The sequence below is a fragment of the Halodesulfovibrio aestuarii DSM 17919 = ATCC 29578 genome (assembly GCF_000384815.1).
Classification (GTDB): Bacteria; Desulfobacterota; Desulfovibrionia; order Desulfovibrionales; family Desulfovibrionaceae; genus Halodesulfovibrio; species Halodesulfovibrio aestuarii.
In genome coordinates this window covers 1-57,671 of record NZ_ARQF01000015.1, presented here as the reverse complement: position 1 = coordinate 57,671, position 57,671 = coordinate 1, and the positions used below count along the sequence as shown (strand labels likewise).

General features: G+C 44.8%; 46 protein-coding genes and 2 pseudogenes (1 of these 48 running past the window's edge). 22 read left to right on the top strand and 26 right to left on the bottom strand.

Going from position 1 to position 57,671, the window contains the following annotated elements:
- A protein-coding gene (locus F461_RS0101145) for a heavy metal translocating P-type ATPase (RefSeq protein ID WP_019999326.1) crosses the window boundary here: on the top strand, positions 1 to 997 show its end. Its footprint begins 1,544 nt before the window's first position; 997 of the gene's 2,541 nt are visible here — the last part of the coding sequence; its start codon lies off the left edge, out of view; the stop codon is at positions 995 to 997.
- A 57-nt stretch (positions 998 to 1,054) separates the two neighbouring features.
- On the opposite strand, the gene F461_RS0101140 is transcribed toward F461_RS0101145, so the two are convergent.
- From F461_RS0101140 to F461_RS0101105, 8 genes are all read right to left on the bottom strand, one after another.
- Entirely contained in the window at positions 1,055 to 1,477 is a 423-nt protein-coding gene (locus F461_RS0101140) for a hypothetical protein (protein ID WP_019999325.1), read from the bottom strand.
- A 120-nt stretch (positions 1,478 to 1,597) separates the two neighbouring features.
- Entirely contained in the window at positions 1,598 to 3,085 is a 1,488-nt protein-coding gene (locus F461_RS0101135) for a UTP--glucose-1-phosphate uridylyltransferase (protein WP_019999324.1), read from the bottom strand.
- Positions 3,086 to 3,270: 185 nt separating this feature from the next.
- The gene (locus tag F461_RS0101130) at positions 3,271 to 5,112 is read right to left on the bottom strand and encodes a UbiD family decarboxylase (RefSeq protein ID WP_019999323.1); all 1,842 of its coding nucleotides are present in this window, start codon (positions 5,110 to 5,112) and stop codon (positions 3,271 to 3,273) included.
- Between the two features lie 366 nt (positions 5,113 to 5,478).
- Positions 5,479 to 5,973 carry a rubrerythrin family protein gene (locus F461_RS0101125; protein WP_019999322.1) on the bottom strand — a complete coding sequence of 165 codons (495 nt, stop codon included), beginning with the start codon at positions 5,971 to 5,973 and terminating at the stop codon, positions 5,479 to 5,481.
- 271 nt (positions 5,974 to 6,244) lie between these two features.
- On the bottom strand, positions 6,245 to 8,614 hold the full coding sequence (locus F461_RS0101120; RefSeq protein ID WP_019999321.1) for a type IA DNA topoisomerase: 2,370 nt from the start codon (positions 8,612 to 8,614) through the stop codon (positions 6,245 to 6,247).
- A gap of 42 nt (positions 8,615 to 8,656) precedes the next feature.
- Positions 8,657 to 9,223, bottom strand: coding sequence for a BUD32 family EKC/KEOPS complex subunit (locus tag F461_RS0101115; protein WP_026364549.1), 567 nt, complete (start codon positions 9,221 to 9,223; stop codon positions 8,657 to 8,659).
- A 153-nt stretch (positions 9,224 to 9,376) separates the two neighbouring features.
- Entirely contained in the window at positions 9,377 to 10,672 is a 1,296-nt protein-coding gene (locus tag F461_RS0101110) for a 4Fe-4S dicluster domain-containing protein (RefSeq protein WP_019999319.1), read from the bottom strand.
- 264 nt (positions 10,673 to 10,936) lie between these two features.
- Positions 10,937 to 11,230 (bottom strand): YciI family protein, encoded by a 294-nt coding sequence (locus F461_RS0101105; protein ID WP_019999317.1) that lies wholly within the window; start codon positions 11,228 to 11,230, stop codon positions 10,937 to 10,939.
- A 384-nt stretch (positions 11,231 to 11,614) separates the two neighbouring features.
- Between F461_RS0101105 and F461_RS0101100 the strand changes: the two genes are divergently transcribed.
- From F461_RS0101100 to F461_RS0101085, 4 genes are all read left to right on the top strand, one after another.
- Positions 11,615 to 12,010 carry a hypothetical protein gene (locus tag F461_RS0101100; protein WP_019999316.1) on the top strand — a complete coding sequence of 132 codons (396 nt, stop codon included), beginning with the start codon at positions 11,615 to 11,617 and terminating at the stop codon, positions 12,008 to 12,010.
- Between the two features lie 95 nt (positions 12,011 to 12,105).
- Positions 12,106 to 12,498, top strand: coding sequence for a hypothetical protein (locus F461_RS0101095; protein WP_019999315.1), 393 nt, complete (start codon positions 12,106 to 12,108; stop codon positions 12,496 to 12,498).
- 40 nt (positions 12,499 to 12,538) lie between these two features.
- Positions 12,539 to 13,012: a MoaF-related domain-containing protein gene (locus tag F461_RS0101090; protein WP_143154860.1), complete on the top strand. Its 474-nt coding sequence runs from the start codon at positions 12,539 to 12,541 to the stop codon at positions 13,010 to 13,012.
- A gap of 15 nt (positions 13,013 to 13,027) precedes the next feature.
- A complete protein-coding gene (locus F461_RS0101085; RefSeq protein ID WP_019999313.1) occupies positions 13,028 to 13,453 on the top strand; it encodes a hypothetical protein in 426 nt (141 codons plus the stop codon).
- 298 nt (positions 13,454 to 13,751) lie between these two features.
- Here the strand turns inward: F461_RS0101085 and F461_RS0101080 are convergent, their stop codons facing one another.
- The 5 genes from F461_RS0101080 to phnD all read right to left on the bottom strand — a co-directional run bounded on the left by F461_RS0101080 (position 13,752) and on the right by phnD (position 18,056).
- Positions 13,752 to 14,543 (bottom strand): HAD-IIB family hydrolase, encoded by a 792-nt coding sequence (locus F461_RS0101080; RefSeq protein WP_026364548.1) that lies wholly within the window; start codon positions 14,541 to 14,543, stop codon positions 13,752 to 13,754.
- A 135-nt stretch (positions 14,544 to 14,678) separates the two neighbouring features.
- Complete coding sequence (phnE, locus tag F461_RS0101075) at positions 14,679 to 15,476, bottom strand: phosphonate ABC transporter, permease protein PhnE (RefSeq protein WP_019999311.1); 798 nt, start codon at positions 15,474 to 15,476, stop codon at positions 14,679 to 14,681.
- On the bottom strand, positions 15,469 to 16,257 hold the full coding sequence (phnE, locus tag F461_RS0101070; protein WP_019999310.1) for a phosphonate ABC transporter, permease protein PhnE: 789 nt from the start codon (positions 16,255 to 16,257) through the stop codon (positions 15,469 to 15,471). The genes phnE (F461_RS0101075) and phnE (F461_RS0101070) overlap by 8 nt, the downstream gene beginning before the upstream one ends.
- Complete coding sequence (phnC, locus tag F461_RS0101065) at positions 16,254 to 17,045, bottom strand: phosphonate ABC transporter ATP-binding protein (protein WP_019999309.1); 792 nt, start codon at positions 17,043 to 17,045, stop codon at positions 16,254 to 16,256. The genes phnE (F461_RS0101070) and phnC overlap by 4 nt, the downstream gene beginning before the upstream one ends.
- 9 nt (positions 17,046 to 17,054) lie before the next feature.
- A complete protein-coding gene (gene phnD, locus F461_RS0101060; RefSeq protein WP_019999308.1) occupies positions 17,055 to 18,056 on the bottom strand; it encodes a phosphate/phosphite/phosphonate ABC transporter substrate-binding protein in 1,002 nt (333 codons plus the stop codon).
- A 506-nt stretch (positions 18,057 to 18,562) separates the two neighbouring features.
- Between phnD and F461_RS0101055 the strand changes: the two genes are divergently transcribed.
- Positions 18,563 to 19,288, top strand: coding sequence for an SIMPL domain-containing protein (locus F461_RS0101055; RefSeq protein WP_019999307.1), 726 nt, complete (start codon positions 18,563 to 18,565; stop codon positions 19,286 to 19,288).
- 199 nt (positions 19,289 to 19,487) lie between these two features.
- Here the strand turns inward: F461_RS0101055 and F461_RS0101050 are convergent, their stop codons facing one another.
- Positions 19,488 to 20,459, bottom strand: a complete 972-nt coding sequence (locus tag F461_RS0101050; protein WP_019999306.1) for a bile acid:sodium symporter — start codon at positions 20,457 to 20,459, stop codon at positions 19,488 to 19,490.
- Between the two features lie 346 nt (positions 20,460 to 20,805).
- Here F461_RS0101050 and F461_RS0101045 point away from each other — a divergent pair, with 346 nt between their 5' ends.
- The 3 genes and pseudogenes from F461_RS0101045 to F461_RS0101035 all read left to right on the top strand — a co-directional run bounded on the left by F461_RS0101045 (position 20,806) and on the right by F461_RS0101035 (position 25,178).
- A complete protein-coding gene (locus F461_RS0101045) occupies positions 20,806 to 22,005 on the top strand; it encodes an FAD-dependent oxidoreductase (RefSeq protein WP_019999305.1) in 1,200 nt (399 codons plus the stop codon).
- Positions 22,006 to 22,212: 207 nt separating this feature from the next.
- Positions 22,213 to 22,455 (top strand): annotated as a pseudogene (locus F461_RS0101040) (chemotaxis protein); the annotation flags it as partial.
- Between the two features lie 566 nt (positions 22,456 to 23,021).
- Positions 23,022 to 25,178 carry a methyl-accepting chemotaxis protein gene (locus F461_RS0101035; RefSeq protein ID WP_019999303.1) on the top strand — a complete coding sequence of 719 codons (2,157 nt, stop codon included), beginning with the start codon at positions 23,022 to 23,024 and terminating at the stop codon, positions 25,176 to 25,178.
- Positions 25,179 to 25,280: 102 nt separating this feature from the next.
- Here the strand turns inward: F461_RS0101035 and F461_RS0101030 are convergent, their stop codons facing one another.
- The 3 genes from F461_RS0101030 to F461_RS0101020 all read right to left on the bottom strand — a co-directional run bounded on the left by F461_RS0101030 (position 25,281) and on the right by F461_RS0101020 (position 27,389).
- The gene (locus tag F461_RS0101030) at positions 25,281 to 26,075 is read right to left on the bottom strand and encodes an ABC transporter permease (protein WP_019999302.1); all 795 of its coding nucleotides are present in this window, start codon (positions 26,073 to 26,075) and stop codon (positions 25,281 to 25,283) included.
- Positions 26,072 to 26,776 (bottom strand): ABC transporter ATP-binding protein, encoded by a 705-nt coding sequence (locus F461_RS0101025; protein WP_019999301.1) that lies wholly within the window; start codon positions 26,774 to 26,776, stop codon positions 26,072 to 26,074. Before F461_RS0101025 ends, F461_RS0101030 begins: the two co-directional genes overlap by 4 nt.
- A gap of 397 nt (positions 26,777 to 27,173) precedes the next feature.
- Positions 27,174 to 27,389, bottom strand: a complete 216-nt coding sequence (locus F461_RS0101020) for a hypothetical protein (protein ID WP_019999300.1) — start codon at positions 27,387 to 27,389, stop codon at positions 27,174 to 27,176.
- A 548-nt stretch (positions 27,390 to 27,937) separates the two neighbouring features.
- On the opposite strand from F461_RS0101020, the gene F461_RS0101010 reads away from it, so the two are divergent.
- The 10 genes from F461_RS0101010 to F461_RS16715 all read left to right on the top strand — a co-directional run bounded on the left by F461_RS0101010 (position 27,938) and on the right by F461_RS16715 (position 40,586).
- A complete protein-coding gene (locus F461_RS0101010; protein ID WP_019999298.1) occupies positions 27,938 to 29,653 on the top strand; it encodes a sensor histidine kinase in 1,716 nt (571 codons plus the stop codon).
- An 86-nt stretch (positions 29,654 to 29,739) separates the two neighbouring features.
- Positions 29,740 to 30,120, top strand: a complete 381-nt coding sequence (locus tag F461_RS0101005; protein ID WP_019999297.1) for a hypothetical protein — start codon at positions 29,740 to 29,742, stop codon at positions 30,118 to 30,120.
- An 18-nt stretch (positions 30,121 to 30,138) separates the two neighbouring features.
- Complete coding sequence (locus tag F461_RS0101000; RefSeq protein ID WP_019999296.1) at positions 30,139 to 30,519, top strand: response regulator; 381 nt, start codon at positions 30,139 to 30,141, stop codon at positions 30,517 to 30,519.
- Positions 30,520 to 30,649: 130 nt separating this feature from the next.
- Positions 30,650 to 32,134, top strand: a complete 1,485-nt coding sequence (locus F461_RS0100995) for an ATP-binding protein (protein WP_019999295.1) — start codon at positions 30,650 to 30,652, stop codon at positions 32,132 to 32,134.
- Positions 32,116 to 33,516: a sigma-54-dependent transcriptional regulator gene (locus F461_RS0100990; protein WP_019999294.1), complete on the top strand. Its 1,401-nt coding sequence runs from the start codon at positions 32,116 to 32,118 to the stop codon at positions 33,514 to 33,516. The genes F461_RS0100995 and F461_RS0100990 overlap by 19 nt, the downstream gene beginning before the upstream one ends.
- 692 nt (positions 33,517 to 34,208) lie before the next feature.
- Entirely contained in the window at positions 34,209 to 35,573 is a 1,365-nt protein-coding gene (locus F461_RS18385) for a sensor histidine kinase (protein ID WP_019999292.1), read from the top strand.
- Between the two features lie 27 nt (positions 35,574 to 35,600).
- Positions 35,601 to 35,984 carry a response regulator gene (locus tag F461_RS0100975; RefSeq protein ID WP_019999291.1) on the top strand — a complete coding sequence of 128 codons (384 nt, stop codon included), beginning with the start codon at positions 35,601 to 35,603 and terminating at the stop codon, positions 35,982 to 35,984.
- Positions 35,985 to 36,027: 43 nt separating this feature from the next.
- Complete coding sequence (locus tag F461_RS0100970; RefSeq protein ID WP_019999290.1) at positions 36,028 to 37,278, top strand: sulfite exporter TauE/SafE family protein; 1,251 nt, start codon at positions 36,028 to 36,030, stop codon at positions 37,276 to 37,278.
- Positions 37,278 to 37,991, top strand: a complete 714-nt coding sequence (locus F461_RS0100965) for a hypothetical protein (RefSeq protein ID WP_019999289.1) — start codon at positions 37,278 to 37,280, stop codon at positions 37,989 to 37,991. The genes F461_RS0100970 and F461_RS0100965 overlap by 1 nt, the downstream gene beginning before the upstream one ends.
- Before the next feature lie 99 nt (positions 37,992 to 38,090).
- Positions 38,091 to 40,586 (top strand): PEP/pyruvate-binding domain-containing protein, encoded by a 2,496-nt coding sequence (locus tag F461_RS16715; protein WP_162139277.1) that lies wholly within the window; start codon positions 38,091 to 38,093, stop codon positions 40,584 to 40,586.
- Positions 40,587 to 40,747: 161 nt separating this feature from the next.
- Here F461_RS16715 and F461_RS0100950 read toward each other — a convergent pair whose 3' ends face one another.
- From F461_RS0100950 to F461_RS0100910, 9 genes are all read right to left on the bottom strand, one after another.
- Positions 40,748 to 41,239, bottom strand: coding sequence for a MarR family winged helix-turn-helix transcriptional regulator (locus F461_RS0100950; protein WP_019999286.1), 492 nt, complete (start codon positions 41,237 to 41,239; stop codon positions 40,748 to 40,750).
- Positions 41,240 to 41,311: 72 nt separating this feature from the next.
- Positions 41,312 to 44,425, bottom strand: a complete 3,114-nt coding sequence (locus tag F461_RS0100945) for an efflux RND transporter permease subunit (protein ID WP_019999285.1) — start codon at positions 44,423 to 44,425, stop codon at positions 41,312 to 41,314.
- Positions 44,425 to 45,591, bottom strand: a complete 1,167-nt coding sequence (locus F461_RS16710; RefSeq protein ID WP_019999284.1) for an efflux RND transporter periplasmic adaptor subunit — start codon at positions 45,589 to 45,591, stop codon at positions 44,425 to 44,427. The genes F461_RS0100945 and F461_RS16710 overlap by 1 nt, the downstream gene beginning before the upstream one ends.
- 452 nt (positions 45,592 to 46,043) lie before the next feature.
- A complete protein-coding gene (queD, locus tag F461_RS0100935; RefSeq protein ID WP_019999283.1) occupies positions 46,044 to 46,400 on the bottom strand; it encodes a 6-carboxytetrahydropterin synthase QueD in 357 nt (118 codons plus the stop codon).
- Between the two features lie 9 nt (positions 46,401 to 46,409).
- Positions 46,410 to 47,048 (bottom strand): 7-carboxy-7-deazaguanine synthase, encoded by a 639-nt coding sequence (gene queE / locus F461_RS0100930; protein ID WP_019999282.1) that lies wholly within the window; start codon positions 47,046 to 47,048, stop codon positions 46,410 to 46,412.
- On the bottom strand, positions 47,048 to 47,752 hold the full coding sequence (gene queC, locus F461_RS0100925) for a 7-cyano-7-deazaguanine synthase QueC (protein WP_019999281.1): 705 nt from the start codon (positions 47,750 to 47,752) through the stop codon (positions 47,048 to 47,050). The genes queE and queC overlap by 1 nt, the downstream gene beginning before the upstream one ends.
- Positions 47,753 to 47,962: 210 nt before the next feature.
- The gene (locus tag F461_RS0100920) at positions 47,963 to 48,799 is read right to left on the bottom strand and encodes an alpha/beta fold hydrolase (RefSeq protein ID WP_019999280.1); all 837 of its coding nucleotides are present in this window, start codon (positions 48,797 to 48,799) and stop codon (positions 47,963 to 47,965) included.
- Positions 48,800 to 48,874: 75 nt separating this feature from the next.
- Positions 48,875 to 51,148 (bottom strand): autotransporter family protein, encoded by a 2,274-nt coding sequence (locus tag F461_RS0100915; RefSeq protein WP_073021059.1) that lies wholly within the window; start codon positions 51,146 to 51,148, stop codon positions 48,875 to 48,877.
- Positions 51,149 to 51,538: 390 nt separating this feature from the next.
- Entirely contained in the window at positions 51,539 to 53,833 is a 2,295-nt protein-coding gene (locus tag F461_RS0100910) for an autotransporter family protein (protein ID WP_019999278.1), read from the bottom strand.
- A 369-nt stretch (positions 53,834 to 54,202) separates the two neighbouring features.
- Between F461_RS0100910 and F461_RS0100905 the strand changes: the two genes are divergently transcribed.
- From F461_RS0100905 to F461_RS16705, 3 genes and pseudogenes are all read left to right on the top strand, one after another.
- A complete protein-coding gene (locus F461_RS0100905) occupies positions 54,203 to 56,182 on the top strand; it encodes a sensor histidine kinase (RefSeq protein ID WP_019999277.1) in 1,980 nt (659 codons plus the stop codon).
- Positions 56,179 to 56,820, top strand: coding sequence for a response regulator (locus tag F461_RS0100900; protein ID WP_019999276.1), 642 nt, complete (start codon positions 56,179 to 56,181; stop codon positions 56,818 to 56,820). The genes F461_RS0100905 and F461_RS0100900 overlap by 4 nt, the downstream gene beginning before the upstream one ends.
- A gap of 494 nt (positions 56,821 to 57,314) precedes the next feature.
- Positions 57,315 to 57,671, top strand: a pseudogene (locus F461_RS16705) (hypothetical protein); the annotation flags it as partial.

Sequence of the window (57,671 nt, the reverse complement as noted above, 5' to 3'; positions counted from 1 at the left end):
GTTTAAAAACGGCACAGCCTTGGAGCAGACAGGACGTATCCAGACTGTTGTTTTTGATAAGACAGGTACCATTACACATGGCAAGCCGGAGCTTGTCCATGTGGAATCATTGAACGGCATCGAACAGGAAACAGCTTTGGCTTACGCAGCCTCTCTCGAAAGTCTTTCTGAACATCCTTTGGCAACCGCTATTGTGAAAGGAGCCAGAGAGCGTGGCGTGTCACTGCTTGATACGCAGGATGTAACTGCTGAATCCGGAAAGGGCATTTATGGCACTGTAGATGGTAAAACAATACGTATTGGTAATGCCGCCTACGCTGGAGTCGATCAAAATGCAGAGGTGCTGGAGCGGATGAAGATGCAAGCTCTGCAAGGGCGCACCGCTCTTGTTATGTCAGTAGATGATAGACCTGCATTGCTGGTAGCCGTGGCAGATACAATAAAGCCTGAAGCGGCTGTTGTCGTTCGCCGGCTTAAAGAACGTGGTGTTTCTGTTGTCATGCTGACAGGGGACAACAGCGTTACTGCTTCCGCAATGGCAAAACAGGCTGGCATCGATACTGTAATCTCAGAAGTGCATCCGGAAGATAAGAGCGATACAATTCTTGGTCTTCAGAAGAAGGGGCAGCTTGTAGCTATGGTGGGGGACGGTATTAATGATGCTCCGGCCTTGGCAACAGCTGATGTTGGTATCGCCATGGGAACAGGTATTGATGTTGCGGTTGAAGCTGGCGATGTTGTGCTTATGTCGGGTGAATTAACCGGTGTGATCACAGCTATTGAACTGAGCCGCGCAGCAGTGAAGAATATTAAACAGAATCTTGTATGGGCCTTCGGCTACAACACCCTGGGGATTCCTGTTGCAATGGGGCTTTTGTATGCGTTGTTCAACGGCCCGACACTATCACCAATGATTGCAGGCGGCGCGATGGCGTTGAGCTCTGTATCGGTTGTTTCCAACGCACTTCGCTTGCGGTGGTTTAAGCCTCAGGACTAGCTTAAAAAAATAGTAATAAAAAAGGCGACATTATTTGAATGCCGCCTTTTTTTACGCTTAGTACTGCCTGATGTATTCTGAAATATTGTCGGCTGAGCAGGTTTTGCTCACCCAGAAGGCTGCAGCCCAGACCATGAGCGCTGTTGCATCAGTGTTGTTAAGTTTATTGATTTTTGCCCCAAGCGTTTCTCTGCTGATTCCGTATATATCATGCAATTGCTTGGAGTTGCAGGCGTCTTCTACACGCAGTCGTAAGTACTCTTTGCTGGAATTATCCGGCTGTATTCGCAGGTTTTTGTGCGCAGCGATAATAAGCGCGAGTTCACTGCCCGAAAAACTACGCTTAATGGTCGTAATAGCACGAAAAAAAGTGTCTACAACCCAGGGCAGAATGAACTCAGCTCCGGCACTTTTTGTGCGGAAGTAGTCTTTCAGCCATTTTTCCTGTTCGCTTGTGATACGAGCGGCTACTTGCGGCATACAGAAGAACCTCCAATGTGTCTCGGGGGTATGTCTGCGGAATGTACCGTGTCCGAAATAAAAGTATCAGTATATAAATATGATAGCTTGAGAAATATTGCAATGATGTATCATCACCTGCTACTTGATATTTATAGCACCTTTCAGCGTGATATCTTCTGGTAAGAACAGGATGTTACCTGTCCTATTGTCAAGAGTGACGTCACCGAGAAGTGATACAGAAGGGTTAAAGACAATATCACCGGTGATGCCAAGTTTGCTGCACGAGGCAAGGGACGGAACACCTTTTTTAAATTTTTCATAGATATTGTCGAATTTGCTGTAATATCTAGGATCAAGGTTTACCTGAAGATTTTGCGTGATATTGGCCTCATTTAGTTTAAGCGTGCCGGAGTGATCAATAAGGTAGTAGTCTGACATAACTTTGAGAAGGTCGTCTGTACGTTTTACAGGTATAAACCTGTCACGTGAAGTGATGATGGCTTGCGCGTTGGTAAAGTGGGAAATGGCTGCGCCCATGGCACTTTCAACTTGATAGACCGGAGTTGAAGACGCGTCGTGCGGATTTACTGTTTTGGGATTCAAAATAAGAGGAAGCTTTGGAAGTCCATTCTTTTTTAGATTGTTTTTTAATTCGACAAGGTTGATCCAGATGTTATTTGTATTGAAGAGGCTGTGTTTTCTAATATCTTGAAAATGTTCAAGATCACATTCTGGACATTGGCTGACTTCGCGTAGAATAAGACGTCCGCTATTATGTTTTGCGAGATGCCCACCTTTACTGTCATTTTCTGTACGCTCTGTAACTTCCATAAGAAATGGAATATTTTTTTCTGCCATGTATCCTAACATGCGCATATCCAGCGTGGCACCGAGGTTGTCGATGTTGGAGACGAGGGCATACTTGCGCCCTTGCCGGATGAGTGTGTCCAATACGCCGGATAGGAAAAGTGATGCGTAGAGGTCGCCGTGTCCCGGAGGATTCCATTCGTGTTCAGGATTATCAGGGTATTCAGCAGGAGTTAGCGTATCACGTCGTATTTTAGGAAATTTATGCTGGATAAAGCATAGCGGTAACTGGGATAAGCCATTCATATGACGTAGCTCACTGAGCGTGTCTGAATGGGTATTGTAGCTGTTCATAAGCACAAGAGGGAGTGAACCTCCGTACTGTTCCTGCCACGAGACTGCCTGTTTTACTGTAATATCAAGAAAAGAAAGATCGTCTTTTACAGGCAGCAGAGATTTGGCAAACTGCATTCCCATACTCGTACCCAATCCGCCGTTTAATTTGATGGCAACAGCTTCTTTGGCAATAGCTTCTCCTGCTTGTTCGTATTTATCCAGTTCACTGATATGGTTAAGCTGGGATTGCTTAACCGGAGATATGTGCATTTCTGCGATATGGCCCGTCGCCAGTTCAGACACATCAGATAAATAGCTCGTGAACAGTTCTATAACTTTTGCGGGAATTCCTTCGCGGCGCATTTTTTTTGCGTATGCAGTAAAGGGAGAGTCGGAACCGTATTCTTGGCGCGGTGCACTTGAACATTGTTGGTTACGAATAGAGGTTTGTGAAGATGTGTTGTGAGAACCGGATGTAGGCATAGTGACTCCCTTTTCACAAAATTAATTATTCAGCTACGGAACAGTGATATGGATTTACGGACGAAATTACCCACTACCATACTGGGGAGAAGCTGGAAGTATAATTTTTGAAAAAAGGAAGTTCCCTGAAGGCAGAAGATGAATAAAAAAGCCTGCGGTGAGTGGCAACACCGCAGGCTTTCTGCTTAAATGATATTATGCAGACAACCACCTTTGGCTGCCATACTATCAACGGCTCGGGTGACGTCCGGGTCTTCTTCAAGTGCCGGAGCATGAAAAGACTTGAGGCGGGCATCGATAATAACAGGACCTGTGCAGCCCCAGTGCTTGCAATGGGTGAATGCACCAGCACCGTACATATCTGTTGCAGGGTCTGAACGGGTAAATGTTACCCAGAGGAAGTTATCCCAGTTGGCTGCGGTGAAATCTGCATCATCTGCGACAACAACAAGCGGGAGTGAGTCAAGCTTACCGACATTTTTCAGGTGTTCTGCAAGGCGGAACATGGCGTTGTCATGTTCATCACGCGCAGCGGTGTGTTTTGGGCCTTTGACGACCACCACTCCTGGCATGAACATCTTTGCATCACTGAAATTGTCCGGCAGAGAGAAGTTGGATGGAATACTTGAACCAAGAGTGCGTTTAATAGGACCGCATGCCGTCCAGATGAGCTTGGAACCTTGGTTCAGGCTGATGCCAGTGTAGTCGAGCGTATCAATTGTGGTGCGGGTGATGAAATGGAAGTCACGCGCAAAGTCAGTACGCTCAAGCATATGGGTAAAGAATTCTTTGTAGTTATGGGTAGTAAGTGCCTGATTGTCTTCTTTTGCTGCAAGGATTGCATACTTGGAAAGTGATGTCTGCGTGTTGCCGAGCAGGGATAGACCGCAGGTGATGAGTTCCTGCGGCTGACGCTCTTCTGCATATGGAACATAACGTTCGCTGCCGATAGCAAGCAGAAGCGGGTGTACGCCTGCCGGATCAACTGCATGTACTTCATGTACACCGTTGAAAACAGTTGGAACGAGTTCTGCTGTGAGGTCATGAATAAACTCGCCGAAAACGGTGTCCTCCTGTGGAGGTCGCCCTACAGTGGTGAACGGCCAGACAGCATCATTTCGGTGGTATACGTTGTCTACACGCATGAGCGGGAAGTCATGAGCAAGGCTGTAGTAGCCTAAATGGTCCCCGAACGGGCCTTCAGGCTTTTGTTCGTTAGGGTAGACTGTGCCGCTGATGCAGAAATCTGCTTCTGCAAGGATAGGAAGCTGACCTTTGCGGGTAATCATCGGCATACGGAATCCACCGAGTGCTCCGGCAAAAATAAGTTCTGCAATCCCTTCAGGGAGCGGCATAATAGCCGCCATTGTCATAGCTGGGGGACCGCCTACAAAGACGTTTACTTTTAGCGGTTCGTTGCGGCGGAGCGCTTCTGCATGGTGATAGCCGATACCACGGTGAATCTGATAGTGCAGACCAATTTCTTTATCTTTTTCAAACGGGGCACCGGTAAGCTGTACGCGGTACATACCGATGTTTGAATGCATAAAACCCGGCTTGTCCGGACTTTCTGTGTAGACCTGCGGCAGGGTTACATAGCCGCCACCATCCATTGGCCATGAGTGCAGTTGTGGCAGCTGGCTCACTGTGGTTGTATTATCAAGCACAGGGCCTGTTTTTACCTTCTTAGGCATAGTGGAGTATCCGGCGCGTGGAACTCCGGCATAACGCCATGGATGCTTGAAGAAATCAAAAGGATCAACCTTCAGCTTGAAAATGCCTTCCAGTGCACGCAATGTGTCGCGGAAAATCCAACGTGTTCGTTCCATCGTCCCGAAAATGTTGCACACCATTGGGAATTTGGTGCCTTTTACGTTGGTGAACATAATTGCTGGCGCTTTTGCACGAAAAGCGCGGCGCTGGATTTCAGCTACTTGCAGGTGCGGGTCAACTTCTTCATGGATGCGAATGAGTTGCCCGCTTTTTTCCAGATCAGCAATAAGCTGCTGTGTGTTTCTGTATCGCAAGAGAACTTCCTTTTATATCAAGCTGGGGTGAGAAAATATTACTGGCGCGTCAAAACATGTGTGCAGAGTGCAGGCTTGCTATTCTGCCAAGAAAACACGCTGTCCGTTATATGTATGCCGGCATGTGATTAGTGTACTATGCATGGGGAATTTGCGGAATAATAGAGTAAAGCCTTCCGGCTCGCAAGAAACTTGAGTGAAGATGTATGGAATGAGGGTGCAATAGATGGGAGTCGTGGTTTTCATAGAAAAACCCCTCTTTATCACACCGATAAAGAGGGGCTTGCGCTCAATCAGGAAAGAGTTGCTACTATAGAGACTCTTTCTACAAGTAGCCGGAAAACAAACCGGCTGATGATATGTATACTAATCTACTTTGTAGTACGCAGAAGCTGCTGCACCACAAATTGGACATTTTTCTTCAGTTGGACCCTCGTGAGTGTGACCACAAACAGAGCAGTTGTAGTAATCTACTTCTACTGGATTTTCGATGTTCTCAAGGGCTTTAGTGTAGAGACCGGCATGTACTGCTTCTGCTTTATTAGCAAAACCGAAGTAACGTGCTGCAACTTTTTCGCCTTCAGCTTCAGCGTCTTTGATCATTGCAGGGTACATGCTTTCAAACTCGTGTGTTTCGCCAGCGATTGCATCTTTAAGGTTTGCAACAGTATCACCGATTTTACCGGCGTTGCGAAGGTGTGCATGAGCATGAATTGTTTCTGCATCAGCAGCAGCACGGAAAAGTTTAGCAACCTGAGTGTATCCTTCTTTTTCAGCTTTTTTAGCGTAAGCAAGGTATTTACGGTTAGCCTGAGATTCACCAGCAAAAGCAGCCATAAGATTTTCAAGAGTCTTGGACATTATTCACTCCACAAGTGTGTTAGTTGTTTTCAAGGAATTCCTTAACAGGAATGATTACTATTTATATTTTCAGTTTGACTTTGTAAAGTAAAAAAATAATTTTTTTCCAAAAAAAATATTTCAAGTAGTGCAGAATATAACAATATATTCTATACTGGCTATGGTTTATTTCCAGTATTTCCTAACGTTGTTTTGTATAAGTTTCGAAGCAATGAACAAAAAAAGCCCACAAAAACTGTGAGCTTATATTTTTTTGTAGGACTGTTTCGTTTTACGAATTGATATCTATAGAATCTTCGTCCACTGGTGGCTGTGCCGCCATCTGTGTTTCAGTCATATTATCGTCTGACATCGGAGGGGGGGCATAATCGTCCTGTCCGGGAAGCGGGGCAGGTGGCGGCATATCTTCCGGTGGCACTCCATCGTATTCTGCAACCTGTTGTGTTGATGCATATGGGCGCGGCGAATTCACGAATTCCAGTTTAACTTGTCCAAGCTCAATTTTAAGAAAGGCTGAGTATTTTTTACCGGCTTTGGAAACCAGTTCGAGAGGTTCTGTGGTGCGTCCCTTGGACAGCAGTTCGTCAACAATTGTTTTATCGATCGTGCGTCCGAACATACTTTTCCAGATAACAAACAGACAGCCGCCATCATCACGTTTCCAGTTGGAACAGGCGTATCGTTTGTCCAAATCAACCACCTCACCACCGCATAACGGGCATGTTCCGTCCGGTTCCCGTTCTCCGACTTCTTTGGCTTTCATTGCCAGCAGAATCGGCGCCACGCTTTTATCTTTAATGTTGTGGATGCTGCCTGCAACAAGATGACGGATGGAATGCATGAATTCCGGGTAGGTGGCGGTGCCGCCTTCAATATCTTTAAGCTTCTTTTCCCATTGTCCTGTCATTTCAGGAGAAACGATGTCAGGAAGCATGGCGGAGATTACTTCAATAATTTCCTGACCGGAGTTCGTGGCCTGAAGTTTTTTTCCATTGCGTTCTATGTACTTTCGCGAGAGTAGCGTTTCAATAACCTGTGCACGCGTTGCCGGAGTACCAAGGCCACGTTCTTTCATGGCGAGACGGAGCTCTTCGTCTTCTACAAATTTACCGGCTGTCTCCATAGCGCTCAGGAGTGACGCGTCTGTAAAGTGTGCCGGAGCTTTTGTCTGGCGTTTTACTGTGTCGATGGCGTCAGTGTTTACGGTTGCTCCCTTGCGGAGTGACGGTAGCGGGTTGTCCTGCGCAGCTCGCCACGGTTCGACCACGAGCCAGCCTTTGTCCTTGAATATTTTCCCTTTGGCGACGAACAAATGTTCACCCACAAGCACACGGACGGTGGATGACTGGTATACTGCTTCCTGACTGAAGGCTGCGATGAAGCGGCGGCAGATCATTTCATAAATTTTTTGTTCATCACCGGATAGCTGAAGAATGTTTGCCTTGCGAGCTGTAGGGATGATAGCGTGGTGATCGGTAACTTTCTTATCATTCACACATGGAAACTTTTTACCGTCTTTAATTCTATTCACAGCAGGAACTGTTTCTTCTTTATAGAGAGGGTAGATAGCGCGGAAATACGTGAGAATTTCTGCGAACAGTTCTTTAGTTAAATGGCGTGAATCTGTACGAGGGTAGGTAATAAGTTTTTTCTGTTCGTACAATGCCTGAGCAATGGCAAGGGTATCCTTTGCTGAAAGTCCGAAGCGGGTGTTCGCTTCACGCTGGAGTGTGGTCAGGTCAAACGGCAAAGGTGGTTTCGTGCTGCCTTTACGGCTGATAACGCCTTCAACTTTGCCTTCTTTATCCTTGCACTCTTCTACAACTTTCAGAGCCCGTGATTCAAAGTTAATGCGTGTTTCTTTTTCATCCTCGGGAAGATGATAGGTCGCAGAGAAGCAATCAGCAGGTGTCTCTTGTTGCGTGTTTGATTCAGCGCCTGCTTCAATGGGCGCACTGGATTTTTCTGGACGGCAGAAGGTCGCTTCAACTGTCCAGTAATCTTTAGGCTCAAAGTGTTCGATTTCGTTGCGGCGGTCTGCAAGGAGCTTTAGTACAGGGGTCTGCACACGTCCTACAGAAATAAGGCGGTTCGCTTTTACTGTGAAGATGCGGGAAAAGTTCATACCGATCAGCCAGTCAGCTTCGGCTCTGGCAAATGCGGCAAGGCCCAAATTACGTTTTTTGGAATCAGGCATGAGCTTGTTCAAGCTTTTTTTTAGCCCCTCTTCAGTCATGTCGTTCGCCCACAGGCGCTTCACAGGCTTGTCGCAGCCTGCCATGAGGTAAATGCGGCGGAAGATAAGTTCGCCTTCACGCCCGGCATCTGTTGCGTTGACAATGTCAGAGACGTTCTGATCGTTCAGTAAACGGTTGAGAACTGCGTATTGTCGTTGTCCTTCTTTAAGGACGGCAAGTTTGAATTTGGGGGGAATTATGGGCAGTTGCTCTATGTTCCAGCGTCCCTGCCATGCTTCATGCTGTTCCTCTGGTTCAGCAATGCCTACGAGGTGCCCAACAGCCCAGCTGACTATATGGGTGGCACCTTCTAAATATCCTTCCTTGCGGTTGGTGGCGTTCACATGCGGGGCAATTTCACGGGCAACCGAGGGCTTTTCTGCAATAATAAGTGTCTTTGGCATTATCCGACACAGGTAGGACGAACTGGGCTTTGCGTCAATGAGCTATTTTTTACCACGCAGCTTTTGGAAAATGTCTGAAATTTTGTGTGACAGGGTTACGTTTACCCAACGCCGTTCAACTTCTTCACGGAAATGGGTGCCGAGGTGTTTCTCAATACGGTAAAGCACACCGGATTTCCCACGTGATGTGAAAAAAGAATCACTGTATCCTTCAAGATCTAAAACACAAAACTCGTTATCTTTGTAGAGAAAATTTTCGTAATGAAAGTCAAAAAAAACAATTCCGGAATTAAGGATAGTGGCTACAAGTTCAATAAGGCGTGGTTCAATGGTTGGATCCTTAGTCTCTTGCAGATATTCTTTAAGCGTTGGAGCTTCAACTTCTTGAGTTATAATCTTGTATTTTTCGGCAGTGATAACTGGAGGTGTTTTTAATCCAAGAGCGTTTAATCTGTTAGCAATATGAGCAAAATTTAAGCCAGGATATTGACGCAGACCAAACCAATATTTCAGTTTTAGTTCTAATTTAGGAGTAAAACATTTAGTATACTGCTTTTTTTCTTCATCGTAATAAACAGCACGTTTATGATTTTTTCTGAGACATATCATTGCAATCCCTTTTTCACTGATTTTCTGAGCACATAGCGCGGTGTTCATTGCAATTGTAAATTGATAAATTAGTAAGCAAGGAACGTTTAGTCTATTTGCAAAAGGAATGCAAAATAAAATTTTTTTCTCTATGATATACGCTGTTTAGCTTGATTAATTTCCAGACACATCTCTCAGTGCTTGTAAAAAACGTGAGCGTAATGTGTCACTCATGAGGCTTTTTTTGACGGGAGAGAGTTTGAGGAACCCTCCTAGCACGAAGCGCATGAAGTTATCTGCTTTACTGTTGGGATTATCGAAAAGGAGATTCTGTAAGGTGCCTCGTTCCAGAGATTGTAGAATCGCCCGTTCAAATGTGTCTTCAGGATGGATTACACGCTTGGATGTTTTTTCCAGAACGAGTGCTTTGGGTTTGCATTGTAGCGCACATACACCGCATCCCAGACAACGGTCTGTATCAATTACTGCAAGCTTTTTAGGACGCTTATCTTTGATGACAGCACCGAAGCGTTCCTGCATGGAAATGGCATCAACAGGACAGGCCTTGGCGCACAGGCCGCACCCGATGCAGTCTTCCTCGCTGCATGTGGCAACAAAGGAGGATGATACAAGAATGTTGGTGTATCCGGTTTTTTTGATTCCGTTCATAAGGGTACAGCAGCAGCCGCAACAGTGGCAAATAAATCCTACATCCTGCTTTACGTTATCCGCTGTGAGGGTGAATCCCATGTCTTTTGAGCGGGCAAGTATGTCGAACATTTCATCTTTACTGGAACGTCTGGCAAGGTTGTTTCGAATAAGAAATTCTGCCCCGCTCCCGATGGTAGTGCAGGTGTCCAGTGGAACATTGCATTTTTGTTCGCCAAGGTGGTGTTTTTCGTGCCGGCAGGAACACAGGCCCACAGCAAAAGATGATTGAGCGTCGATAAGGGCTGCAGCACGTTCGTAATCAAGCACTTCTACATGCGGATCCGCAATAATAGTTTCTTCGTACGGCAGTGCACGCATGACGGAAATTTTTTGACCATCAGCAAAGTTAGCATCCAGAAATTCTTTTTTCCCGAACATATACGCTTGAAACAGTTCTGCCCATTTTTTCTGCGGCAGATTGGTTCCGGTACGCATCATGGTGAATTCAAAAAAACCAACAACAAAAGGGCTGACCATATATTCGTATTGGTCACCATTCCATATGTCGCAAACAAGCCCCTTTTTGCATAGACCATCAAGCATGTAGCGTAGTTTGGTCTCGTTGAGCTTGGTCATTGTTGCAATGCGTTCCAGCGTTGCCGGCCTGTATGGCATTGCAACAATAAGCTCCGCTTCAGCAGGAGTGTATAGATAGGTCACCATTTCTTTCAGGGCATCATTCCAAGGCATACGCACCATAGATCCGTCGAGCTTTTCTCCGAGTTCTTTGTATATGTCTTTAGCAATGATGTGTCCCATGATGGTGTCCTTGTAATCTTAACGTGGTTTGTTTGTATTATGGTTGTCCGTAAAACCAGTGATTCTACGGATACAGTGTCCTGAATTAACAAGAAACATATATGTAGGTTGTTCAGCCATCACTTCAGTTTCTTGCAGCACAGAGTATTGCCCCGGCAAAGGACTCTTCCCGTGTGGAGCTCGAGAAAATCCTCTGGATTGGAGCAGAGCTTCCTGCTCCAATATTGTGGTTACTTCAGAAGAGGCTTTGCTCATTTCAAGTAATTACGCTTCTTCTCGTATGGCCTCAAGACCTTCCCCAACCATCGTCGGTATGAACTCCTGAATCTCATAGGAAGCAAGTTTTTCTTTGTAGAATGGGTCAAGCTGAAGTGCTGCATCCAGTTCTTCCCGGGAGTCAAATCGAGCCAGAATTACTCCACCTGTGCGAGGAACTTTTCTGCCGGAAGCGACAAAATGCCCTAATGCATATTGGTTCTTAAGGTACGCAATATGTGCTTCAAGGTGTGCGTTGATTTGATCCAATTCACATGTGTAAGTGAGAGATACAATGAACATATTGGCATCCTTTGTAGTTTATTATGAGATATTGTTTTGTTGTGGGTGAGCCTTTACTAGGTGTACTTTTTGAGCATTTTATGAAGTTGTATTTTGAAGTCAAGCGTTCTGCAAAAAAAACTTTTAAAACAGTATGTTATTGTTTGAAGAGATGAATGTTGTAATGTTGTTAAGTGGTTGCAATTCTCTTTTTGTACTCAAGAAAAATAGGTTGTGTTTTTATGATGTGTTAAAAACTGCATGTAATTACAAAGTAGTAGTTCTCTTTAAAACTTTATATTCCTAAATCTACATTATTTTTCAATGCATATACTTTCTAGAAAAGTCTGTTTTATGCCACTTTAAGACAGTTAGATAAGATGATTCATATAACAGGTGGACAGTATGTTAAAGAAATCTTGTTTCTTGTTAGTTGGTTGTGCAATGTTGTTGTTCGTTGGGTGCGGAAGTGACAATTCTGCTACAAACACCGAATCTCCCGATACGCAACAAGAAATGCAAAAAGATACAACTTCCGGCACCGTCGAAAAAGGTCAGACAGAAGATAAAGATGCTGATGTGGAAAAAGTTATGCCTGAGGAAAAAGTTGATGAAGATAAAACTCGGGAAGAGATGATGCCGGAAGGGACAGATACCAACGATACGAACCAAGATTCTGTGAAAAAAGATGATGAATGCACCGAAAAAGGTGATGAAAATATGGATAAGACAACGCCTGAGATGCACAATCCATATGAACAGAAAACTTCTAATGAAGATCCTTCTGTAACGGTGTGTTAAATACGTAGGTTGTCATGGAACAGGGAATAGAGTCTCTCTGGTTCCTGTTCTTCATGGCGCATTCTTCCTCAGTCGAGTGTAAGTGAGGAGTGTTCATGAGACAGCACGCGCTTGTTTTTGTTTTTTTGATAGTTTTTTTAGCAGGGTGCAGTCTTTTTCACTCAGAGATTACACCGGACACACTTGTGGGGCAGACTGTACTTGTCTCACTGGAGTCGGGGGCATTTCCTGATTCTACTATTAAGATGCAGTTTATTTCATCTAAAGAGCTTGCGTGGAGATTCACAGGGAATATCGGCACCTCAACTGGTTTGACTGGGTATTTAATTTCTCAGGTTAATCCTAAAACCATTATTGTGACATGGCGCAGCAAGTCTGACCACGTGAGTTATGTTGTTACTATGGATTTTGGTTCCGAGCGATGTTTTATGGTTCGGGTCGATCACGGTAAGAATTTACTATCGGAAGGTGTAGTTGCATTTGAGTAGGTCAGGGTTGGTAATGGATAAGTACATAGCGGGTGTAGTTATGCGTAAAATTCCTATTCTACTTTTTTTCTTTTTATCAATTGTGCAAGGCACCGCTTTTGGCATGGCTCAACAGGTAGATATTCGACCTGAGGATTTGGTCGGTAAGACGCTCATTGAGACATGGAGGCGCGGTAGCATTGTTGGAGCTTCATACCGAACTGATATTTTAACGTCTAAAACCATGCTTTGGTCTTCGTTAACAGGACGTACTAAAGGCAATGTTGAAGAGGTTGAGTACGCCTGCATCAAGGTGGGGTGTGAAATATTACAAATGTCATGGCGTGAAAAAACAACAGGTTCTCGAGCCATTATCACCTATAATTTTAAAACAATGAAAATGTATGGTGTGATTGTGGAGGAGGATCGTGATTATTTGTTGAAGGGTTCTTTTACTATTGAGCGGACTAGAGACGTAAAGAAAGACAGAAAGGACCTACCGAAGTTGTTCAAGGGCAAAACAAGGGATGAATAATAGGTGAGGTGGGCTATGAAGAGGCTGCTGATAGCGATAGTATTGACGATGGTTTGTGTAACAACAAGCTATGCAGAAGAGGATACTGCCATAACCGCTCAGGAAAATAACACGGTAACAATGGGGGATTTGGTGGGGAAAACAATTCTCTACACATGGCGGACTGGACCTTTCAAGGGGGCGTCTCATATATTACTCATTGTCGATCCGAATACCATGAGGCTTTCAATTGAGTCTGGTATGAAAATGACAGATCCGAAAACCATAAGGTTTGATGTAGTACAAGTTTCTGATCAAGTTGTTTACATAACATGGCGAAGTGAAGAGTATGCACAGACTGTTGTTATGACATTTAATTTTAAAACGAACATGATCTATGAAGTCGCTGTAACTGAAAAAGCAAATTATCTCTCCCAAGGACCATTTATTTTAAAAAATTAGCACGGTTCAAGGAGACTTCTAGCTTTGTCATCCGCGATGGCTACTGGTGCAACGTTTTTTATCGTATTGCGGTTATTCTGTACGAACTTTCCATAAATGTACGGCTCTTTCGTTACTGTAACTGCAACGTAGTGTTTTCTGTTCAAGTAGAAATACAAACAAAAGCCCTCATATGAGGGCTTTTGTTTGTATTTCTTAAGACTAATTGCGTGTGAATCAATATTGCAAGATTGTTGTAACGAGTTTTCTTTAATGAACTAAATCGAAATGCAAGCTTCCCGCAGGAGAAGCGCAGCTATTAAGTTGCCAGTAAGCCGTCTGCGATCTGCGCAAAACCTGCACCACCGCGTTTTTCTGTAATCCATGACGGCTTGTGTTCGATGGTATCTTCAAATTCAAGCACATTTGCTACACCTACTGAGTTCGGGAAGTAGCTGAACATAGGGGCGTCGTTTGGTGAGTCGCCTGCGTAGACGACTTTTTCGCGGACAGCTTCGAGTTCAACGTTAAATTCTTCTTTAAGAATGCGGGCAGACATAGCAAGCTTGTCATATTGTCCGAACCATGCATTTACATGAATGGAACTAATTTTTGCAGTTGTACCGGCGCTGGTGCAGATTTCTTTAATTTTATGTACAGCTTCGATGGAGAGAGCTGGCACATCTTCGCAGAAGTCAATTGCGATGTCTGTCTCGCGGTACGCCTGATCTGCAGAAATGGCACAGCCGGGAACTTTTTCAACAACAAGTTCCCCAAGCTCTGCTAGTTTGATTTTGTGCTGCGCACGGAGTTCGTCTGCAGTTGCATAACGACGGATCATTTTTTTTGATTTGTCATCGTAACGGAAGTAAAATGCACCGTTTTCGCCCACCACGCCATCGACAGGCCACATGCGTGCAATTTGGTCGCACCAGCCTGCAGGACGTCCGGTAATAGGGATGACAATAAAGCCATTTTCACGCAATTGCTCAAGAGCAGTGTATGCCTCTGCGCGCAGGCGGCCTTCATCTGTGAGGGTGTCATCAATATCAGTAAGAATGTAGCGGATGTGCTGTTTGACATCTGCGGGCATAGTAGAAAAAGGCTTCATAAAAAATGCGTTCCCCGGATTGGTCTCAGAGTTAACAATGAGACAACTTCTTAAAAAAAGAGGGCAAATAATTTTGCCCTCTTCCTGTTTGTAGTCTGTAACTGCATGATGCACTTACTACACAGTGTCGTTGTACTAGATGATGCTTTGGCGAATCTTGGTAACAACTACTTCTGCAACAATGACGATGGTGAAAATGCACAGCAGAATGAGTGCAACCTGCTGCCAGCGGAAGAGGTTAAGTGCGGTATCAAGTGCAACACCGATACCACCAGCACCTACAAGACCGATAACAGAGGATTCACGAACGTTAATGTCCCAACGGAAGAGTGCCAGTCCCCAGAATGCTGGGGCAACCTGCGGCCAGTAACCTTTAAGGAGGATACTGACTGTTGGAGCACCGGCAGCGCGAAGCGCTTCAATAGGGCCGTGATCTACTTCTTCCAGTGCTTCTGCAAGTAATTTGCCACAGAAACCGATGGAACGGAAGCCGATAGCAAAGGTACCTGCCAGTGCGCCTGGGCCAAAGATTGCTACGAATAGGATAGCCCAAACAAGTGAGTTAACAGTACGGGAAGAAACAAGAATAAACTTACCAAACCAGTTAAGAATTGGGGATCTGGTAATATTATTTGCAGAAAGCAATGCGACCGGCACTGCTAAAAACAGCGCGAGGACAGTGCCAAGAGATGCAATGTTCAGTGTTTCGATGAGTGCTTGGTGAATATTTTCCTGAGTGTATGACGCAAAGTCAATTGGCCACATGCGTGTAAATAAATCATGCAGCTGGTACGGCGCGTCGTAGAGGAATTCTGGAATGATCTCTACGGTACTCAGAGAAAATACTAACAGGGAAACTGCACCAAGATACACCGCAAAACGGGCAAGGCGCTGCCTGGGGGTGAATCGTTCCCATGTCATATTATTAGTCATTGAAAATCGCCTTTATCTTTACGGAAAGAAGTTCGCTAAGCATGATAAGCGCAATAATTGAAATAAGAATCGCAGCGAGGAAGTCATAGTCAAAGCGTTGGAATGCAGCAAACAGAGTACCACCAATACCACCGGCACCAACAATACCAACCATGGTAGAGTTACGCAGGTTTGCGTCAAACTGGTACGTGGCAAAACCGATAAATCGGTTGAAAACCTGCGGGAGTACTGCAAAAACAAGTACACTCATGAATGGTGCACCAGCAGCTTTCATAGCTTCGACAGGCTTCAGAGAAATCTCTTCAATTGCCTCGGCAAAAAGTTTGCCGATAAAGCCGATTGAAAGGAATATCAATGTAAGAATACCTGCAAGCGGACCAAAGCCTACGGCTTTAACGAAAAGGATCGCAAAGATAACCGGGTGGAAGGAGCGGCATACTGCAATAATAGTACGAGCAGGCCAAGTCACCCAGTCCGGCATGAGATTTCGTGCAGCACACATGCCGATAGGCAGAGAAAAACCAATGCCGAAAGCGGAGGCAATAACTGCAATCTCGATGGTTTCAATCAAGTTTTCTACAAGCAGGTTCCAACGCTCAAAGTTTGGCGGAATCATCTCGCCAAGGAATTTGGCACCGTTCCCCAGACCTTCAATGAAGCGTACCCACGTAAAATCAAGTGCATTCAAAGCATAGAAAACGTAACAGGCAAGAATAATCCAGCCCAGTCGTGCTATAATGCTTGCTTTGAATGGTGATTTTCTTTGTGCATCCGTGGTCATGAGAGCCAATCCTCACCGCCGTAAATTTGAGATAAGTGGCTGTCTTTGAGTTCAGACGGGTGGCCGTCAAAGATGATTTTACCTTTGCTCATACCGATAATGCGATCGCAGAATCGTTTTGCAAGGTTTACATCATGGATGTTGATCAACACTGGGATGTGCTCGGTAGAAGAAACCATTTTGAGCAATTCCATGATCTCAACAGACGTTTTCGGATCCAGTGAGCTTGTTGGTTCATCCGCCATGATAACGTCAGGACTCTGCATCATTGCACGGGCGATACCAACGCGCTGACGCTGTCCACCGGATAGGCTGTCCGCACGCTGTGTTGCGAATTCACCAAGACCTACATGGTCGATAAGTTTAAATGCGCGGTTGATATCAGCCTGATCAAATTTTCGAAGCCATGCACGCCAGACAGGAATGTATCCAAGGCGGCCACAGAGTACGTTTTCGATGACGGTTAACCGTTCAACGAGGTTGTATTCCTGAAAAACCATGCCGATGCGGCGACGTGCTAAACGAAGATCTTTACCGGAGTAGGTAGTGATGTCGTGGCCGGCTACAGTGATAGAACCTTTGGTTGGTTCGATAAGGCGGTTGATACAGCGCAGAAGGGTGGACTTACCGGTTCCGGATGGTCCGATAATGCCAACAGTTTCTTCGCCAGAAACTTCAAAAGAAAGACCTTTAAGTACAGGTTTTCCTTTGACGTATTCCTTTTCCAAATTCTCGATCAAAAGGGAACGGGTTTCCCCGTTCCCTTTAATGGTATTTTCAACAGACACGTATGACTCTTATTTCTTTTTAGCTTTTTTGGCAGCTTCTTTTTCAGCCATTTTCTTCAGGCCAACAGCGTTGTAACTGGTGCCGGTGGCTTCAGCGATATCGCGAATAACTTTCCAGTCAGCCTTGTAGGTGATTGGGTAGAAGCGATCAGCGCCATGGAATGACTTCTGCATGGATTTAGGGAAGCGGTAGGTGCTGAATGCACCGATAATTTTTTGAGCAAGCGGGGCACAAAGCTGGCTGGAGTAACCGAAAGAAGAGGTAGGGAATTTAGGGCTGCGGTATACGATGCGAAGAGCATCTGCTTTAACGCGGCCAGCGGCTACCATACGGTCATATACGTCAGAAGCAACAGGTGCTGCATCGTAGTCACCATGTACTACACCAAGAACAGACTGGTCATGTTTGCCGGAGTAAACAACTGTGTAGTCTTTGTCTGGAGTAATGCCTTCTTTAGGGAAGAGGGCACGTGGAGCAAGGTTACCGGAGTTAGAAGAAGCAGATGTGTGTGCTACTTTTTTACCTTTGAGGTCAGCTAATGATTGAATCGGGCTGTCTTTTTTTACAACAACAATAAGGTTGTACCCCTGAAAGCCTTCCGGGTAGCCCTTAACAGCCATTGGTACGTAACCTGCGAGGTTAACAGCAAAGCCGGTAGGGCCGGTAGAGAAGCCGGCAATGTGAAGTTTGCCGGAACGCATAGCTTCAACTTCTGCAGCATTAGACTGGACGGTGTAGTAAATTACACGCTTGCCAGTTGCTTCTTTGAGGTATTCCTGAAAATCCGCAAAAGCGTCTCGGTATACAGCAGGGTCTTCTACAGGAGTGTAGGTGAACACCAGTGTGCTAGGGTCTTTACATTCGCTAGCAGGTGCGAGGTCTGCAACGAGGTCATTATCCTCATCACAGTAGTTTGTATCCAGACCACCACGGTTGGTGCAGTCTGCTGCGAGAGCAGGAACAGACGCTAACAGAAATGCCATGGCAACAAGCAACATAATTCTTTTCATGTGGTTCTCCAGCATAAAGTAAGCAATTCACACATCCTAATTACGGTGTGTGCTCCATCGTTAAACGAAAAAACTCGAACGACCTATTCTCTGCATCTCATAGAGTATGTAACCGGTTAAGACAATAGGAGCGGAAAAATTTTTTCAAATTGACGAAAAACAATATGTCAAAAAGATGTTGCAAAAACAACAAAAAGATTAATTATTGTAGAGTGCTATTCTATTTTTGTTGTATTGGACGGCAGTCTGAAAAAATGAGAAAAAGTTATGTGAATGGTGTTCACTATGGTTTTATTGGCTTTTTGATGTTTTGCACCGAATAGTATTTCGTCGATTGTTTTGTACTATCAATGGCAATGTGTTCTGCATGATTGTGGCGTAGCAAAAGTATGTCGAAAAAAACATTGAATAAGTCTGAACTTTTGAGAAGAATGCGTATATGGTAGCATCATTTGAAGTGGTTTTTGTGCTGCGTTCGAGCACTGTATAGATAATCAGGAGAGTTTATGCGATATATTTCAGCTTTTTTTGTTTTTGCGTTGCTGTTTTTCCCTGCGGTTGCTCAGTGTTCTGAGGAAGCACCTAAGCAGATTATTTTAAATGAAACCGGCAAATCTAAAGTTATGCCCACCTCTGGTTCTCTTTCGTTTTCTCAGGTGATTATTGTGTTGTTAAAACAGGACAAGGGTAATCCCCTGACGGCACAGGAAGCAAAGGACAAGCTTGCAGAGCAGGTGCAAAAATTAACTGATACTGTTAAGAAAAATTTGCAGGGATCGAAATCATTTACCAAAGATTTTGATGCGAACGTATCTTTTTCTCCATATTACAAACGAATAGACTCTAATAATTCTCTTGTAGGGTATCAGGTGCGCGCAAGCTATTCCATAACAGTACTGGATTTGAAAAAAGCTCAGGATGTAACATTGGCTATTTTGAAAAGTGGTGTGGAAGATGTTTCGCCGCTTTACGGGCAAGTTGATGAGGCTTCCCGACGCCTATGTGAGAAAGAAGCTTTGAAGGAAGCCGTGGAACGCGGCAAAGAGCGCGCTGATGTAATGGCAATGCTGATGGACAGCAAGCTTGGCGGTATTAGCCGCGCAGTCATTAATTCTGAGGGTGCTCCGCGTATGTATATGGAGAAGGCTGCTATGGCATCTGATTCTAATATGTATGAGCTGCAGGCGTCTACTTGCAGAGTTCGAGTAGAGCTTGTTTTTTCAGTACAATAGGCAGAAAATAGTATTCAGGTAGCCTTAAATGAACTTGTTATTCCGGTAGTCGTAGTCAACATGCCCAAAAAATACTGAAAGATGCAGGGCGTTCAATCATGCATCTTGATGGAGAAACTTGGGTTTGGGAACAGGTCGGATTACCTGAACGTACATAGATACCTAAAAAAGCGCGGTCTAATCAGCCCGCGCTTTTTTCTCACCCAGTTTTCGCACAGTCTTGCAGCTTAAGGCGCGAAATGATGAAGCTATCGATAATCATCTGTGCAAGATAGAAAATTAGGATTGGAAATATCGATGTCGGATGTGCAGGGGCGTATGTCACACTCCATAGTGCAACTGAGAGTGACATTGGTTTTTCAGATGTGATGAAAATAAATGAGCGGTTATCCTCCTTGCTGAGGTGTAAGATATAACGTCCGACAAGAACCGCTATGACGAGCATGAGCAGGTGGAGTGACGCACTCGGGAAGAGAGTATGCACGATGTCGCTAAAGCTAAGCTCGTCGAGGATAGATGCTTCGCGAGAACAGGATATATAGACAAGAGCAGATAAACATAGGATCGGCAGATAATGGGAGATTCTTTTTGTTTGCTCAGGAAGTCTAGGGAAGAATTTACGGAGGAGTTGCCCGACAGATACCGGAAGAAAAACGTAACCGATAACTTTAGCCAGGACGGTGGAGGCGCTGATGTGCTCTGTACCACCGACCCATATATAGATGTTAAAGGGAATGCTGAATATCCCTACAAGACATAGCCCCGTAAGAAGCACTACTGCGGTGACACGGTTACCATTTGCACTCATAGTCATTGCCATGGCTGCTTCCAGTGAGTTCGGAAAGCAGCAGATAAGGATGAATCCCAGAGCGAAATCGTTTGCAAGCGAAAATATGCGGGTAAATTCATACGCTAGGGCAGGATATGCAAAAACGGCAATAATAGTTCCTGCCACCATGATTTTGAAGTGTTTCTTAATGTTAATAGCTTGGGAAAAATCCATATTTAACCCTTGCGCAATAAAAATGATAGCAACCAGCAAGGTGGTGAAATGAAATGCGTGCAGTATTTCTTGAGAAAGAGGAAGGTGTACGCCCAGCACAATAGCGATGAGTACCCCAAGGAGTAATAGTTTTTTGTTACCCAGCTCTAATATTTTTTGAAATTTCATTAAGATTTTTCTCCAGATAGCTGGTATTGCCTTTCATATGTCACAATACACTATTTTTAATGTAGTAAATATGATGTGTTGACAGTGATCCTCTGGCTTTACTCTGTAAAAAATTGAACTTGTCACAAAGAAATGTGCTATCTAGGGGAAGGATATAGGAAAAAAGCCAGTGAGTGAACGGCTGTCTCTTGTTATTTCTGTTGTTAAAAAAAGCTTCTCAGTTAAGAGAAGCTTTTTTTATGGGGAATACCTTGGGTGAGTAATGTGTAGACGGGCATAATATACAGGCCGTATCGGCGTTGTTTTCGTATTATATGGGAAGCCTTTTTACAGAGGAGGAGTTTTCATGAGTGCTCAAAGCAGCGTTTGTCGATTGACCGTCGGAGGCAGTATGGAGTCTGTACTTGCACAGGCTCGATTACGTATTCTTATAGTCGGGTGCGGCATGGCTGGGGGAACGTTGGCTGCGTTGTTGCATCAGCACGGAGAGAAACCCGTGGTAGTAGAGCGTGGTGGAAAAAACGGGGCAAGCGGTTATGCTCTTGGACTCTACCCTGTGGGGGAACGGGTACTGCATGGACTTGGCATGCACCGCAGGTTTCAGCAGATAAGCAGGGGGATGGAACGGTATGTTGTGCACAATAGCGCCGGAAAGGTATTGAAAGAGTTTCCGCTCACTAATTTTATAGATAAGTATGGTGAGATCCGTGGAGTGGATCGAGGGATGCTGCTCACACTATTGCGAAGCCATATCCCACAAGAAAATATATTCTACAATACAACAGTCGAACGGATACAGAATAATCCTCACGGTGCTGTCGTGACTTTTTCTGATGGGTCAGCACAGGCATTTGATCTTGTTGTCGGTGCTGACGGTATTTATTCAGAAATCCGGGAGATGATCCTTTCTCAACGCGAATATGCCTATAGGTCTACAGGTTGGGGAGGATGGGGAGTATGGCGTTCGTTGGAAGATTTTGATGCAGTTACTTACAGAGAGCTGTGGGCAGATGGCTGGTTTATGGGAATATATCCCGTATACAATAAACTGGCTGTTTTTATGGGTGGTAATAAGAAAAAATTATCGAAATTTACAGCAGCAGAGTTTGCAGCGTCGCTTCGTGAGAAAGTGGCTACGGGTATTTTACATTCTGCTTTGCAGTCGCTGGAAGGGCTGGAGAGTGCATTTTTTTGGAATATAGAGGATTGCCGCGCAACACGGTGGTTTTCTAAGAGAGTTGTTTTATTAGGTGATGCAGCGACCGCATTTCTTCCCATTGCAGGAATAGGCGCGTCTATGGCGATGGATTCTGCTTCGGTTCTTTCAGACGAACTGTCTCGAACGGATATTGATTATATGCCGGTCGCGTTGGAAAAGTATGTTAAGCGCCAGAAGAAAAGGGTTGAAACTGTTCAGGACAACTCTCGCTTCCTTGCTAAAATCATGTTCCGGAATTCGTTGTTTACCTCGGTTACGCGTAATTCTTTAGTAAAAATGTACTCACTTCAGGGATTGTTAAAAGATATAATTAAAATAATGCATTAAAGTTAAGTTATAATAAAGAAGGGGTTAAGTTGCTATGTTGAGTTATTACAGCATGTTAGTGTGTTTTTCTTATAATATTATTTAGTTACCGGTCGATAGAAGAAAGGCAACATGTTGTGTTGCTCGTTGCGCTGGGGAGTGGGCAATATTTTCGTGCCGGTACTATGTGAATAGAAAATTAGTTTGTTAAAAGCCCACTCATGTAAGGTTCGAATCGTTGAACAAACGTCTGATCAGGTTCGTACTATTGCAACCGCTGCGGAAGAACAGTCTGCGGCTTCTGAACAGATTAGTCAGAATACAGAAGAAGTGAACAGAATTGCTGGTGAAACTGCTGAATCTATGAATCAGTCAGCGTTGGCCATGAGCGAGCTTGCTCGACTTTCCGGTGAATTGTCAAAGGTGATTGAAGGATTGAAAAATATCAAGACGCATTCTTTTGTAAATTAAAAAACGCCTGACGCGAATATGATATGCCCCCCATTTGGGTGGATAGGTAGGAAGTTCCTTTAGAGTGCTGTACCTTTCCTCTTGATGGGGGGCTTCTTTGACTTGAGATACTTTTTTATGAGGAATGCTTTTGGTGAACAAGGCAGATTAAGGGGTTGTTAAAAAAATAGACACATAATAGATCTGTGTTACGCACCATTTATTACGTTATTGTACTTTTATGTTAATGTATTACAAAAACATTTATTTATTTTTCCCTGTAATGTTCTCTACAGATTAGCCGATAGGAAAATGTCAATATGTTATGTTGCGGCTGTATTGGATAACGGACTGTGCATAAAAAAAATAGTATTTGATACGTGCACGGGGGATAGTCTGTATTGATATGCTGCTCGTCCTGTTTGAAATAGTATTGGTATTGCTGTTTTTGTAGCAGGTTGTCTTGAGTGTTGCGACAGGCACAACTGGAGAGCAGTGGAGATTATTTCCTCTATGAATCTGCGTTTGACATTAAAGAGCACATACTGGGGGCAGTAGTGTTCTATATGTTAGAGGAGAGATGGGTTATGTTTGAGCGTATGAAGTTTCGGAACAAGATTATTCTTTGTCTATGCATTGCTATGTGTATTGTTTTTGGGGTGTATTCTTTTCAACTTTCTGGTGAAGCACGGGAAATGTCTGTAAAGCAGGCAAAGGAACAAGCCAGGCTTGTAGGTGGTAAATACGGTAATGAGGTGAAGCTGAAAATTGAGCAAGCCCTTACTGTATCTCAGACATTAATTGACGTGGTTAAGGCCATGCGGGCAAAGCCTGAGATAATAGATCGTGATATCGTTGATGCAATGATGAAAGAGGCTATTCGTAAGAATAACGCTTTTTACGGTATTCAGGCTGTATTTGAGCCAAACGAACTTGATGGGCATGATGCAGAGTATGCGGGACAGCGTGCATGGTGGGGAAAAGATGGTCGCTATGGACCATATTTCTGGAAAGCTGACGGAACATTTAAAGCTGAGGATTTAACTAAGCACAGTCCGGAAACAACCAGAAGTTGGTATAAAGACCCAAGGGATACGCATGCTAGTGTGCTGACTGAGCCGTACTATTCAGAAGTTGTAAAGGGCAGCATGGCGACAGTTAGTGTGCCGTTGTTTGATAAGCAGAAATTTATTGGAATTGTCGGTATTGACTTTTCGCTGACTTCCTTTGACGAAATGGTTCAACAGATCAAACCGATGGGCACAGGACGCGCCGCGATTATGTCTACAGAAGGATATCTTGTTGCGCATCCTGATCCGGATCTTGTTGGTAAAAATATTACAGAAGGATTTTCTCCTGAGAATAAAGAAAAAGTACGTAACGCTGTAAAGAATGGAGAATTTCTTCAGTTTACCGCAGAATCTCCGTTGGATGGTAAGGAGAATATGTATGTTTTTCAACCTATTACGATCTCAGGGACTGACACTCCTTGGAGCATCCTTGTTATTCTTCCGACAGAGACAATACTGAAGGATGCTAATGCTTTTCTTAGTTTTAGTCTGATATTCTCAGTTGTCGCAATTTTACTTATTTCGATAGTGATTTTGGGTATTGTCACATACCTTACTAGACCATTTGCGACGCTGATTAGCGTGACTGAAAATGTTGCGGCGGGGAATTACGAGGACTTGCCCGAGGATAGTCGTTTCTCCAGTGAATTTTTGACATTGTATCTTGCTATGAAAGATATGGTGAACAAGCTGGTGCATAATATGCGCATGGCTGATGACAAAACCAAAGAAGCCGAACAGAAAAGCCGTGAGGCGGAAATAGCTTTGGAACAAGCGGAAGAAGCCCGTGCTGAGGCAGAGGTAGCTAAACGTGAGGGCATGCTTCAGGCTGCATCCCAGCTTGAAGGTATTGTAATGCAGATTACCTCAGCATCTGACGAACTGGCAGCGCAGGTGGATGAAGCAAGCCGAGGTGCGGATATTCAGCGTGAACGTACAACGGAAGCTGCCACGGCCATGGAACAGATGAATGCTACTGTTCTTGAAGTTGCCCAAAATGCGGGCAAAGCATCTGAAAGTGCTGACGAAGCCCGCACCAATGCGGAGGCTGGCGGCGAAATTGTTGATGGTGTTGTAAAATCAATTCAGATGGTTAACGAAGAAGCTCTCAGGCTTGAATCTGGTTTAGGACACTTGGGTGTTCAGGCGGAAGGCATCGGTAACATTATGAGCGTTATCTCTGATATTGCAGATCAGACTAACCTGCTTGCTCTTAACGCAGCTATCGAAGCAGCTCGTGCCGGTGAAGCCGGACGAGGATTTGCTGTCGTAGCAGACGAAGTCCGTAAGCTTGCTGAAAAAACTATGCAGGCAACTTCAGAAGTTGAGCGTGCAGTGTCTGCAATTCAGCAGGGCACCCGTGAAAATATTGTCGGTATGCAGGAAACGGTTAAAACAGTAGGCGCAAGTACAGAGCTTGCGGAAAAAGCCGGTGAAGCTCTTGATACCATTGTTCGAATCGTTGAAGAAACGTCTGATCAGGTTCGCACTATTGCAACCGCTGCGGAAGAACAGTCTGCGGCTTCTGAACAGATTAGTCAGAACACAGAAGAAGTGAACAGAATTGCTGGTGAGACCGCAGAATCTATGAGTCAGTCAGCGTTGGCCATGAGCGAACTTGCCCGACTTTCCGGTGAACTGTCACAGGTAATTGAAGGGTTGAAAAACATCTAGTTCCACTATCTTGTAAACTAAAAGCGCCTGACACATTCGCGTCAGGCGCTTTTTTTTGATATTTAATGGGAGCAAGGATGCCCTGTAAGTTTTTTGTAATCGTTATGAAGGCGTATGTTTTGTGAATACAAGTGTCATGGCTTGTGTAAAGCAACGTTTGCGAACGAGTAATAATACCAGAATAGCTGCAAGAGCCGTTGAACCGACAAGCATAAGCATGACGACAATCTGGTAGCGCACTGCTTCCTGCGGGTTTGCACCAGCGAGAATTTGACCGGTCATCATACCGGGAATGGAAACCAGACCGACACTCATCAAAGAGTTGATCGCCGGAATCATACCGGCACGAAGCGAAGTTCGAAATATTTCCTCAGTCGCTTCTTTGTAATTCGCGCCGTGGCACAGATACATTTCAACCTGTTCCCGTTTTGAGCGTAGTTCAGAAAAGAAGCGCTCCAAAGTAAGAGATAGCGCATTCATGGAGTTACCCGCGATCATTCCACCAATAGGAATGAAATATTGTGGGCTCCACCAAGGATCTGTTCCTATAATGACCTTTGTAACGGTAATAGTAATAAGGAAGTAGCTGAGCATTACGGCAAAGGTTGTCGGTGCAAAATAGGCTACTTGTTTTTCTTTTACGCGGCTGTGCACAATATGCACTGAGATAAGTGTCATAGTGGCATATACGGCTAGCACAAGGAATGCGTTGTTCAGGCCGAAAAGGATGTTCAGCAAGTATCCCATAGCCAATAGCTGAGCAAAGGTGCGGATGACTCCGACAAACAAATCACGTTCAAGCTTTAAATGATAGTAGAGCGATGCTGCTGCGGAAAAGCTGACAAGCCCGAGAGCAATCATAAGTTGTGTCCATGAAATGGAGATAAATTCTGTCATGTAAGTACACTCACAGTGCCATCTGCAACGGAAAGGTGCATATGCGGGCAGGTTGGGTGATAGCTGGTGTGGTTTACCATCACAACGGATGTACCTTGTTGCACCAGTTCTTCTGCTGCATACTCAACGCACTCTCTGCTTTCACGATCAAGAGAACTTGTAGGCTCATCAAAGCAGATTATATCTGGGGTGGTAAGTACAGCGCGAATGAAGCACACGCGTTGCTGTTGCCCCATAGACAATGTTTCAGCAGGCGTCTCCAGAGATATATTTCCTAACGCCAGCCGCTGTAGCCAGTGGATAAGTATTTTCTCTTCCGGCTGCGTACAGTTTTTTCTGCTGTGCAGGGCAAAAGGAAACAGCAGGTTTTGACGTACGGAACCGGGAATAAGGATCGGCTGTTGTTGCACGAATCCTATATGGGTACGTAACCTTGGAGGATAGAATGTAGTAATCGGAGTGCCGTGTAGAAGTATTTCTCCTTTGCTGGCTTCCTCAAGACGAACAATGAGCCGCAGGAGTGTTGATTTCCCAGAGCCTGAGGAGCCTGAGATAAGAACGAATTGTCCCTCAGGAATACTGAACGAAACATTATGCAGGCCAATACCACCGGGCCATGTGAAGCTGACATTTTTAAATTCTAATACCGGCGTACGATTGTTGTGCGTGCGGGTTTGTGTTTCAGGTAATGGAGAGTGCATCAATATCTCGAGGGGCTTTGGGTTAGTTGGGATACGGGAATACATAATCCAGTATCGAGTTGCGTTACTTGGTCGGATACCCGAGGTGATAGCGGTTATTTAGTTAATCCGACATATATGTTTCATCATGTCAAGCTGGTGAACCGAGGGTGACTATTTAATACAGCTTGTCACTTTGCTATATTTTGCAAAGTTATTTTTTCTTAGAACATAGTTGGATAAAAGGCCTCTTGTAGAGGTGTATTGGCAAGAAAAATAACCATGACTAATAGAAGACATATCATGTATTGACGTGTCAAATGTTGCAGCTAGTTCTTTTTGTTCGCGTGATCATTGAAGTAAAAAGACCTCGCATGAGAAAATTGCATGCGAGGTCTTTTGTTGTGTGGAGGCTATATTACCCATTTACTTTGTGGTCGATAATGCAGACACCATGACGCTGAATTGTTTCAAAGATATTGTACCCCCTATAGAGCGGAGCACTCTGCCATCTTTCAATGGGCTGCGAGCTTACAAGGTGTGCAGTCTCCGGAATAGAATTATGTCTTTTGTGGGCATTACAAAAATACACTTTGAACGAATTGTCAGCATCTTTGAAACAGTTAACAAGCATGGCTGACTCCTAAGGAGTTTAGGTTATAAAAAACAGGTATTATAAAAATATACGGCGCTGGCGTGAAAAGACCAATTAGAATTTTGGAACTTGTTTCCTCTGGAATGGTGCTTTCTGTGTGATTCCGTGAGGGTAATGCGTAGGTCGAGGAGCCATAATGTTGTGGAGGGGGCTTGGGAGCTTGAAAATCTCATCATAACGCCCTTGCTGCGTGGCAGTAATAGTAATGTATGTGCCGCATATTTTTGAGCGAAAAGGAGGTACCGTTGGCTGCGGAGTCAGTGGTGAGTATCTTTTTTTGTATGCTTATTTCTCCCAAAATAGCGCCTCGGAATTGGAAAGATTACTCGCCGTAATAATGGGTATGTATTCGTCAGTTTTTTTTACGATTGTAAAAAGACCTGACGTTTTTTTTATGTAATCAAAAAAAGAATATTCGTAATATGCTGTATTAAAAGAATAAAGTTGTGGTACACCTTTTGCTTTTATCCCATTGAGTAGCGTGAACATAATCCCTGTAATGACTTTATATAGCGTGGATACAGCAGATGATTGCATTAAAACGGTTATCAAAAATATTCGTGACAAACTTTGTCCCAAAAGAGGAAGCCGGATTACGGCGGTACAATGTTTTGCGGTTCAAAATGATTGGTCTGTTCGGAATGGTTGCGCTTGTTCCATTATGCCTTATGGCATTGATCAATTTTCATATTTATAAGTCATCATTGGATAAAGAGCAGCGTTTGTCCATGCTGAGCCTGGTGAATAAAACAAAATATTCTTTTGAATTGTATTTAAATGAACGGCTGTCTGCTGTGAGCTTTATTGCAGCAACACATGATTTTGAAGAGCTTTCAGACTCTCAGAACCTTCGGAAAATATTTCATACGGCAAAAGGGGAATTTGAAGGGCTTGTGGATTTGGGACTGATCAATTCGGAAGGAAAGCAAGTAGCGTATGCCGGTCCCTATAATCTTTTGGGGAATGATTACTCGGAGCACGACTGGTTCAATGAAACAAGAGTGCGCGGGACATACATAAGCAGTGTTTTTTTGGGCTATCGCAAACTTCCGCATATAGCTATCGCGGTTGAAAGCGTAACTGCAGGCGGAGAGCCGTGGATTCTGCGTGCGACTATCGCAACAGAGCCGTTTTCAAAACTTATTTCATTTATGGATCTTGCTCCCGGTGTAGATGCCTTTCTGCTTAATAAAAATAGAGTGTTGCAGACAGAATCCCGATTGTTCGGCTCGGTTCTGAGTTCTGTTCCATTCGAATTACCTCATGCAGAGTATCGGGGGGGCAATGCCCTCGTGACGGTAAATAAGGAAAAATATTCTGCGGCGTACGTGAATTTTGTACAGCCAGAATTTATCTTAATGGCGGTGCGCCCTGCCTTACAGGCTACGGGGGCATGGTTCTCTTTGCGAACCGACTTGCTGGTTGTTCTTATCGGCGGTGCAGTCTTAATCACCATCGTAGCCTTCGGGCTGACAAATGTACTGATTCGGCAATTGATGTTTGCGGATGAGTGCCGCGAAAATATTCTGAGGGATATTGAGCATACGCAGAAACTATCGTCAATTGGGCGACTTGCTGCGGGGGTAGCACATGAAATTAACAACCCGCTTGCGGTCATAAAAGAAAAATCAGGACTGATGTCTGATATATTAGCGCGATCGCCTGTGACGGATGCAACCAGCGTGCTTGAACGGCAGATTAGCGGGATTACTTCCTCTGTTGAACGATGCAGCGCTATTACACATAGGTTGCTTGGCTTTGCCCGTAAGGTTGAAGCCAAAAATGAATGGTTGAATGTGAACGAGATTGTGAGTGAGGTTCTTGAATTTTTAGAAAAAGAGATCACAAAACGTTCAATATCCATAAATCTGATGCTGGAAGAAACACTCTCTGAAATTGAATCCGACAAGGGGCAGTTGCAGCAAGTATTTCTTAATATTGTTAGCAATTCCTTGGAAGCAGTTAAGGAAGGCGGCGTAATATATATTGAAAGTAAGACCGTAGAAAACGGGGTCGAAATTGTTATCGGCGATGATGGCTGCGGTATGAGTGAAGATACTATGCGTCGTATTTTTGAACCATTTTTTACTACAAAGAGAAATGCCGGAAACGGGCTGGGATTAGCTATTTCGTACGGTATTATCCAAAAGTTGGGTGGTGATATTTCAGTGACCAGTCATCTCGGTACCGGCAGTGTTTTCACAATAACATTGCCGTTATCAGCTGAGCCGGTAAGGGCATAAATTTACGGTTAAAAAATGGCTTTTGCTGATACTGCCCATGTCTGCGGTGTATGTGTCAGTAACAGTAGTGCATTAAGGAGGTCGTCATGCAGAATGTTATTATGTTTCTTGAAGATTCGTTTACAGCAGCTACATTTGCAGAAGCAGGTTTTCATTCCATAGCACGGGATATTGCAAAACTACCAAGCCCTGCAGAAGGGTGGTTCGAAGAACAGATGGTGGCCGTAGCAATGGCAGAGGGCAACGTGGCTTTGCGTGTTGGTAGTGAAGGCGCAAATGTTGTTTTCGATGCGATGGATAACTACTTTGTTCCAATGACGTTTGCAGAAGCTGGACATCTGGATGTTGCACAGCAGCTTATGGGTAAAGAGTCTCCGCAAGTTCAACAGCAGTACGAGTTTATGTCCTTTATGGAAACAGTGGGACTTAGACAGGATCAAATACGCTATGGTCTAGTAACCATTTAACGTGGAGTTGAGGTTGAGATGCGCGAAATAAAACTATTACTGGTGGATGATGAACAGGACTTTGTAGAAACTCTTGCAGAGCGTTTACGTCTGCGCGATTTTGGCTCTACCGTTGCGTTTAATGGTGAAACAGCGTTGTCGATTGTTGAAGAAGGAGTGCCGGATGTCATGCTGCTCGACATTATGATGCCGGGCATTAACGGACTGGAGGTGCTCGAAAGAGTCAAAGAAAATTATCCGAACGTACAGGTCATTATAGTAACAGGGCATGGTGGTGAAAAAGAAAAAACACAGGCGATGCAATTAGGCGCTTTTGCTTACATGACAAAACCTGTAGATTTTGAAACACTTATCATAACGATCATGGCAGCGTACGAGCAGATAAGTGTGGAATCGTAGTGATACTTTCTGTGTGGAATGCACAGGGTAAATCTTGTTTATGGCATTGGCGTACTTGTATAATGGGTCTACCTGATTGATAAGGTCGGCCCGTTATCTTTTTATCGAAACAGTCAGAAGGGTTGTGAGTATGCTTTCATTACGCACCAGAATAGCGTTGCTATTGTTCTGTGTTATTGGTCTGAACCTGGCAGGTGCGGGCATAACATTGTGGTATACAAACCGGACGCAAAGTCTTCAGGTACAGCTTTCTGCTAAAAATGTAGAAGCATTGGAAGCATCACATGGTCTGTCCGCAGCGCTTATGGAGCAAAAAGGCGATACTACCTACTACTTACTTTCGCATGATGATTCATGGCTGAAAGAGTTGGATCGGAAGCGTGTACTTTTTGAAGAGCGGCTTAGCAAAGTAAAAGAATCTGCTTTTTCTGAAGAAAGTTTACTTGTTCTTTCTAAGCTTGAGAGGTTGTATGCAACGTACGATGCAAGTAGAAAAGTAGTAATTGAAAACTACAAGCAGAGAAGGTCGAAAGTCGGGGCAGAACTGCATTGGAAGATTCGTGATGAGTTCAGTACGCTTTTGCTTTTATGCAAAGAATTCAGGGCACTTTATGAACAGGCGATTGAGCAGAATCGTAAGAATTTTTCGGAAGAAGCGAAAATAGTTAGTAATGTCATTACGGGCGGTTTGATTTTATCAGCAATTATTGAGCTGTTGTTAATCGTCTTTTTATACAGAAAAATTCTTGATCCAATTAGAACCCTTGCTCATGCCACTGATGATGTCTGCGATAGTACTTCTCCTTCTACAAAGAACGATGTGCTTGCACTAAGTAATAAGCTAGAATCGTTGATTATGCATATTGACGATACCCAGAAGGAACTTGATGCGAATAAAGAGACACTTATGCAGTCGGAAAAAATGGTGCTGGTCGGTAAACTTGCAGCAGGAGTTGCGCATTCAATCCGTAATCCACTTACCTCTGTAAAAATGCGACTTTTTTCTTTGGAACGTTCACTGGAACTGGATGAACAGCAGCAGGAAGATTTTGGTGTTGTGAGTGAAGAGATTCTGCATATTGATAATATAATGAAAAATTTTCTTGAATTTTCACGCCGTCCGGAATTGAAGGCAAAACTCCAAAGTCCGTCCGAAGTTGTTGATATGGCGCTGAAGCTTCTTAAACACCGGTTTGAATCACAGCAGGTGCGTGTGTCTGTAGAGCGGACAGGGTTACTTCCGGCTATTCCTATTGATGGCGGGCAGTTAAAGGAGACACTTGTTAACTTGATTCTGAATGCATGTGATGCAATGGTTCAGGGAGGCTCGATAACCATTACGGAGAAAACGGATATAGTTGAGCCTTTGGGAACGATTGTTTTTATCAGGATTGAAGATACAGGACCGGGAATTGCCGAGGATGTTCTTGAGAAAATATTTGAACCTTTTTTCAGTACAAAGGAAGAAGGCTCAGGGCTCGGGCTTGCCATTGCAAAACGTATTGTGGAAGAGCACGGCGGCTGGTTGCATGTAACTTCATCTGAAAATCAGGGCACAGCATTTTTACTCGCACTTCCTGTAACACGAGGGACCACATGGCAAAAATTCTCTTAGTGGATGATGACGCTCAGTTGCGCAAAAGCTTCCAGAATATTCTTCATGCAGAAGGATATGATGTTGTGGAGGCGCATTGTGGAGAAACGGGCGTTGAACTGGCCGAGAGGGACAGACCGGATATCGCAGTGCTTGATGTTCGTCTCCCGGGTATGAATGGGCTTGAGACCTTTAAAGCGTTGCGCGCACTGTATTCTGATTTACCGGTTTTAATTATGACTGCGTACGGCACCACTGATACCGCTATTGAATCAACAAAAATGGGTGCGTTTGATTATGTCATGAAGCCCTTTGATGTTCCTGAGATTTTATCCCTGATTGAAAAAGCGATACAGGTTGCTTCTGCTAATGCCAGTACTCCCCCCATGCCTGCGAATACTCCTATTCTTTTAGGGAAAAGCAGAGCCATGCAGGATGTCTGTAAAAGGATAGGACGTGCTGCGCCAACAGATGCAACCATACTTATTCGTGGAGAATCCGGCACAGGCAAGGAGCTTGTAGCGCAGGCTATCCATAAACATAGTTTGCGTTCAAAATCGCCATTTCAGGTTATTAACTGCGTGGCTATTCCGGATACGTTGCTTGAGAGTGAGCTTTTCGGCTACGAAAAGGGCGCGTTCACTGGTGCCTCCCATCGTAAAGCAGGGAAAATTGAATTAGCAAATGGCGGAACTGTCTTCCTTGATGAAATCGGAGATATGCCGACTTCAATTCAAGCTAAGATTTTGCGGCTGTTGCAGGAACGGCAAGTTGAACGCTTGGGCGGTAGTCAGCCTATCTCTGTTGACGTTCGGGTTCTTGCAGCCACGAATAAAGACTTGGAGCAAGCTGTTGCCAATGGTGAATTTAGGGAAGACCTGTACTATCGCTTGAATGTGGTTAATCTCACACTTCCTCCCATTCGTGAACGTACTGAGGATATTGCGATGTTGGCTGAACATTTTCTTTCTATGCATGCCAGCGCATCCGCTATGCATAATCCCGGTTTGACAGAAGAAGCTCTGGCAATGATGCAGAAATATTCGTGGCCCGGGAATGTCCGTGAGTTAAGCAATAAAATGCATAAGGCATTGATATTCAGCCGTGGACTTCCGCTCGACAAAGATGATTTTGTGAAGCTTGTAGAAGGTGCTGCTGTCTCTCACCAGTCGGCAGGAGACGAAGACGATGTTCGTGCATGGGTAACTCGTACGTTACTGACCGAGCATCATGATAAGACGTTTGAAACTCTGGCGGACCGTTTTGGCGCAATTGTGATCACCGAGGCATTGGAACTGGCTTCGTGGAATAAAACTCGCGCCGCTAAATTGCTTGGTATGTCCAGACCGACGTTACTCGGACGGATTGAAAAGTATGGGTTGAAGGAACATGGCGGTAGCTAGCAGTAGTAGCTGTCTAACGGCCTACAATATCGTCCCAACTGTTATGGGGGCGTAATAAGAATGTGTGAAAGGGGTGCTAGGGTAGCAGCCCTTTTTTTGTGCCTAAGAAAGGCCAGAGGGAACATGACTGTCCTTATAAGAAATCAACGTGTTGAACTGTAAAAAAAAATTACATCAATTGTAAAAGAACCTGACAAAGGAGTGCGCCCAAATGAGGTGTGCTCCTTTTTTTGTTTGTTTAAAAAATCAATATAATTGGTGTGTTAGATGTTTTGCTAGTGTCGGATAAGTTTGGCACAGCGCTTGCCTAATACAATGCATGGTATGCAATGTAACTATATATAACTTCTCGACAGCGCTTGGTGCCCAAGCCCGTTATTCTAGCATGTGGGATAAAAAGAGCGACATCATCTTTTTTTCCTTCGACGGGACAGGGAACCTCGCCAGTAGATCTATGTTTTCCGTAGTTAGCCAGAAAGATATGAGCACATCTTTTACTACGGTTTCTATCTTTTTCGAGGCGTATAGCATTATAAGTAGCTGCATTGCATACCGCTTTATTTCAACGATTCCCCGTATGTTGGCTAACGTTACTGCTTTGTATCATCAGCAAAGGCTTTTGATTGTCAGGCATAGTGTTGGCTTAATTCGATTCCTGTTGTCATGCAAAGCCACGCGGAAGGAGTAAATGTATGTATATTTCCTCGCATAACTCCTTCCGCTGGCTTGCAGCAAGAATTTTCCTGATAGGCATTGGCCCGCTTTTTATTCTTTCCGTGGCTCTATGCAGTCGGGTTGTTCAAAACTATCTGGACGATGCTGCAGCTCCCGCACTTCGATACGCGCAGGCAATGATGGAGAACAAAGAAGTTCTTACAACGCAGGCTATGCGTCGGAAACTGTCAATGCTGCTTCCGGATGGCCAGTGGATAGTCCAAAATGAATCCCAGAAAATAACAGCTTCAAACATTGAAGATACAGATGAGCAACAACGACTGGTGGAGGAAGTTCACAGTCAGAATGGTGATCATTCAAGCTCAATATACGCCCCCATGTTGCCACTACCAAGCTCCAGCGTATGGCTTCATGTGTTTGTACCGGGATCTGGCAGTGTCTTTTACGGAGTTTCTATCGAGTCACTGCTTCCCGGTGCAACCTTTTCATTCGGTCTGTGCCTGACATTGTTCTTCTCCCTTCTTATTACAGCCATTTTTAACTCCATAATTTTCTCAAGCTTTGTTCATGAAAAACTCGCTCAGGAGACGCTGTTGCGGGAAAAACTTGAGCAAAAATTAATAGAGGCCAACAGGCTGTCTGCTCAGACAAGGGTCGTTGCCGGAATCGCACACGAAATTAATACACCTCTTGCCATCATTATTCAGGAAGCAGGCTGGGTTAAGGAGTTGCTCGAAGATCTTCAGGAGCAGGTAGCGCTGGTGGAGAAAGAACCAAGAAAGGTCTTGTGCGGAACATTTTCAGAAATGGATGCCTCATTGGATGTGATGCGCAAACAAGGAAAGCGATGTGCTGAAATAATACATGGTTTGCTCAGGATGTCGCGTAAGGGCGCAGAGAATAAAACGGCAGTTGATGTGAATAGCGTTGTTGAGGATGTTGTGCACCTTTCACAGCCGAAGGCTGCGGAACTCGGGATTAAGATCAAAACTCAATTTAATGCCTTTGTGCCTGCGTATGCATCAGCAGGACATGTCCAGCAGATCTTATTGAATGTCATTAACAATGCCATTGATGCTGTTGCCGTAAGCAACAGGGAAGAGCGGAACGTTATTGTTTCTACCTTCAGTACAAAGCACGCGGTTCTTATTCGTGTGACCGATACAGGGCTCGGGTTGTCCCGTGAGCTTAAAAATAGAATCTTTGAACCATTTTTCACCACCAAGGCAGCTGGGCAGGGCACCGGTCTTGGATTGTCAATCTCCTATTCTCTTGCAAGACGAAACGACGGAAACCTTTCTGTGCAATCAAGTCCCGATAAAGGAAGCAGCTTTACACTGACTTTACCGGTGGCAGCTGTAGATGCTCTGCCTGCGTTGTAAGCGTTCAGATCAAGGAGGAGTAACCAAATGGAAGAACTGAAAATTTTATTAGTCGATGATGAGCCGGATTTCTTGTCCGTAATCGCGCGCAGACTGGAACGGAGAAATGTTTCTGCAAGCGTTGCATCCTCCGGCTTGGAAGCGTTGGAAATGTTGAAAGAAGAACCTGTAAAAGTGGTTGTTTTGGATGTGAAAATGCCGGGCATTGACGGCATTGAAACATTGCGTCGGATCAAAGAAATGATGCCTGACGTGGAAGTAATTATGCTGACAGGTCACGCAGATCTGGAGGTTGCGATCAGTGGAATGGCTCTTGGTGCCTATGACTATTTGTTAAAACCTGCAGATATCGATGAGCTCATGTTTAAAGTTCACGATGCAGCAAATGTACATAATTCACATCGTTCTTAGCATCACGCACCAGAACTTGTGGTTAGCTATCTAGGAGGAAGTTATGAGGAAATTTTATGCTGTATTAATGGCAGCTTCGCAGGCGCACGCGAGGTGGGAATTAGAGGTTTCACACAGTATATTGCGAAGTAAAAAACGCATGCTGATTTTGTTGGCACTCGCGTTACCGGCTATTCTTGTGTCATTGGCAGTGGCTGGCGATGTCATGCCTGCAATCTTGGGTGGAAAAAAAGCGTATACACCTGCCTTTTACACACCCGGAATCTTTGCAGTATCAATCGTAATCGGGCTTTTTGCGGGTCTAATTACAGGATGTATCGGAGCCGGTGGAGGATTCATTATTACTCCGGCTCTCATGAGTGCTGGTATTAAAGGTATCTTGGCAGTAGGTACCGACCTTTTCCATATTTTTGCAAAAGCAATTATGGGAACTGCGGTTCATAAAAAGTTAGGCAACGTGTCCCCGAAGCTTGCGGTAGCCTTTTTAGTAGGCTCCTTATGCGGCGTTATAGGTGGTGGTGTTGTAAACAGAACACTTTATGAAATTAATCCGGTATTGAGCGACACCTTTATCAGCGCAATATACGTTGTTCTTTTAGGTTTCCTTGGTTTCTATGCAATGAATGATTTTCTGAAGTTGCGCAAAAAAGACAACAGTGGCGATGCTCATGGTTCAGGATCTGCAGATGGACAGGGACTTTCATCTAAACTGCAAGCCGTTAATTTGCCGCCTATGATCACGTTTGATGAAGACCTGGTACCGGGTGGAAAGCAGATTTCCGGTGTATTTGTTGCTATGTGCGGTGCCTTTGTCGGCTTTGTTGCAGCGATTATGGGCGTTGGCGGCGGTTTCTTAACCTTCCCTATGTTCGTGTACATTCTAGGTGTTTCCAGCTTCACAACTGTTGGTACTGATATTTTTCAGATCATCTTCACCGCAGGATTTGCTTCCATCACACAGTACGCCATTTACGGCTTTATCTTCTACACACTCGCGATGGGCATGCTTATAGGCTCCTTGCTTGGTATTCAGCTTGGTGCGCTCACAACACGTGTTGTAAAAGGTATCTACATCCGTGGTTTTTATGCCACAGCTATTTTGGCAGGCTTCATTAACCGACTGTTTGCTTTGCCTGCAAAGCTTCAGGAAATGGATATGCTGGATATTTCCCCTGAGTTTGCAAGAGCACTGTCAACATTCGGAAACTATGCATTTTTTGTTGTGGTCACTATTTTCGCCCTTTGGGTAATTACAAAATTTGTCACCAACATACCAACACTGAGGAGGGATTAGTGATGCTGATACGAGATCGTAAAAATTTCATGCTTGGTCTGGCGATGGCCATAAGCTTCGGTTGTGTTTTTGCGTCATTGTTTATGCCTTGGTACGGTCACGGTAGGTGTGCATTCCAAGCCTCGGATGATTTATTCAATTCAATTTCAAAAGGTTCTACACATTATATTGCCTCGTTGAGAGAGCATACTCAGGCAGTTGAAAAGACATCAGTAGCCGTTTCCTTAACGTATAGCAGTCAGGAAGTTGCTCAGCAGGCAATGATGTTGCTTGAAAAAACAGGCAATGTTGTAATGAAAGACGAAAAGACTCTAGAGTATTCAGGTTCTCTCGGTGCGATGCTATCGGCCGCAATTACAGATAGTGATACAGCGTTTTATAATGACGCAAATGCGTTTAGGGATAAGTACGGTTTGCTTCCTAAAGTTGTGATGTACAGATGGTGGCAGACTCTCAAAGAAACAGAAAGAGCACTAAAACGCCAAAAAATGTTCCCTGAGGCTGTTGTGGTAAATTCTGTTGTCGTGAAAGGGGTTGAAGTCGGGTATAACTACTTTGGAATTGAACCGAGAAAAGCATCCAACAGTTATGGAATCCTGTCGTTTGCTCTGGTCTTCTATGTGCTGTACACATTATGGTGGGGTTATGCCTTATTCCATTTATGTGAGGGCGTTGGACTCGCAATGAAAGGTGGTTCAAAAAAGGAAGTGTAATGAATGAAGATCCTTCATCAAGTTTTATATTGCTTGAAGGGACTTGCTGAAAAAACTCAACGCCTCTTCTCTCCTGTCGACAATAGGGGGGAGGAGGCTTTGCAGCAAGATTTCATCAAAGCAGCGTCTAACTTTAAGCGCTTAATAAGTGCGAACAATAAAGCTCTGGAAGTAATGGCACAGATGGAGCTGGCATTAGCCGAAGGGCACGAGTTTGACGTAACGTATGTGCGAACTCAGGTCACGCGCGTCAATACCGCCGTGTATCAGCTTATTTCATGCATTGAAGGGTATTCTCCTGAGAAGTTTGCTCCTGTCAAAAAGCGTTTTCAAGAAATCCAAAAAACGTTGAACAATGAGCTGTTGAACACTCCTTCCAGTATTGAAAGTCCTCTTGTCGTACCTTTTTCTGAAATAACAGCCGGTGATGCATTTGTTGTGGGGGGAAAAGCCGCTAATCTTGGTGAACTGAAAAATAATATTGGTGTGCCTGTTCCAGACGGAGTTGCAACAACGTCCAATGCGTTCTGGGTGTTCATGCGCCATAACGAACTTCATGATATTTGCGACCGTAGATTGCGACAGGTGACATCCCAGTCTCTCACCGAGCTTTATGCTGCCTGCTCAAAGATTCGTCAGGATATTGTAAAGGCTCCTGTTCCAGGAGAAATTTCTTCTGAGATTTTGCGTCTGGTCAAAGAGTTAGGCGATCCTTCGTCACAGCGTTTTGCTGTCAGAAGCAGTGCTGTTGGCGAAGATGGTCGTCATCACGCTTTTGCTGGGCAGTATCTTTCCCGTTTGAATGTTTCCTATGATGAACTGCTTGCTGCGTGGAAGGACGTCGTTGCCTCTAAATATTCTCCTGAAGCGGTTGCTTATCGTAAAGCTAAAGGTCTTGCCACACGTGACCTTGCTGTGTGTGTGGCTATTATGCCAATGCAGAATGTGGTTGCGGGAGGGGTAATTTACAGTACGGACCCTATTGATTGTTCGCAGGACGTCTCAACAATTCATGCAGCCCATGGACTTCCCAAAGGTGTTGTGGATGGCAGAGTTGCGGCGGACATCGTAAAAATGCGCAAAGAGGGAGGAGCGGGGACGGCTGTTGTCGGGCAGGATATCCTTAACAAAGAGAAACAGTACATATCTGTCGACGGAGGCGTCGAGCTTGTTTCTGTTCCCCAAAATATGCAGTACGCTCCAGTTCTGACATTGGATGAGCTAAAATTATTACAGAGATATGCTTTGAAGATTGAAGAGCATTACGGCTGCCCTCAGGATATTGAATGGGGACTGACTGAAAACAGGGATATTATATTCCTTCAAAGCAGGCCGTTGTCACAATCTCCATGCATAGAACATTCGATTGAGGTGACTGCGCCGTTGCTTCTTTCCGGCGGCGATACGGTATCTACCGGTATTGGATATGGAGAGTTGGTCTTTGTTCAACGGGAAGTTGATGCGCTGACATTTCCTGAAGGTGCTATTCTGGTTGTTCAATATGCATCTCCACGGTGGGCTCCGCTTCTGTCAAAAGCAAATGGTGTTATTTCCGGAACAGGTTCCCGTGCGGGGCATCTGGCAAGTGTTGCAAGAGAGTATGGAGTGCCGGGAATTTTTGGTGTCGGAAATGTAGATAATCTGGTTTCATACAAGGGAGATGCCACTCTGGATGCACCATCCCGAAAGGTGTACGCTGGAAAAGTGGAAGAGCTGCTGGCATTATGGAGTAAGCAGCGTAGATCAATGAAAGGAACGCCTGTTTATGAGATGCTTGCTTCGGCAGTAGAAAAAATTGTGCCGTTGCATTTAACTGATCCGACCAGTCCTGATTTTACGGCGGAAAACTGCACAACGTTGCATGACATAACGCGATTCTGTCATGAGTACGCAATTGATGAGATGTTTCGCGTTGGACGGGATATGCATATTCCATCAGGCAAGACCAAGCAACTTTATGATAACCGTCCCATGCAATACTGGGTTGTAGATTTGGACGACGGATTTATTACGCATCCAGCAGGCAAATATATAACATTTGACAATATTTCTTCTACCCCGATGCATGCCATCTGGAAAGGTATGACAGCAGTAAAGTGGGCAGGGCCGCCGCCAGTAAATGCTAAAAGTTTTTTATCGATTCTTGCGGAATCAACATGCGATCCGTCCCTTGTTCCGGATGCATCTTCTGTCTACACCATGCGAAACTATTTTCTCATAAGCAGTAAGTTCTGTTGCTTGCAGTTCCGGTTTGGCTATCATTTCTGCACTGTTGAAGTTCTTGGCGGGGATGTTCCTGCTGAAAACTTTATTTCAATGAAGTTTTCCGGTGGGGCGGCTGATTTGCAGAAAAAGAACGCAAGAGTTCGTCTTCTTGCAATAATTCTTGATGAGTATGACTTCAGGGTTACTGTTATCAGAGATAGATTGTCGGCGCGATGTGAAAATATGTCTGAAGAAGATATAATGCGGAGACTATATGTTGTGGGGCACTTGCTCATGCATACCCGCCAGCTGGATATGATCCTGCATTCAGAACAAGCCTTTCAGAACGTTCTGCTTAAGCTGCGAAAGGAGCTTGCTACATTGCTGTAGTGCTAACGGCGTATTGAAGAGGGCGGTAATGATGATTTTATCATGTGTTTTTATAAAAATTCGGGAAACCGCTTTTAAGAAAAAGGGACAGCTTGATGCTGTCCCTTTTTCTATGGTCAGGATTGTGTGGTTTAGGGGGTGACCCCTATTTAAAGTTATAGTTATTCATGGTCACTTTTTTTATCGAGTTGAGTTGAAAGCCGGTCTTTAATGGTAAGCAAAACTTTGTGGCAGGTAACGAGATCTTGTTCAGGTATACCCTGTATCAGTTCCTTTTGTATGCCAATGGCAACAGACAGCATTGAGTCCAGTAACTCATCAGTCTTTTTGCACAATTCGACAAGTTTTACCCTTCGGTCTTTTTTAGATGGCTTGCGACGGACCAAGCCGTCACTTTCCAGTCTGTCCAGCATACGCACAAGAGTTGGTCCCTCTATGCCTATATATTCGGCAAGTACTTTTTGGGAGACTGGCTTTTCAAAATCGTTCAAAGCTAAAAGAACTGTCCAGCGAGCATTACTGACGCCAAGGTGCATGAGGCGCAGATCGATTAGTTGGCGCCAAATCTTAGATACTTCACAGATTGTGAGCCCAAGTTTTTGACCGCCTTCTCGCGGAGCACTACGTAAAATGTCTCGTAATGAAGCTGACATCGCTAATTCCTGTTATAAAAAAGAGCTGAAAGTACAACAAGCCATACTATCAGCTCTTTTTTTCAATTTTATTTATTTCTTATCTTTTTTAAACATTCTTTCCGTGAACGCGATAATAGCGCGATAGAAAGAAGGTACAAAAAGAGTTGCAATAAATGTGGAGGCAAGCATGCCGCCGATAATACCTGTACCAATGGAGTGACGACTGGCTGCACCGGCGCCGGAGCTGATAGCCAGAGGAACAACACCAAGAATAAAGGCAAGCGATGTCATAACAATTGGGCGGAAACGCATTTTAGCAGCTTCTAAAGCGGCATCATAGGCACTCATGCCTTCTTTGTGCAGCATGGAGGCAAACTCGACGATCAGAATGGCGTTCTTGGAGGACAGACCTACAAGAGTAACAAGCGCAATCTGGAAATACACGTCGTTTGCCAGTCCTCGACCATAGTTGGCAAGGATTGCTCCAAAGAGTGCAAATGGTACCGCCATGATAACAGCCAAAGGAAGACTCCATTTTTCATACTGCGCTGCCAGAATAAGGAATACCATTAACAGACCAAGGATAAACACTTGGCTGGAGGTGCCGCCGGTAGCTTTTTCCTGATACGCGGAGCCAGTCCACGCAAGAGTGTAGTCCGCTGGCAGGGTCTCCTTAACTACTTCTTCCATAGCTGTCAGTGCCTGACTGGAACTGTAGCCGGGGGCTGGGCCTCCAAGGAGTTTTGCAGCAGGGAATACGTTAAAACGTTCCACAACCTCAGGGCCTGTAATCTGCTTTACAGTCACCAGTGCTGTCAGTGGGATCATGTCCCCCTTGTCAGAACGTACATACACGTTACTGATGTCTTCAGGTGTACGGCGGTAGTCAGATTCTGACTGGATTTGTACCTTAAAGGTACGACCCAGTTTGTTGAAGTCGTTGATATAATACGCACCGAAGGTTGCCTGCATTGTTTCAAATACACGGCTTACCGGCACTCCCATAGACTTAGCTTTTTCTCTGTCTAGCCTGATATCCAGCTGCGGAGCATTAACACTGAAGTTTGGAGTAATCCTTGAAAGTTCAGGGCGTTTAGCCGCAGCCTTAACAACCATGTCTGCTTTTTGCGCAAGGTCGCGTACGCCTTTGCCGCTTCGGCTTTGCAGGTATGCTTCAAAACCACCGGTATTACTCATGCCGGAGATAGGAGGCATGTTGAAGGCCAGTACAAATGCGTCCACAATAGAATAAGTGTCGCGGAAGATTCCTTTAACAATATTAAAGGAAGAATTTTTCTCGCCACGCTCTTTCCAGTCGTCAAGAGTAATAAAGGTGGTGGACATGTTGGACTTCATACTGCCGGAGAACAGATCAAGACCGGCAAGCGAAATTGTACCTCGCACACCCTCAGTGCTTAGAACACGTCCGACGAGATCGTCTGTAACGGTGTTATTTCGTGACAGGGAAGCTCCATCAGGCAGCATTGATATGGCGATCAGGGTTCCTTTATCTTCATTCGGTACAAGCGCACTCGGAACCTTTTGGAAAAGGGTCCATGTAGTTGCAATAATCACAGCGAAAAGCGTTATAGTGATAAAGGAGCGCTTCAGCAGCAGGCGTACACCGGCAGTATATTTCCTCGTAACATTTTCAAAGAAACGGTTGAACCAGCGGAATGGTGCCAGAGGCTGACTGTGATTTTCTTTCAGAATCAGTGCGCATAATGCAGGTGTAAGGGTAAGCGCTACTATGCCGGAAATAATAACAGATACTGCAATCGTAACCGCGAACTGTTTATACATTTCACCTGCAAGGCCCCCCATAAAGGCAACTGGGATAAATACTGCACACAGTACCAGAACAATAGCAACTACAGGGCCAGTAACTTCGCCCATTGCCTTGATCGTGGCTTCCTTCGGCGGCAGTTTATCCGTGCTCATTATTCGTTCTACGTTCTCCAGCACAACAATGGCGTCGTCAACTACGATACCGATAGCCAGAACCAGACCGAAAAGCGTAAGCGTATTGATGGAGAAACCAAGTACATACATGCCTGCAAAGGTACCGATAATAGATACAGGTACAGCCAGACACGGAATAAGTGTGGCTCGCCAGTTTTGCAGGAACAGGTAAATAATAGCAAATACCAGTATGAACGCTTCAGCAAGAGTATGCACTACCTCTTCTACAGAGATACGTACGAATGTTGTTGTATCGTATGGAATGGAGTAGTTAATGCCATCAGGAAAGCGTTGGGAAAGCTCCGCCATCTTATCAGAAACGGCTTCAGCTGTTTGCAGTGCGTTGGCCCCCGGAGAAAGGTAAATGCCAAGTGCAACTGCGGGCTTACCATTATTTTTGGCACGCAGTGAATACGTTTGTGCACCAAGCTCCAGACGGGCTACGTCTTTAAGACGGAGAATTGTTCCGTCGGAATTGGCGCGCAGAATGATTTCCCCGAACTCTTTCGGATCTGTCATACGACCTTGTGTCGTAACAGTATAGCTCAGTTCTACAGGAGAAGTGAGTGGATCTTTACCAATGGCACCGGCTGCAAACTGCGCGTTCTGTTCGCGGACAGCTGTAGCAATATCGGAAGGTGTGAGTCCGAGCTGTGCAAGGCGGTCAGGACGAATCCAGATACGGATAGAATAGTTCTGCGCACCGAATACGACTGCGTCACCTACACCAGAGATTCGTTTTAAGTCATCAATAATGTTAACAAGAGAGTAGTTACTCATATATACAGTGTCGTATTTTCCTTCTGGAGAGAAAATACTGATTACCTGCAACATGTTGGAAGATTTCTTACTTACGGTAACACCCTGACGGCGTACTTCTTCCGGTAGAGAGGTAAGTGCAGCCTGCACTCTGTTGTTAACGTTAATAGTGTTCTGGTCAGGGTTGGTACCTACAGCAAAAGTAACGGACATACTCAGTGTGCCGTCTCCGGAACTTACTGAACGCATGTAGAGCATGTTTTCTACACCGTTAACCTGTTGCTCAAGCGGAGCCGCAACTGTTTGTGCAATAACTTCTGCACTGGCACCCGGATAGTTCGCCTTGACGTTTACTTCTGGCGGAATAATGTCCGGAAATTCGGCGATAGGCAGTACCTTCATCGCCAGCAGACCCGCAAGTACGATCACTACAGAAAGTACTGTAGCAAAAACGGGGCGGTTAACAAAAAAACGTGCGAACATTACGCGTCCCCTTGGGCGGTTGCTTTAGCTGGAGCTGGATTAACAGGTGACCCCGGACGAACTTTAATGATGCCTTGGGAAACAATACGTTCCCCCCCCTGTAAGCCTTCTTTAATAATAAAGCTGGTACCCATGGTCTCGCCAAGGGTGACAGGACGAGGAGAGGCGACGTTGTTTTTATCAAGCACGTAAACAAGCGGTGCGTTACTTGTGAACAGTACAGCGCTTTGTGGTACGGAAATAGCTTTATTAAGAATGGCGCCTTTAATAATTACGCGTACAAATTCACCCGGAAGCAGTAATCCTTTTTTATTTTCAAACTGTCCGCGCATGCTGATAGTGCCTGTTTTTGGGTCGACCATTCTGTCTGCAAAGTTAATTTTTCCTTCTTCATTCAAGAGGCTGCCGTCTGCCAGTTGCAGTTGCAGAGTATAGCCATCTTTTGCAAGTCGGGCGTTGCCGTTTGCCATCATGCGGCGCATAGCCAGATCTTCTGTGCCCGGAATGGAGAAGTTAACATACAGTGGGTTGAGCACTGTGATTGTGGTCAGTAGGCTGCCGGATTCATCAAGGGTAATGAGACTGCCTTCTGAACGGGTTTCTTTACTGGTGATGCCGGAAATAGGTGCAGTTACCTCAGTGTAATCAAGGTTGAGTTTAGCTTCGCGAACACGAGCCTTTGCTGCCTCTACACTTGCAAGAGCACTGTCATATGCTGCCACAGTATCGTCATATTCCTGTGCGCTGACGACTTTTGCATCACGCAGGGAAGCTGTACGGTCCCGTTCAAGTTTGGCATTTTGAAGTTTTGCTTCAAGTTTTGCTAAGTCGCCTTTTGCCTGATCATATGTAGCCTGAGCAGGTTTAGGGTCGATTTTAAAGAGCACATCGCCTTCTTCTACCCAGCTACCTTCAACGTAGGTACGCTCCAATAAAATACCACCAGTACGGGCACGTACTTGTACTTCTCGAGAGCCGGCAGTTTGTCCAACATACTTACGAGTAAGTGGAACGTCACCGTTAGCAACAATAGTTGTAGCAACCATAGGCGGCGGAGGTGTGTTTGCTGCCTGTGATGCAGGTGTGTCGTTGCTGCATCCGCTGGCAAACAAAGTCAGAGACAGAAGTGCACACACTGTCAGTAATAAGACATTCCTGTTTGTCATTCTGGAAATCCCTCCTAATGGGATATATAAAATCATTAGCATGCTAATTAATAGGTTGGTAGTCAGTACTGATACAATCAGCAATGCTGTTGGTCAAGGAATGAAATATCAATTTTATGGAAATGGATATTTAATAGTTATGAGGTGTAAGATAAAAGTCGTATAAAAAGTGAACCAGCTAGTTGAATAGGATGACATTGAGACTGAAAATGCCCCCTTAACCGTCTGTCGAGGGAGCATTTTTGTGTAATAATTTCGTGAGAAGTTAGTACTTGTTGGTATGAAAAAAACTTACTGGAATGGTGAGGGGCAAATGGTAGCAGCACTTCTTTTCCTTGTTACGCGAGAGCAGCGGAGGAAATATGAACTGGTGGTGGGGGGGGATTTTAACAATGCAGAATAAGACTAGAAGGTGAAGAAAATACACTACAGAGTAGAGGGGGGGGGGGAGGCTATAAACCAGTGTATATGGCAGCGGAAGTAGGGCTTTCTTTTACAACAATCTTGGAAAGGCCCGGCAGGGTTGGCTTCAATTTATTCCACACCCACACGGCAATATTCTCGCTGGTCGGATTTTGCAGTCCTTCAATGTCATTGAGGTAATTATGGTCAAGTTGGTCAATTACCGGCTTGGCCGCGGCCTTAATGTCGTTGAAGTCGATCACCCAGCCAGAGGTTTTATCAACGGTACCTGAGACGTATATTTCTGTAACGAACGTATGCCCATGCAAATTGCCGCATTTGTGTCCCTCGGGCACATTCGGCAAACGGTGGGCTGCGTCAAAGCTTAAGGAAACGTAAATTTCCATGGCTCTCTCCTATGGAATTCCAATATATTTATGCGTCTGTAAACTCAGTTTCCAGACAGGGTTTTCACGGCATGCCTCAACGGCTAACTGTGTCGCAGCTGAGCGTTGCAGGCTATCTTTAGGCTGGAGATAAAAATGCTCAAAATCAAGATTCTGAAAATCAGCAAGGGAAACATTTTCTTGCGGCCATACCAACTTAAGCTCACTACCTGAAGTTACACTTAACTGGGTGCCGGCTTTGGGGCTTACAGTAATCCAATCGATTCCTTCCGGTAAAGGGAGTGTGCCGTTAGTTTCTATGCCAATCTCAACTTTTCGTTCCTTCAACAGGTTGAGCAGTTCGGAAGTTACCTGTAGCGCAGGTTCTCCACCCGTAAAAACAACATAAGGAGTATATTTGGTGTGTTGAATATTTGGGAATGTATTTATAATTTTTGAGGCAAGCTCTGAAGCGCTGGCAAATGTTCCGCCTGATTCAGCAAGCTGTACAAAATTTGTGTCACAGAATTTACATGCGGCATGTTTCCGGTCTTCTTCCCGTCCCGTCCAGAGATTGCACCCGGAAAAGCGACAGAATACGGCAGCTCTTCCAGCATGGAAACCTTCTCCCTGCAGAGTATAGAAAATTTCGGTAACCTTAAAAGACATTACTTTTGCTTTCCTTTTTCGAACTGTTCCCATCCTTTTGCACGCAATTCACACGCAGGGCAGGTTCCGCAGCCGTATCCCCATGCATGTAATTCAGTTCTATCGCCTAAATAACAAGTATGGGTATGCTCCCGCACAAGATTAACAAAAGGTTTTCCGCCCAGCTCGTCTGCCATTGTCCATGTGGCAGCTTTGTCTATCCACATCAGCGGGGTATGAATGACAAAGCGGGACTCCATGCCTAGGTTTAAAGCAACCTGCATGGCTTTTATAGTGTCATCACGGCAATCCGGATAGCCGGAAAAATCTGTTTCACAAACCCCCATGATAATGTGGCGAATTCCCTGCCGGTAAGCATAGGCTGATGCCGCGGTAAGAAAGACAAGGTTTCGGCCGGGAACAAACGTAGTTGGCAGTCCGTTTTCACCCATCTGAATTTCGACTTCTTCAGTAAGCGCTGTTCCGCCAATTTCATTGAAGAGACTGATTTCCAGCACTTCATCATGCGTCAGGCGCTGTCCCCAGTTCTTTCTGATATCACGGATCTCGGACAACACATTTTTACGGCAGTCCATTTCGATACTATGCCGTTGCCCGTAAGAAAATCCAATGGTCGCTACGCTGTCAAACCGTTCAAGAGCCCAGGCAAGACATGTCGTAGAATCCTGACCACCTGAAAAAATCACCAATGCGGAGTTGTTCATCGAGAGTCTCCATCTCGTTGCCAATATATATAAAATAAAATCAAAGAGTACTTTTTTAGTTTCTTCTTCATAGAGAAACTGACTTGAAGTGGCACTGCAAAATGTTTTCACAGCGCTCTCGTCATGCACGTCATATCGTGTAATTACTGTAGGTGCAACCGCTGGAATAGGGGATGAAAAGCGATACTGCCTTCATCTATAAAAAGCATATTAGGGGACGTTTTGATGATAGGCGTGTAATAGATATGGCCATTTCTCTTCCCAGCCTTTGGAGTGAGAGCAGCCAGAAATGACGTTTACAGCAATGTGGGCTCCAGAGGATCTTTTGATAAAAGATTTGGCAATTTCTACTGGAATGTTTGAGTCTTCTGCACCCACGTAATGTGTCTGGGGGATGTTACGTACCGCATGAGTATAGTTTTCGGGGGGCAGCGAGCCGGAAAGAGGGGAGATATTATGCAGCCGAGTCCATAATGAAATATTAAGATTGCCGGCTACGGTGCGGATTGAAGCGACATCTTTCCGTTGTGCTGCAAGTAATATGGCCACACCTCCCCCTCCGGAGTAGCCCACCAAATGTAACCGTCGAGCACCGCTTTCTGTTTTGATTTGAGTCAACGCATTGTTCATGTCATTGATAACGTCAGGACTCATACGGGCAGAGGTCCAGTCGCGTGTTGTGCATGTTCTAAATCCTGACGTGCCTGCTGTATATTGGCAGGGGCGGGCAAGATATACAACGTTGGGCGTAGGGTCTTTTACGGCTAGAGCAAGTGCCAGCGGTGGTACGGGCGTAGGGTCGGAGGATGGTCTGGTTCGCGTGAGCCATGCCCGACCGTCGCCTTCTATGTAAACTGTAAGGTCATCGCTCGGAGCGAAACGGGTGTACGCTACTATGTCGAAGGTGGGGGCAGTGTAGACATGGCGGATAAATTTGTTCTCAGTTGCTAGTTCTGTTGCCGTTGGAGAATGCAATGCGCAACCGGCTGCACTGAACATAAGGATTGTGACAAGAAGGCGGTGCAGTAATGAGGATGGGGAGAACATGGAATGTCTTATATATTTCTTCTCTAAAAAAAACAAACGGGACGTTTTCGTTAAGCGTCCCGTTTGTTTTTTTATTTAGAATTCATAACTCATTTTAACTGTGCCACCCCAGCTATCCATGTGCGCGCTGCCAAGGTAGTCTGCGGTAAGGTCAAGTGTAACGACGTCTGATACTTGCCAGCCTAGTCCAAGACCGAGGTTTATTTTGTCGGGGTCATTAGAAACAGCACTGCTTGAGAGTGCTGCACCGCTGTTTGCAAATTCTGCATTGGTGCTGATTTCCTCTTGTGCCCAATCATGAACCCAAGCCGCATGCATTTCTGGTTTGAAGGCATTAAAGGTGGCGCCGAAACGGGCACCCAGAGTGCTGGTGAAAACGTTGTTGTAGGTGTCGTCTACAATAAGGTTTGAAGAGCCGGCACCGGATTCTTTATATGAGTCTATGCTTATGTACGAGTAGGCTAAGCCAATATATGGAGTGATAGTGATGGGATTTGAGGTGAAATTGAAACTCTTGCCGAATTCACCACCTAAATTGAAGGTAGACCCATCGAAGTCTGCTTTGGCCTGCAGGCCGAGTTCTGTCATGTACCGTTTTGCTTTGTAGTTATTAAAGCCATAAGAAATGTGGGCATCAAGATACATATCGTCGCCAAAAAGTTTTTCGCAATATACGGTCAGCAGATTGCTATCTACTTCGTTATTGTTGGAAGAACTTTTGGAGTCAACGTCTGTATATATATAGGAGTATGCAAGACCGAGGCGGAAGTTTTCAACAAGTGCCTTGTCTACACCAAAGGTAAGTCCGGTCGTGTTGGCATCATAGCCGTTGCTGTCGTTATGAGCAGTTTCGGAGGAGACGCTTCCGAATCCTTGGCCCCATATTTTCCAGCTTAATTCTTCACTACCGGATGAAAGTCCAGTTGCCTCGTTCGAGGCAAGAGATGCAGAGCGGGCCGCAAATAATCGTCGTGTAATTACGCCTTGAGCTGCGTAGCCAGCATCGCGTACGGCAGAAATGACCTCCGACATTGGTTCGGCATGTGCTTGTTTCAGAGCTTTTTTGGCTTTTTCTATGCTCAGACTGGCTAGCTTTCCCATGCTGACGTTATCGTTTTTGAATGCTGTTTTAATGGCATGGGCGTCTGTAATATTGATGCCTTGTTGCACCAGATATTCATCGGAGACAGGTGCAACCTTCAGCTTAAGGCTGCCACTTCCTTTGATGAGTTCATAGGAAGAAAATAAACTGGAAATCTTATCCTTTTTGTTGGAAAGGGTCGCGCCAGCGTATGATGATGCTTCATTTGCAATGATTAATGTATAGAGTTCGTTGGTTACTGTATCTTTTATAGTAGGAAGTATTACAACGTTCTCACCCATTGTAACGTTATCCCCGATGAGTGATCCATGCTCATTCGAGGTCAGTGTAACCTTGATGGTTGAGTTTGGCATAAATATGCTGTTAGGGGCTTCCAGCTCATTTGTACCGAGATCAAGAGTTGCGCCTGAGTGCAGCGTCAACGTGTTTTTTATGCTGTCACCAAATGAACCGTTTCCTAAGGCCAGTGTCCCCTGATGTATGGAAACAGAACCGAAGTTGGCATTGATATCTTTGTCGATTACCCATATCCCAGCTCCGGTTTTTTGGAGGAATTTCCATTTGCTGCTGATTTCAAAGTTAACAGTGCCGGAGTCGGCTAAGTAGAGTTCTGCAAGTCCGGAAGAGTCTGTCGTAACACTTCCTGTAATGTTTGTTCCAGTCTCAAGATAAACTTTGGAATTTCCAGCAGCAAAGATAGCACTGCTGACATTAATAGTACCTTGGTTATGCAGAGTGCTGTCGTGAAGCACTACTCCTGTACTTGGCGCGCTTTCTGGCAGCTCTTCTATTTTGCCGTAGTTGTATACAGTTCCGTTTGTGACGTAGACGATATTTGGGTATATGGTAGGCATGCCCATATACCCCTTAGCGGTTATCGTTCCATAGTTTTTTAGTGTTCCGTCAGTGAGGTTAACAGCCTTGAGACCATGGATATTCTCAGAATGAATCAGACCGTAATTTTCTATGATCGCGTCACTGCCTGAGGTAGAGGCATCAATTACAACAATTGGTGCAGTGTATGGACCACCTTTAACGATACCTTCTTTAGCATTAATGAAGTGTTCGCCAGTAGAAAGCTTATATCCCGTTGGATTATTTTCTATAGTTCCTGAATTTTCAGTAGCCCATATTGAATCGGCAAAAAAAACTATGCACAGCATTGTGCATAGCCCTAAGATAAAACTTGATGGTCGTTTCCATGCGACAGTTTGTTGCTCTATACTATTTTCTCTAAGGGGCAACATAGTATTCTCCGTTTCGTATTGCAGTGATGTGAAGTAGCACCGTTTTTTGTTACGTGGTCATGTTCTTTGAGCGTGTGGGGCGAAAACGCCCCCCTTGCGTCGCTAGTGGCTTCTTTTTTTTGGGATAGGGCCTTGCGAACTAGTTGATCTCTTAGCGTATAAAAAGACTCATGTCTGTCCGGTAAACCCCCTACACAGGTAGTTTTTTGTAAAATTTTTTCGAAAGAAGCGGGGGAGTGGTGGAAGAGATTGGAAAAATCTACTAACCTTTGAGATAGGATTCTTTATTCTGGCGCTAATTTCAGCAGCGGTACGAAGGAATCGTATTTTATATTTCTTCGATAAAAAATAAACGGGACGTTTTCGTTAAACGTCCCGTTTGTTTTTTATTTAGAATTCATAACTCATTTTAACTGTGCCACCCCAGCTATCCATGTGCGCGCTGCCAAGATAGTCTGCGGAGAGGTCGACGGTAACGACGTCTGATACTTGCCAGCCCAGTCCCAGACCGAGGTTGATCTTGTCGGGATCATTTGAAACAGCACTGCTGGAGAGCGCTGCACCGCTGTTTGCAAATTCTGCATTAGTGCTGATTTCTTCTTGTGCCCAATCATGAACCCAAGCTGCATGTATTTCGGGTTTCAAAGAATTAAAGGTTCCGCCAAGACGGGCGCCCAGAGTGCTGGTGAAAACGTTGTTGTAGGTGTCGTCCACAATAAGGTTTGAAGAGCCGGCACCGGACTCTTTATATGAGTCTATGCTTATGTACGAGTAGTCTAAGCCAACATATGGAGTAATGGTGATGGGATTTGAGGTGAAATTGAAACTCTTGCCGAATTCACCACCTATATTGAAGGTAGAGCCATCGAAGTCAGCTTTGGCCTGAAGGCCGAGTTCTGTCATGTACCGTTTTGCTTTGTAGTTATTAAAGCCATAAGAAATGTGAGCATCAAGATACATATCGTCGCCAAAAAGTGTTTCGCAATATACGGTCAGCAGATTGCTATCTACTTCGTTATTGTTGGAAGAGCTTTTGGAGTCAACGTCTGTATATATATAGGAGTATGCAAGACCGAGGCGGAAGTTTTCAACAAGGGCCTTGTCCACACCAAAGGTAAGTCCGGTCGTGTTGGCATCATAGCCGTTGCTGTCGTTATGAGCAGTCTCGGAGGAGACGCTTCCGAAGCCTTGGCCCCATATTTTCCAGCCTAATTCGTCACTACCGGATGAAAGCCCAGTTGATTCATTTGAGGCCAGAGCGGCTGAACGAGCTGTAATCAATCGTCTTGTGATTACGCCTTGCGCTGCATAACCCGCATCGCGGACAGCTGAGATAACCTCTGACATTGGTTCGGCATGCGCTTGTTTCAAAGCGTCTTTAACTTTTTCGATGCTCATACCGGACAATTTGTTCATGCTGACGCTGTCGTTTTGAAATGCACTTTCAACGGCACGAGCATCTGTAACATTAAGGCCTTTCTGTGCAAGCTCTTCATCAGATACTTTGTCCACTTTGAGGCTCAGTTTGTTACTTTCCTTGATCAGTTCATAATAAGAAAACAAGGTGGATATTTTATTTTGTTTGTTGGAAAGGGTTGCACCAGCATATGAAGATGCTTCAGTCCCTTCAATTAGTGTATAGGTGATGCCCTCCGCAGACTCTATATTGGTCGGGAGTATTACTACATTGTCACCCATTGTAACGTCTTGCGCAACCAGCACTCCATGCCCTTTCAGAGGGAGGCTAACCTCGATAGTTGAATTTGGCATAAATGTGCAGTTAGGGGCGAATAACGTTTGTGTCCCGAGATCAAGTGTAGCACCAGAGTTTACGATCAGCTTTTGTATGCTCCTGTCAAACGAGCTGTCTCCTAATGCCAGTGTTCCTTGACTTATGGTAAGTGAACCGAAGGTTGTGGGGATAGCGTCGTTGAGATGCATATCCATTACCCATACACCGGTTCCGGTTTTTTGGAGAGACTTCCAGTTGCCTGCCATGGAGAAGTTTATAGTGCCAGAACCGTCCAGATAGAGCTCTGCTTGCCCTAAAGTGTCAGCTACAACCAGCCCAGCCCTAATAATGTCTGTTCCAGCTTCCAGATAAACCTTGGAATTTCCGATAACTTCGATAGCTTGTGGTGTAAGAATTTTACCACGGTTATGCAGAACTGCATTGTCGAGACGTATGCCCATAACTACAAGGGCAGCGTCGGGTTGTTCAATTGTTCCATAGTTATATATAGTTGCGTGTTTGCTATCAATGCCCACGGGGCCCAATAAATTACTCCCAGGGTAACTAATAGCTTTGATTGTCCCATAGTTTTTTAACGTACCGTCGTTAAGGCGAACTCCGATAGCCTGAAGATCATTTTGAGCAGAAATCATTCCATAGTTTTCTATGATTGCGTTTTCTCCGGACGTAGAAGCATTAACTCCAACACTGGGCGTGGGCACTGACCCTCGTTCACCTTTAACTACACCATCTTTAGTATTAATAAAGTGTTCACCAATGGAAAGAGTATACCCTTTTGGAGCATTCGCTATATTTCCCGAATTTTCAGTAGCCCATATTGAATCGGCAAAAAAAACTATGCACAGCAGTGTGCATAGCCCTAAGAAGAAACTTGATGGTCGTTTCCATATGGCAGTTTGTTGATTTATATCATCCTCTGTCAGGCTCAACATAGTACTCTCCGTTTCGTATTGCAGTGATGTGAAGTAGCAGCGTTTTTTGTTACTTGGTCATGTTCATGTGTGTGGGGGGCGAAAACGCCCCCCGTTGCGTCGCTAGCGGCTTCTATTTAGGGGGGGCTAGGGCCTTTTGCAGCGAATCAGTTGATCTCTTAGCGTATAAAAAGACTCATGTCTGTCCGGTAAAACCCCTACACAGGTAGTTTTTTATATAAAATCTTCGTTGAAAGAAGCGGGGGAGGTTTGTATAGTCGTACGCTGACTGATTTGGACCCTACGTACTACTTACCGTGAAAAATTTTAGGACACGAGAAGACATTGAGATTCGTTAACGCCGTACCATGTGCTACAAAGCTGCCTTGCATGATTACCTGTATTCTGATTGCAGTAATTTTATTGGCAACTGCGGGTAACGTGACTGCGAGTGAAAAAAACGGCAAAAGCCCTCGTGCAACGTGCGGTGTGTTTGACCTGCAAGGGTATCCTCTTGCGAAGGGCGAGGCGGTAGCTCTTGATGGGGAATGGGAGTTTTTCTGGGGACGTCTGTTGACGCCTGAAGACTTTCAGCTCGGACAACCTGTACCGGAATCTTCTGGATATATGTCTCTGCCTGGAAGATGGACAAGCCATAAGAGTAAAGGACAAGCTCTAAGTGGTACAGGGCAGGCCACATTTAGATTGCGGCTGTTACCAGCTCACAATACTGGCCGACTGAGTTTGCGACTGTTTGATATCCATGAAGCCTATAAACTGTGGGCCAACGGCGTACTTGTCGCTCAGAGTGGTGTGCCGGGGATATCCGCAGAAACTGAGGTGCCTGTCCGGTCGCTGCACCTTGCGGAGCTTGCTCTGAATGGACATCCCATTGAACTCATCCTTCAGGTGTCAAATCATCATTTTCGTTTTGGCGGTGTGACTGATTCCATAATGGTGGCGCTTCCTGGCACGTTGGAAAAATTTCGTGCCCGAGACTGGGGGCTGGCACTTTTTTTTGCCGGATGCATGCTGATCATGGGTGTCTATCACCTGTTCTTGTTCTTTCTGCAAAAGCGTGATCCGGCTCCTTTATATTTTGGTTTGTATTGCCTGCTTGTGGTCGGGTATAGCATCACGTCAAACACCTCCCAGTGGGTTGCCTCCGTTATTTTTCCATGGTGGCCTCCTGCCTCGATGGAGATTTTCTCATTGGCCTGTTTTGTGATGTGGCCATCGTTGCTTTTTCGCTTTTTAAAAGAACTTTACCCTGATGAATTTCATTCGTGGCTGCACTATTTGCTGGACGCTAGAATAGTCATCTTTTTCTGTTTGCAGATCCTTGCTCCCGGAGTTCCGCTTTACTGGTTCATTGCTCTATGTCTTTTGCAAACTATGGTTTTCGCGACCTACTATTTGCATCGACTTGTTTTATGTATTCGACGTGGGAGAAGTGGTGCCAAGTTTCTGCTAATAGGGTTAGCTATGCAGTTTCTTGCTGGTTTAAACGATTCGTTGACGCATTTCGCAATTATTCAATCAATATATCTTGCAGAACCGGCAGTGTGCTTGTTTGTGCTGACACAGTCGATGGCGTTGGCTGCACGGTTCTCGGTGGCATTTGACTCCGTTGAACGGCTTTCTGTCGAGTTGGAACACAAAAACGAAGCGCTGCAGTTTGAAATGGAAGAGCGAAACAGGTTGGGGCAGAAAGTTGTCAGCATCAGTGAAGAGGAACGCCGTCGTATCAGTCATGAACTGCATGACGGTCTTTGTCAGCAACTTACCGGTGCCCGTCTTCGAGCATCAGCACTGGCACATAAATACGCGGGAAGTGATGACGCGCAGGCATTAGCAGAATTGGCCGACTTACTTAATACTTCGACAGATGACGCGTATCGCACCTCTCGCGGACTTTGGCCTGTGGAACATGACACTTCTCAGGCTGGTCCTTCGCTCGAGAGTCTTGTTCGCAGTATAACGAAAGCTACCGGCATCAAAGTGACCTTCGAAAAGGAATACTTCTGCAAAAAATGTATGAATCCGAATGTTACCCCTTTATATCGCATCGCACAGGAAGCTCTCACAAACGCAGTAAAGCATTCTCAGTCGCATTGTATTCAGGTCAGACTAATCTGTCATGGAGATGGGAAGATTAAGCTTTCTGTTCAGGATGATGGCATCGGTTATGATGTTGCTACTTCTAAGGGTGAAGGACTTGGTACAAGCATAATGGCTCATCGAGCAAAAATAATCGATGCGGAACTTCATATTATCAGCTTTCCTCAAAGTGGTACTTATGTATCCTGCGCAGCTCCATGTTCTGTACTAACTATCTCTAATCAAAATTCAGAGAGGAGTGCCTCGTGACGACACAAACTCCCCTTGTTGCTCGAATCCTGCTTATTGATGATCATCCGGCTGTCCGGCAGGGACTTCGTATTCTTCTCGCAACGCGCAATCATCATATCAGTGCAGAGGTTGAAAGCTGTATAGGAGCATTAGCTGTTCTGGAAAATGAAGAAGCTGATGTCGCTTTGCTTGATCTGACATTGCAAGACGGCAGCGGGTTGGAGTTGCTTCCCGAGCTTGAAGCACGCGGCGTTTCGGTTGTTATTTATTCAATGCATGAAGATCCTGATACCATTAACCGTGCGTTTCGTCTTGGCGCACTCGGCTATGTTACCAAGCGGGAAGAACCGGAAGCATTATTTGAAGCTATCGATACTGTAATGCGAGGAAAACGGTACATGAGTCCTTGTGCAACCCAAAGCCGAGAGGAGACGCAAGGCGAAGGCCAACAGATTGAAGATGCGTTTAGTGATAGGGAACGAGAGATATTTATCCTGATGGGCAAAGGGGCGAGTAATGCGGAGCTTGCTGAGACCTTTGATATCAGTCCCCGTACTGTTGAAACGTATTTTTCCCGGATGGTTAAGAAGTTGGAATTTAAAAATTTACGGGAATTACGTAAGTTCGCCATCTCGTCAGCTCTAAAAGGGGCGTAGGTGTTGGGAGGCGAGTTTGAAAAATCGGTATTGCTACTTAGTAGTCAAATGTTGTTGTACTGACATTTTCTATTGCAATACGGAAAAAATTGTTTGACATACGATATTGATAAGCATGTTTTTGGTAACAGAATGTTAGATTGTGGTAGTTGTGAATCTATTGTGATTTTAAAAAAGTGGCCTGTGAGTGTTGTAATAATATTTTATGTTTGTATTAGCATAATAAAATAGTAAAGTTTAATTGCAGTGCTAGTTTTTTAATTATTATAAATTGTTGCTTGATGTGTAATTAACTAGAATTAATAATGTGAATATATAAAGTTAAGTTGTGTTTAAAAACGCCCTACTGCCCTCTTTAGTGCATTAGGGCGTTTTTGGTAAGAAAAATAGTGTGTTAACTAAGTCGTAAAAAAAATATATACAGTAAAACTGATAAAAAGTTCTAAACAAAAGCTCTAATGTATTAGAACAGTAAAAAAAAGGAGTTGCTGTATATGTCAAGTAATACTGAGTATATAGGCACATCTGGTAATGATACCATCAAAGTAGCCAACGGAACTAACACCATTACGGGTGGCTTAGGTGATGACACTCTGGAGGGTGGCTTAGGCTTTGATAACTATGTTTATAACCGTGGTGATGGTCATGATATTATCCATGACAATGCTTCAGCAATATCGTCGGGGTCTGCCTACAATGATAGAATAATATTTGGAGAAGGAATAACAGAGGATGATCTTGTTTTTTCTTTAGACGGTAGCGATCTGGTAATTACGTTTAAAGGAACAGAGACAGATTCTATTCGAATTGTTGAAGGGCTAACAACGTCGTTAAAACAAATCGAGTATCTT

Bases quoted from the DNA above. Each gene is read 5' to 3' on its own strand.
- F461_RS0101140 (WP_019999325.1), bottom strand. From the start codon at position 1,477: ATGCCGCAAGTAGCCGCTCGTATCACAAGCGAACAGGAAAAATGGCTG.
- F461_RS0101135 (WP_019999324.1), bottom strand. From the start codon at position 3,085: ATGCCTACATCCGGTTCTCACAACACATCTTCACAAACCTCTATTCGT.
- F461_RS0101125 (WP_019999322.1), bottom strand. From the start codon at position 5,973: ATGTCCAAGACTCTTGAAAATCTTATGGCTGCTTTTGCTGGTGAATCT.
- F461_RS0101120 (WP_019999321.1), bottom strand. From the start codon at position 8,614: ATGCCAAAGACACTTATTATTGCAGAAAAGCCCTCGGTTGCCCGTGAA.
- F461_RS0101115 (WP_026364549.1), bottom strand. From the start codon at position 9,223: ATGATATGTCTCAGAAAAAATCATAAACGTGCTGTTTATTACGATGAA.
- F461_RS0101110 (WP_019999319.1), bottom strand. From the start codon at position 10,672: ATGGGACACATCATTGCTAAAGACATATACAAAGAACTCGGAGAAAAG.
- F461_RS0101105 (WP_019999317.1), bottom strand. From the start codon at position 11,230: ATGTTCATTGTATCTCTCACTTACACATGTGAATTGGATCAAATCAAC.
- F461_RS0101100 (WP_019999316.1), top strand. From the start codon at position 11,615: ATGTTAAAGAAATCTTGTTTCTTGTTAGTTGGTTGTGCAATGTTGTTG.
- F461_RS0101095 (WP_019999315.1), top strand. From the start codon at position 12,106: ATGAGACAGCACGCGCTTGTTTTTGTTTTTTTGATAGTTTTTTTAGCA.
- F461_RS0101090 (WP_143154860.1), top strand. From the start codon at position 12,539: ATGCGTAAAATTCCTATTCTACTTTTTTTCTTTTTATCAATTGTGCAA.
- F461_RS0101085 (WP_019999313.1), top strand. From the start codon at position 13,028: ATGAAGAGGCTGCTGATAGCGATAGTATTGACGATGGTTTGTGTAACA.
- F461_RS0101080 (WP_026364548.1), bottom strand. From the start codon at position 14,543: ATGAAGCCTTTTTCTACTATGCCCGCAGATGTCAAACAGCACATCCGC.
- phnE (WP_019999311.1), bottom strand. From the start codon at position 15,476: ATGACTAATAATATGACATGGGAACGATTCACCCCCAGGCAGCGCCTT.
- phnE (WP_019999310.1), bottom strand. From the start codon at position 16,257: ATGACCACGGATGCACAAAGAAAATCACCATTCAAAGCAAGCATTATA.
- phnD (WP_019999308.1), bottom strand. From the start codon at position 18,056: ATGAAAAGAATTATGTTGCTTGTTGCCATGGCATTTCTGTTAGCGTCT.
- F461_RS0101055 (WP_019999307.1), top strand. From the start codon at position 18,563: ATGCGATATATTTCAGCTTTTTTTGTTTTTGCGTTGCTGTTTTTCCCT.
- F461_RS0101050 (WP_019999306.1), bottom strand. From the start codon at position 20,459: ATGAAATTTCAAAAAATATTAGAGCTGGGTAACAAAAAACTATTACTC.
- F461_RS0101045 (WP_019999305.1), top strand. From the start codon at position 20,806: ATGAGTGCTCAAAGCAGCGTTTGTCGATTGACCGTCGGAGGCAGTATG.
- F461_RS0101035 (WP_019999303.1), top strand. From the start codon at position 23,022: ATGTTTGAGCGTATGAAGTTTCGGAACAAGATTATTCTTTGTCTATGC.
- F461_RS0101030 (WP_019999302.1), bottom strand. From the start codon at position 26,075: ATGACAGAATTTATCTCCATTTCATGGACACAACTTATGATTGCTCTC.
- F461_RS0101025 (WP_019999301.1), bottom strand. From the start codon at position 26,776: ATGCACTCTCCATTACCTGAAACACAAACCCGCACGCACAACAATCGT.
- F461_RS0101020 (WP_019999300.1), bottom strand. From the start codon at position 27,389: ATGCTTGTTAACTGTTTCAAAGATGCTGACAATTCGTTCAAAGTGTAT.
- F461_RS0101010 (WP_019999298.1), top strand. From the start codon at position 27,938: ATGATTGCATTAAAACGGTTATCAAAAATATTCGTGACAAACTTTGTC.
- F461_RS0101005 (WP_019999297.1), top strand. From the start codon at position 29,740: ATGCAGAATGTTATTATGTTTCTTGAAGATTCGTTTACAGCAGCTACA.
- F461_RS0101000 (WP_019999296.1), top strand. From the start codon at position 30,139: ATGCGCGAAATAAAACTATTACTGGTGGATGATGAACAGGACTTTGTA.
- F461_RS0100995 (WP_019999295.1), top strand. From the start codon at position 30,650: ATGCTTTCATTACGCACCAGAATAGCGTTGCTATTGTTCTGTGTTATT.
- F461_RS0100990 (WP_019999294.1), top strand. From the start codon at position 32,116: ATGGCAAAAATTCTCTTAGTGGATGATGACGCTCAGTTGCGCAAAAGC.
- F461_RS18385 (WP_019999292.1), top strand. From the start codon at position 34,209: ATGTATATTTCCTCGCATAACTCCTTCCGCTGGCTTGCAGCAAGAATT.
- F461_RS0100975 (WP_019999291.1), top strand. From the start codon at position 35,601: ATGGAAGAACTGAAAATTTTATTAGTCGATGATGAGCCGGATTTCTTG.
- F461_RS0100970 (WP_019999290.1), top strand. From the start codon at position 36,028: ATGAGGAAATTTTATGCTGTATTAATGGCAGCTTCGCAGGCGCACGCG.
- F461_RS0100950 (WP_019999286.1), bottom strand. From the start codon at position 41,239: ATGTCAGCTTCATTACGAGACATTTTACGTAGTGCTCCGCGAGAAGGC.
- F461_RS0100945 (WP_019999285.1), bottom strand. From the start codon at position 44,425: ATGTTCGCACGTTTTTTTGTTAACCGCCCCGTTTTTGCTACAGTACTT.
- F461_RS16710 (WP_019999284.1), bottom strand. From the start codon at position 45,591: ATGACAAACAGGAATGTCTTATTACTGACAGTGTGTGCACTTCTGTCT.
- queD (WP_019999283.1), bottom strand. From the start codon at position 46,400: ATGGAAATTTACGTTTCCTTAAGCTTTGACGCAGCCCACCGTTTGCCG.
- queE (WP_019999282.1), bottom strand. From the start codon at position 47,048: ATGTCTTTTAAGGTTACCGAAATTTTCTATACTCTGCAGGGAGAAGGT.
- queC (WP_019999281.1), bottom strand. From the start codon at position 47,752: ATGAACAACTCCGCATTGGTGATTTTTTCAGGTGGTCAGGATTCTACG.
- F461_RS0100920 (WP_019999280.1), bottom strand. From the start codon at position 48,799: ATGTTCTCCCCATCCTCATTACTGCACCGCCTTCTTGTCACAATCCTT.
- F461_RS0100915 (WP_073021059.1), bottom strand. From the start codon at position 51,148: ATGTTGCCCCTTAGAGAAAATAGTATAGAGCAACAAACTGTCGCATGG.
- F461_RS0100910 (WP_019999278.1), bottom strand. From the start codon at position 53,833: ATGTTGAGCCTGACAGAGGATGATATAAATCAACAAACTGCCATATGG.
- F461_RS0100905 (WP_019999277.1), top strand. From the start codon at position 54,203: ATGATTACCTGTATTCTGATTGCAGTAATTTTATTGGCAACTGCGGGT.